59 protein-coding genes, 1 tRNA gene and 1 pseudogene (2 of these 61 cut by a window edge) are annotated in these 54,276 nt (G+C 68.9%); 33 read left to right on the top strand and 28 right to left on the bottom strand.

Going from position 1 to position 54,276, the window contains the following annotated elements; genetic code table 11:
- The 8 genes from AC07NG_RS09230 to AC07NG_RS09195 all read left to right on the top strand — a co-directional run.
- Positions 1-43 carry the 3' end of an O-methyltransferase gene (locus AC07NG_RS09230; protein ID WP_110119946.1) on the top strand. 542 nt of this gene lie to the left of the window's left edge, so the window shows 43 of its 585 coding nt (coding positions 543-585); the start codon falls outside the window, past its left edge; the stop codon is at positions 41-43.
- Entirely contained in the window at positions 40-918 is an 879-nt protein-coding gene (locus tag AC07NG_RS09225; protein WP_494593489.1) for a DMT family transporter, read from the top strand. The genes AC07NG_RS09230 and AC07NG_RS09225 overlap by 4 nt, the downstream gene beginning before the upstream one ends.
- A gap of 361 nt (positions 919-1,279) precedes the next feature.
- Entirely contained in the window at positions 1,280-2,323 is a 1,044-nt protein-coding gene (locus AC07NG_RS09220) for a rod shape-determining protein (protein ID WP_056761599.1), read from the top strand.
- A 48-nt stretch (positions 2,324-2,371) separates the two neighbouring features.
- Entirely contained in the window at positions 2,372-3,478 is a 1,107-nt protein-coding gene (mreC, locus tag AC07NG_RS09215; protein WP_494593487.1) for a rod shape-determining protein MreC, read from the top strand.
- On the top strand, positions 3,475-3,984 hold the full coding sequence (locus tag AC07NG_RS09210) for a hypothetical protein (RefSeq protein ID WP_110119961.1): 510 nt from the start codon (positions 3,475-3,477) through the stop codon (positions 3,982-3,984). Before mreC ends, AC07NG_RS09210 begins: the two co-directional genes overlap by 4 nt.
- Before the next feature lie 4 nt (positions 3,985-3,988).
- Positions 3,989-6,028, top strand: coding sequence for a penicillin-binding protein 2 (gene mrdA, locus AC07NG_RS09205; protein ID WP_487288364.1), 2,040 nt, complete (start codon positions 3,989-3,991; stop codon positions 6,026-6,028).
- Complete coding sequence (gene rodA, locus AC07NG_RS09200) at positions 6,025-7,182, top strand: rod shape-determining protein RodA (protein WP_110119952.1); 1,158 nt, start codon at positions 6,025-6,027, stop codon at positions 7,180-7,182. The genes mrdA and rodA overlap by 4 nt, the downstream gene beginning before the upstream one ends.
- 81 nt (positions 7,183-7,263) lie before the next feature.
- Complete coding sequence (locus AC07NG_RS09195) at positions 7,264-8,139, top strand: hypothetical protein (protein ID WP_494593484.1); 876 nt, start codon at positions 7,264-7,266, stop codon at positions 8,137-8,139.
- A gap of 27 nt (positions 8,140-8,166) precedes the next feature.
- Here AC07NG_RS09195 and AC07NG_RS09190 read toward each other — a convergent pair whose 3' ends face one another.
- From AC07NG_RS09190 to AC07NG_RS09180, 3 genes are all read right to left on the bottom strand, one after another.
- Positions 8,167-8,466, bottom strand: coding sequence for a winged helix-turn-helix domain-containing protein (locus tag AC07NG_RS09190; RefSeq protein WP_487288361.1), 300 nt, complete (start codon positions 8,464-8,466; stop codon positions 8,167-8,169).
- A 2-nt stretch (positions 8,467-8,468) separates the two neighbouring features.
- On the bottom strand, positions 8,469-9,044 hold the full coding sequence (locus AC07NG_RS09185; protein ID WP_492855954.1) for a hypothetical protein: 576 nt from the start codon (positions 9,042-9,044) through the stop codon (positions 8,469-8,471).
- Positions 9,045-9,130: 86 nt separating this feature from the next.
- On the bottom strand, positions 9,131-9,757 hold the full coding sequence (locus AC07NG_RS09180) for a LysE/ArgO family amino acid transporter (protein ID WP_494593481.1): 627 nt from the start codon (positions 9,755-9,757) through the stop codon (positions 9,131-9,133).
- Positions 9,758-9,825: 68 nt separating this feature from the next.
- On the opposite strand from AC07NG_RS09180, the gene AC07NG_RS09175 reads away from it, so the two are divergent.
- Positions 9,826-10,722: a LysR family transcriptional regulator ArgP gene (locus tag AC07NG_RS09175; RefSeq protein ID WP_494593479.1), complete on the top strand. Its 897-nt coding sequence runs from the start codon at positions 9,826-9,828 to the stop codon at positions 10,720-10,722.
- On the opposite strand, the gene AC07NG_RS09170 is transcribed toward AC07NG_RS09175, so the two are convergent.
- Both AC07NG_RS09170 and AC07NG_RS09165 read right to left on the bottom strand, forming a co-directional pair.
- Positions 10,719-11,975, bottom strand: coding sequence for a DNA polymerase IV (locus AC07NG_RS09170; protein ID WP_494593477.1), 1,257 nt, complete (start codon positions 11,973-11,975; stop codon positions 10,719-10,721). The genes AC07NG_RS09175 and AC07NG_RS09170 overlap by 4 nt on opposite strands.
- A complete protein-coding gene (locus AC07NG_RS09165) occupies positions 11,972-12,628 on the bottom strand; it encodes a hypothetical protein (RefSeq protein ID WP_494593475.1) in 657 nt (218 codons plus the stop codon). Before AC07NG_RS09165 ends, AC07NG_RS09170 begins: the two co-directional genes overlap by 4 nt.
- 122 nt (positions 12,629-12,750) lie before the next feature.
- Between AC07NG_RS09165 and divK the strand changes: the two genes are divergently transcribed.
- Positions 12,751-13,119 carry a cell-cycle response regulator DivK gene (divK, locus tag AC07NG_RS09160; RefSeq protein WP_487288354.1) on the top strand — a complete coding sequence of 123 codons (369 nt, stop codon included), beginning with the start codon at positions 12,751-12,753 and terminating at the stop codon, positions 13,117-13,119.
- 6 nt (positions 13,120-13,125) lie between these two features.
- Positions 13,126-14,493, top strand: coding sequence for a PleD family two-component system response regulator (locus AC07NG_RS09155; protein WP_487288353.1), 1,368 nt, complete (start codon positions 13,126-13,128; stop codon positions 14,491-14,493).
- A 28-nt stretch (positions 14,494-14,521) separates the two neighbouring features.
- On the opposite strand, the gene AC07NG_RS09150 is transcribed toward AC07NG_RS09155, so the two are convergent.
- The 3 genes from AC07NG_RS09150 to AC07NG_RS09140 form a co-directional block, all read right to left on the bottom strand.
- Positions 14,522-15,283 carry a glutaminyl-peptide cyclotransferase gene (locus AC07NG_RS09150; protein WP_494593473.1) on the bottom strand — a complete coding sequence of 254 codons (762 nt, stop codon included), beginning with the start codon at positions 15,281-15,283 and terminating at the stop codon, positions 14,522-14,524.
- 138 nt (positions 15,284-15,421) lie between these two features.
- Entirely contained in the window at positions 15,422-15,589 is a 168-nt protein-coding gene (gene rpmG, locus AC07NG_RS09145; protein WP_004620056.1) for a 50S ribosomal protein L33, read from the bottom strand.
- 81 nt (positions 15,590-15,670) lie between these two features.
- Complete coding sequence (locus tag AC07NG_RS09140; protein ID WP_494593470.1) at positions 15,671-16,141, bottom strand: DUF6265 family protein; 471 nt, start codon at positions 16,139-16,141, stop codon at positions 15,671-15,673.
- A gap of 8 nt (positions 16,142-16,149) precedes the next feature.
- Between AC07NG_RS09140 and AC07NG_RS09135 the strand changes: the two are divergent.
- A pseudogene (locus AC07NG_RS09135) lies at positions 16,150-16,239 on the top strand (hypothetical protein); the annotation flags it as partial.
- Between the two features lie 2 nt (positions 16,240-16,241).
- On the opposite strand, the gene AC07NG_RS09130 reads toward AC07NG_RS09135, so the two are convergent.
- Positions 16,242-16,976, bottom strand: coding sequence for an NUDIX hydrolase (locus AC07NG_RS09130; RefSeq protein ID WP_494593468.1), 735 nt, complete (start codon positions 16,974-16,976; stop codon positions 16,242-16,244).
- 121 nt (positions 16,977-17,097) lie between these two features.
- Between AC07NG_RS09130 and AC07NG_RS09125 the strand changes: the two genes are divergently transcribed.
- Both AC07NG_RS09125 and AC07NG_RS09120 read left to right on the top strand, forming a co-directional pair.
- The gene (locus AC07NG_RS09125) at positions 17,098-18,396 is read left to right on the top strand and encodes an amidohydrolase (RefSeq protein ID WP_494593466.1); all 1,299 of its coding nucleotides are present in this window, start codon (positions 17,098-17,100) and stop codon (positions 18,394-18,396) included.
- A 169-nt stretch (positions 18,397-18,565) separates the two neighbouring features.
- A complete protein-coding gene (locus tag AC07NG_RS09120) occupies positions 18,566-19,477 on the top strand; it encodes an Hsp33 family molecular chaperone (RefSeq protein ID WP_487288348.1) in 912 nt (303 codons plus the stop codon).
- Between the two features lie 119 nt (positions 19,478-19,596).
- Here the strand turns inward: AC07NG_RS09120 and AC07NG_RS09115 are convergent, their stop codons facing one another.
- From AC07NG_RS09115 to metZ, 4 genes are all read right to left on the bottom strand, one after another.
- Positions 19,597-19,872: a hypothetical protein gene (locus AC07NG_RS09115; protein ID WP_110119967.1), complete on the bottom strand. Its 276-nt coding sequence runs from the start codon at positions 19,870-19,872 to the stop codon at positions 19,597-19,599.
- A gap of 100 nt (positions 19,873-19,972) precedes the next feature.
- Positions 19,973-20,320, bottom strand: coding sequence for a hypothetical protein (locus tag AC07NG_RS09110; protein ID WP_494593464.1), 348 nt, complete (start codon positions 20,318-20,320; stop codon positions 19,973-19,975).
- 74 nt (positions 20,321-20,394) lie between these two features.
- Positions 20,395-20,859 carry a Co2+/Mg2+ efflux facilitator ApaG/CorD gene (apaG, locus tag AC07NG_RS09105; RefSeq protein ID WP_110133203.1) on the bottom strand — a complete coding sequence of 155 codons (465 nt, stop codon included), beginning with the start codon at positions 20,857-20,859 and terminating at the stop codon, positions 20,395-20,397.
- Positions 20,840-22,024: an O-succinylhomoserine sulfhydrylase gene (gene metZ, locus AC07NG_RS09100; RefSeq protein ID WP_492855963.1), complete on the bottom strand. Its 1,185-nt coding sequence runs from the start codon at positions 22,022-22,024 to the stop codon at positions 20,840-20,842. The genes apaG and metZ overlap by 20 nt, the downstream gene beginning before the upstream one ends.
- A 208-nt stretch (positions 22,025-22,232) precedes the next feature.
- Between metZ and AC07NG_RS09095 the strand changes: the two genes are divergently transcribed.
- The 10 genes from AC07NG_RS09095 (at position 22,233) to AC07NG_RS09050 (ending at position 29,900) form a co-directional block, all read left to right on the top strand.
- Positions 22,233-23,534, top strand: a complete 1,302-nt coding sequence (locus AC07NG_RS09095; protein WP_494593462.1) for a nucleotide disphospho-sugar-binding domain-containing protein — start codon at positions 22,233-22,235, stop codon at positions 23,532-23,534.
- A 74-nt stretch (positions 23,535-23,608) separates the two neighbouring features.
- Complete coding sequence (locus AC07NG_RS09090) at positions 23,609-24,637, top strand: 2'-deoxycytidine 5'-triphosphate deaminase (protein WP_110119971.1); 1,029 nt, start codon at positions 23,609-23,611, stop codon at positions 24,635-24,637.
- Between the two features lie 74 nt (positions 24,638-24,711).
- Positions 24,712-25,596, top strand: coding sequence for a TraB/GumN family protein (locus tag AC07NG_RS09085; protein ID WP_494593460.1), 885 nt, complete (start codon positions 24,712-24,714; stop codon positions 25,594-25,596).
- Between the two features lie 27 nt (positions 25,597-25,623).
- Complete coding sequence (locus AC07NG_RS09080) at positions 25,624-26,517, top strand: kinase (RefSeq protein ID WP_494593459.1); 894 nt, start codon at positions 25,624-25,626, stop codon at positions 26,515-26,517.
- Positions 26,518-26,677: 160 nt separating this feature from the next.
- On the top strand, positions 26,678-26,944 hold the full coding sequence (locus tag AC07NG_RS09075; protein ID WP_487288339.1) for a hypothetical protein: 267 nt from the start codon (positions 26,678-26,680) through the stop codon (positions 26,942-26,944).
- A 121-nt stretch (positions 26,945-27,065) separates the two neighbouring features.
- A complete protein-coding gene (locus AC07NG_RS09070; RefSeq protein WP_494593457.1) occupies positions 27,066-27,476 on the top strand; it encodes a hypothetical protein in 411 nt (136 codons plus the stop codon).
- A gap of 12 nt (positions 27,477-27,488) precedes the next feature.
- Positions 27,489-28,082: a hypothetical protein gene (locus AC07NG_RS09065; protein ID WP_492855969.1), complete on the top strand. Its 594-nt coding sequence runs from the start codon at positions 27,489-27,491 to the stop codon at positions 28,080-28,082.
- Positions 28,083-28,089: 7 nt separating this feature from the next.
- Entirely contained in the window at positions 28,090-28,284 is a 195-nt protein-coding gene (locus tag AC07NG_RS09060) for a helix-turn-helix transcriptional regulator (protein ID WP_110119977.1), read from the top strand.
- A gap of 1 nt (position 28,285) precedes the next feature.
- Positions 28,286-28,957 (top strand): hypothetical protein, encoded by a 672-nt coding sequence (locus tag AC07NG_RS09055; RefSeq protein ID WP_494593454.1) that lies wholly within the window; start codon positions 28,286-28,288, stop codon positions 28,955-28,957.
- Between the two features lie 52 nt (positions 28,958-29,009).
- A complete protein-coding gene (locus AC07NG_RS09050; protein ID WP_494593452.1) occupies positions 29,010-29,900 on the top strand; it encodes a TraB/GumN family protein in 891 nt (296 codons plus the stop codon).
- A 7-nt stretch (positions 29,901-29,907) separates the two neighbouring features.
- On the opposite strand, the gene AC07NG_RS09045 is transcribed toward AC07NG_RS09050, so the two are convergent.
- From AC07NG_RS09045 to AC07NG_RS09030, 4 genes are all read right to left on the bottom strand, one after another.
- Positions 29,908-30,414, bottom strand: a complete 507-nt coding sequence (locus AC07NG_RS09045; RefSeq protein ID WP_494593450.1) for a hypothetical protein — start codon at positions 30,412-30,414, stop codon at positions 29,908-29,910.
- Positions 30,415-30,483: 69 nt separating this feature from the next.
- Complete coding sequence (locus tag AC07NG_RS09040; protein ID WP_494593448.1) at positions 30,484-31,071, bottom strand: HD domain-containing protein; 588 nt, start codon at positions 31,069-31,071, stop codon at positions 30,484-30,486.
- A 466-nt stretch (positions 31,072-31,537) separates the two neighbouring features.
- Positions 31,538-32,392, bottom strand: a complete 855-nt coding sequence (locus AC07NG_RS09035; RefSeq protein ID WP_494593446.1) for a DUF3037 domain-containing protein — start codon at positions 32,390-32,392, stop codon at positions 31,538-31,540.
- Positions 32,389-33,180 carry a HipA family kinase gene (locus tag AC07NG_RS09030; protein WP_494593445.1) on the bottom strand — a complete coding sequence of 264 codons (792 nt, stop codon included), beginning with the start codon at positions 33,178-33,180 and terminating at the stop codon, positions 32,389-32,391. The genes AC07NG_RS09035 and AC07NG_RS09030 overlap by 4 nt, the downstream gene beginning before the upstream one ends.
- Positions 33,181-33,730: 550 nt before the next feature.
- On the opposite strand from AC07NG_RS09030, the gene AC07NG_RS09025 reads away from it, so the two are divergent.
- A tRNA-Gly gene (locus AC07NG_RS09025) sits at positions 33,731-33,805 on the top strand.
- A gap of 80 nt (positions 33,806-33,885) precedes the next feature.
- On the opposite strand, the gene AC07NG_RS09020 is transcribed toward AC07NG_RS09025, so the two are convergent.
- From AC07NG_RS09020 to AC07NG_RS09000, 5 genes are all read right to left on the bottom strand, one after another.
- Positions 33,886-34,323, bottom strand: a complete 438-nt coding sequence (locus AC07NG_RS09020) for an EF-hand domain-containing protein (RefSeq protein WP_494593442.1) — start codon at positions 34,321-34,323, stop codon at positions 33,886-33,888.
- A gap of 147 nt (positions 34,324-34,470) precedes the next feature.
- Positions 34,471-35,967, bottom strand: a complete 1,497-nt coding sequence (locus tag AC07NG_RS09015; protein WP_494593440.1) for a PepSY-associated TM helix domain-containing protein — start codon at positions 35,965-35,967, stop codon at positions 34,471-34,473.
- Positions 35,967-36,530 (bottom strand): hypothetical protein, encoded by a 564-nt coding sequence (locus tag AC07NG_RS09010; protein ID WP_492855980.1) that lies wholly within the window; start codon positions 36,528-36,530, stop codon positions 35,967-35,969. Before AC07NG_RS09010 ends, AC07NG_RS09015 begins: the two co-directional genes overlap by 1 nt.
- On the bottom strand, positions 36,527-38,833 hold the full coding sequence (locus AC07NG_RS09005) for a TonB-dependent receptor (protein ID WP_494593438.1): 2,307 nt from the start codon (positions 38,831-38,833) through the stop codon (positions 36,527-36,529). Before AC07NG_RS09005 ends, AC07NG_RS09010 begins: the two co-directional genes overlap by 4 nt.
- 119 nt (positions 38,834-38,952) lie before the next feature.
- Entirely contained in the window at positions 38,953-39,687 is a 735-nt protein-coding gene (locus tag AC07NG_RS09000; protein ID WP_487288324.1) for a helix-turn-helix transcriptional regulator, read from the bottom strand.
- A 95-nt stretch (positions 39,688-39,782) separates the two neighbouring features.
- On the opposite strand from AC07NG_RS09000, the gene AC07NG_RS08995 reads away from it, so the two are divergent.
- Together AC07NG_RS08995 and AC07NG_RS08990 are read left to right on the top strand one after the other, a co-directional pair.
- Entirely contained in the window at positions 39,783-40,556 is a 774-nt protein-coding gene (locus tag AC07NG_RS08995; protein WP_494593436.1) for a glutathione S-transferase family protein, read from the top strand.
- Between the two features lie 83 nt (positions 40,557-40,639).
- Entirely contained in the window at positions 40,640-41,365 is a 726-nt protein-coding gene (locus AC07NG_RS08990; RefSeq protein ID WP_494593434.1) for an energy transducer TonB, read from the top strand.
- 1,028 nt (positions 41,366-42,393) lie between these two features.
- Here the strand turns inward: AC07NG_RS08990 and AC07NG_RS08985 are convergent.
- From AC07NG_RS08985 to erpA, 6 genes are all read right to left on the bottom strand, one after another.
- Complete coding sequence (locus tag AC07NG_RS08985) at positions 42,394-43,473, bottom strand: cytochrome c peroxidase (protein WP_494593432.1); 1,080 nt, start codon at positions 43,471-43,473, stop codon at positions 42,394-42,396.
- Positions 43,474-43,476: 3 nt separating this feature from the next.
- A complete protein-coding gene (locus tag AC07NG_RS08980) occupies positions 43,477-45,984 on the bottom strand; it encodes a TonB-dependent receptor (RefSeq protein ID WP_494593430.1) in 2,508 nt (835 codons plus the stop codon).
- 160 nt (positions 45,985-46,144) lie between these two features.
- Positions 46,145-46,510, bottom strand: a complete 366-nt coding sequence (locus AC07NG_RS08975) for a hypothetical protein (RefSeq protein WP_494593429.1) — start codon at positions 46,508-46,510, stop codon at positions 46,145-46,147.
- A 67-nt stretch (positions 46,511-46,577) separates the two neighbouring features.
- Positions 46,578-47,498 carry a hypothetical protein gene (locus AC07NG_RS08970; protein ID WP_494593427.1) on the bottom strand — a complete coding sequence of 307 codons (921 nt, stop codon included), beginning with the start codon at positions 47,496-47,498 and terminating at the stop codon, positions 46,578-46,580.
- A 69-nt stretch (positions 47,499-47,567) separates the two neighbouring features.
- Positions 47,568-48,356: an exodeoxyribonuclease III gene (xth, locus tag AC07NG_RS08965; RefSeq protein ID WP_487288316.1), complete on the bottom strand. Its 789-nt coding sequence runs from the start codon at positions 48,354-48,356 to the stop codon at positions 47,568-47,570.
- A 528-nt stretch (positions 48,357-48,884) separates the two neighbouring features.
- A complete protein-coding gene (gene erpA, locus AC07NG_RS08960; protein ID WP_494593425.1) occupies positions 48,885-49,217 on the bottom strand; it encodes an iron-sulfur cluster insertion protein ErpA in 333 nt (110 codons plus the stop codon).
- Between the two features lie 77 nt (positions 49,218-49,294).
- Here erpA and AC07NG_RS08955 point away from each other — a divergent pair, with 77 nt between their 5' ends.
- From AC07NG_RS08955 to AC07NG_RS08930, 6 genes are all read left to right on the top strand, one after another.
- Positions 49,295-50,479 (top strand): deoxyguanosinetriphosphate triphosphohydrolase, encoded by a 1,185-nt coding sequence (locus AC07NG_RS08955; protein WP_494593423.1) that lies wholly within the window; start codon positions 49,295-49,297, stop codon positions 50,477-50,479.
- Between the two features lie 141 nt (positions 50,480-50,620).
- The gene (gene ftsN / locus AC07NG_RS08950; protein ID WP_492855989.1) at positions 50,621-51,436 is read left to right on the top strand and encodes a cell division protein FtsN; all 816 of its coding nucleotides are present in this window, start codon (positions 50,621-50,623) and stop codon (positions 51,434-51,436) included.
- Positions 51,437-51,450: 14 nt separating this feature from the next.
- The gene (gene nagZ / locus AC07NG_RS08945) at positions 51,451-52,479 is read left to right on the top strand and encodes a beta-N-acetylhexosaminidase (RefSeq protein ID WP_494593421.1); all 1,029 of its coding nucleotides are present in this window, start codon (positions 51,451-51,453) and stop codon (positions 52,477-52,479) included.
- Complete coding sequence (locus tag AC07NG_RS08940) at positions 52,476-53,297, top strand: segregation and condensation protein A (RefSeq protein ID WP_492855991.1); 822 nt, start codon at positions 52,476-52,478, stop codon at positions 53,295-53,297. The genes nagZ and AC07NG_RS08940 overlap by 4 nt, the downstream gene beginning before the upstream one ends.
- A 25-nt stretch (positions 53,298-53,322) precedes the next feature.
- Positions 53,323-53,994: an SMC-Scp complex subunit ScpB gene (gene scpB, locus AC07NG_RS08935; protein ID WP_487288311.1), complete on the top strand. Its 672-nt coding sequence runs from the start codon at positions 53,323-53,325 to the stop codon at positions 53,992-53,994.
- Between the two features lie 143 nt (positions 53,995-54,137).
- Positions 54,138-54,276 carry the 5' portion of a twin-arginine translocase TatA/TatE family subunit gene (locus tag AC07NG_RS08930; RefSeq protein WP_058349436.1) on the top strand. The gene runs 86 nt beyond the window's last position, so only the first 139 of its 225 coding nucleotides appear in the window; it begins with the start codon at positions 54,138-54,140; its stop codon lies beyond the right edge, outside the window.

Genomic DNA, 54,276 nt, shown 5'->3' with positions numbered 1-54,276 from the left:
CTGGGCCTCGGGCGTTCTGGTGGCGGCGAAGAGAGCGGCATGATCTGGATCCCCATCACCATCGGCGCGGCGGCCCTCCAGGTCGCCCGCAACGCGGCGCAGCGTTCGGTGATGGGCGGGGCCGGCCCCTGGGGCGCGACCCTCGTGAGGTTCCTGTTCGGCCTGCCGTTCGCGATCGTCTTCGCCGCGATCGCGTTCCTGGTCACCAAGGATCCGCAGGCGCATCTGACGACGCGCTTCTGGCTGGGCGCCTTCGCCGGCGCCGGCCTGCAGATGGCGGCGACCGCGGCGCTGCTGGTCGCCATGCAGCGCTCGTCCTTCGCTCTCGGCACGGCCATGCAGCAGAGCGGCCTGCCGTTCGCCCTGGTCTGGGGCGCGCTGCTGTTCGGCGACCACATCAGCGGCCTGCAATGGGCCGGCGGCCTGGTGGCCACGGCGGGTCTCGCCGCCCTGTCCTGGCCGCGCGGGCCGGTGACCATGAAGCGTGGCGCGGCCCTGGCCGGTCTGGGCGCGGGGGCGATGTTCTCGCTCAGCGCCAACTGCTTCCGCCAGGCCTCGCTGACCTTCGATCCCGCGCACCTGGCCTATTCGGCCTTCGTGACGGTGATGGTGGTGCAGGCCATCCAGTCGGTGGCCCTGACGGCGATCCTGATGGTCCGCAATCCCGACGCCGTGGTCGCCGTGCTGGCGGCCTGGCGCAAGTCGCTGGGCGCCGGTTTCTGCGGCGCGGCCGCTTCGGGCCTGTGGTTCACGGCCATGGCGCTATCGCCGGTGGGGCCGGTGAGGGCGGTCGGCGTGGTCGAAATTCCCTTGGCCGCATTGGCCGGACGCCGGTTGTTCGCCGAGCGTTTGAGCGCCTTCCAGATCGCCGCGGGCGTGGTTACCGCCCTCGGAGTCATCATGGCGGCGCTCGGCTAGTTTTCGCCACGTTTATGCGTTCCCCCTGCCGCTTCGCTCACGAGTTTGAAACAGGTGAGAAGGCTTGGCGAATAGACCTTGAAATCAACGCTTTCGCGGTGCAAACGGGCGGCGTCTCCCACACTCTTCCGGTGGTTGGACGACGGCGCGGCCCGGCGGCTGCGCTCCCGTCGCCGCAGGAAGGCGCAGGGCAGGGCAAGGCGATGATCCGCGTACGCGGGGAATCATGTTGTCCTCTCCTCGATTTGCAGTAGGAGCCTTTTTCTCGTCTGCTCCGTCCTCGCGGCGGAAAAGGCTCCTCGCCCACGGTTTCCGTGGTTTTTGACGTCTCGCCCCTTCTACCCCTCAGTCAGGGTTTTCGATGTTCTCTTCCCTCTTCGGCGTCATCTCGAACGACATCGCCATCGACCTGGGCACGGCCAACACCCTGATCTACCAGAAGGGCAAGGGCATCGTGCTGAACGAGCCGTCGGTGGTTGCGCTGCGCAACGTCGGCGGCCGCAAGATCGTGCACGCCGTCGGTATAGAGGCCAAGCAGATGCTGGGCCGCACGCCGGGCCACATGGAAGCCATCCGCCCGATGCGTGACGGGGTCATCGCCGACTTCGAAGTCGCCGAAGAGATGATCAAGTACTTCATCCGCAAGGTTCACAACCGCAAGGGCTTCGTGAACCCGAAGGTGATCGTGTGCGTGCCGTCGGGCGCCACCGCCGTCGAGCGCCGCGCCATCAACGACAGCTGCCTGAACGCCGGCGCCCGCCGCGTCGGCCTGATCGACGAGCCGATGGCCGCCGCCATCGGCGCCGGCCTGCCGATCCACGAGCCGACCGGCTCGATGGTCGTCGACATCGGCGGCGGCACCACCGAGGTGGCCGTTCTGTCGCTGTCGGGCATCGTCTATTCGCGTTCGGTCCGCGTCGGCGGCGACAAGATGGACGAGGCGATCATCAGCTACATGCGTCGCCACCATAACCTGCTGATCGGCGAAACGACCGCCGAGCGCATCAAGAAGGAAATCGGCACCGCCCGCGCGCCGGCCGACGGCGAAGGCCTGTCGATCGACGTCAAGGGCCGCGACCTGATGCAGGGCGTGCCGCGCGAAGTCCGCATCAGCGAAAAGCAGGCCGCCGACGCCCTGGCCGAACCGGTCGGGCAGATCGTCGAAGCCGTGAAGGTGGCCCTGGAAGCCACCCCGCCGGAACTGGCCTCGGACATCGCCGACAAGGGCATCATGCTGACCGGCGGCGGCGCGCTGCTGCGCGGCCTGGACGCCGAGATCCGCGACCATACCGGCCTGCCGGTGACCGTGGCCGACGACCCGCTGTCGTGCGTCGCCCTCGGCTGCGGCAAGGTGCTCGAGCATCCCAAGTGGATGAAGGGCGTCCTCGAGTCGACCCTGGCCTAAGCGTAGTACAATCCGTATCGGCGCCGGGGGGCGCCAGGAGAACAGTTCGTGCCCTTTCGTGAAGGTCCGCTCGGCGACCTGAAAGTGCCGCTCACCTGGACCGCGGCCGTGGCGCTCATCGTCGCGGTCGTGATCGCGGTGGCCTTCCTCCTGGCCGACCGGCGCGAGACCCTGCAGCTGCAGGCCTACGGCGTCACCCGCCAGACGGTCGACACGGTGGCCAAGCCGGTCAGCGGCGTCATCGCCGCGCCCGGCCGCTGGACCGGCGTCGGCGTCGGCGCCGTGCGCAACTACTTCTTCGCCGGCGCCGAGAACGCCCGCCTGAAGGCTGAGCTTCAGGAGATGCGGGCCTATCGCGACAAGTACCTGGCCCTCGTCGACGAGAACGACCGCTACAAGTCGCTGCTGGGCCTGAAGACCGATCCGCCGATCCCGATGGTCGCCGCCCGCGTGGTCGCCGACAGCCGCGGCCCCTTCGCCAACACCCGCCTGGCCGACGCCGGCAAGGAGAAGGGCGTCGTCGTCGGCAATCCGGTGATGAACGAGCGCGGCCTGGTCGGCCGCGTGGTCGGCGTCGCGCCCGGCGTCAGCCGCGTGCTGCTGCTGACCGACATCGCCTCGCGCACGCCGGTGATGATCGACCGCACCAACGCCCGCGCCATCCTGACCGGCGACGGCGGCCCCAATCCCAAGCTCGACTACCTGCGCGGGGCCGATCCGATCCAGCCGGGCGACCGCGTCGTCACCTCGGGCGACGGCGGCGTCGTGCCGCGCGGCCTGCCGGTGGGCGCGGCCGTCAAGGGCCTGGACGGCCGCTGGCGGGTGGTGCTGTTCGCCGACAGCACCTCGATCGACTACATCCGCATCCTGCTGTTCAAGGACTTCGCCCAGCTCGCCGATCAGCAGGCCCTGGCCGCCAAGGTGCTGCCGCCGGTGATCACCGAGAACCCCGAAGAGTCGATGCTCGGTCCGGTGAAGCCCGCCGCGCCGGCTCCGGCCGTCGGGACCGCCGCTCCTGCGACGACCACGGCTCCGAAGCCCGCCGCGCCCAAGCCCGCTACGGCTGGAACCACGACGCCGGCCAAGCCGCCAGCCGCCAGGCCTCCGGCCGCCGCGACGACGCCTCCGGCCGCTCCGGCCAGGACGCCGCAATGACCGGCGCCCGGCCCCTCAATCCGGGGCGCTGGCTGGGCGTCCCCATGCTGTTCGTGATCCTGGCGACGCTGGCCTTCGCCGCGCCGATCCGCATGTGGGGCCTGCAGATGCCCGAGCCGGTGTTCGCCATGGTTCCGGCCTTCGCCTGGGCGGTGATCCGGCCCTCGATCCTGGCGCCGTTCGCCCTGCTGGTGCTGGGCCTGTTCCTCGACACCTTCTGGGGTGGGCCGACCGGCCTGTGGGGCCTGTCGCTGCTCGTCGCCTACGCCTCGGTGCTGGCGGCGCGCAACATGCTGACCGGCCAGAGCCGTCCGATGATGTGGGCCTGGTACGCCGGAGCCTGCGCCGTCTCGATGAGCGCCGGCTTCCTGTTCACGATGATGGACAGCCTGGCCATGCCCAGCCTGGTGGCGGTGTTCTGGCAGTTCCTGGTCACGGCGCTGCTGTTCCCCTTCGCGCACCGGCTGATCGATCGCTTCGAAGACGCCGACGTCCGGTTCCGGTGAGGCGATGAGCGAACCGTCGATCTTCTTCTTCGAGGTCAACGAACGGCAGGGGGTCTTCCACCGCCGGGCCTTCCTGCTGGGCGGCTTCGCGGGCCTGGGCCTGCTGACCCTGACCGGGCGCCTGGCCCAGCTGCAGCTGGTCGAAGCCCAGCGCTACCAGAAGCTTTCGGCCGGCAACCAGTTCAACTACCGCCTGGTGCCGCCGCCGCGCGGCCTGATCCTCGACCGCAACGGTGTGGCCCTGGCCTCCAACCGCCCCAACTTCCGCCTGATGGTGATCAAGGAGAAGGGCATGGACGTCGAGGCGACCCTCGACGACCTGGCCACCCTGGTGCCGATCGACGGCACGCGCCGCGCCCGCCTGCTCAAGGAAGTCAATAACGCCCCGCGCAAGGCGCCGGTCGTTGTGATGGAGGACATGAGCTGGGAGGAGTTCTCCCGGATCAACATCCGCACCCCCGAACTGCCCAACATCAGCGCCGACATGGGCGAGGTGCGGGTCTATCCGTTCGGCGGCGCCTTCGCCCACGTCATCGGCTATGTGGCCAAGGTGTCGGACAAGGACGTCGAGGCGGCCCGGACGGACCTGACCCAGGACCAGGAACTGCTGCACAATCCCGGCTTCCGCATCGGTCGCCAGGGCGTGGAGAAGGCCTTCGACATTGCCCTGCGCGGCAGGGCGGGGGCCATCAAGGCCGAGGTCGATGCGCAAGGCCGCGTGGTCAGCCTCGACCCGGCCGGCGACATCCCGGCCACGCCGGGCAAGGAAGTACGCCTCACCCTCGACGCCGACATCCAGAACCGCGCCCTCGAGGTGATGGGCGAGGAGAGCGGCGCCATCGTGGTGATGGACGTGCGCAACGGCGACCTGCTGGCCATGGTCTCGGCCCCCAGCTTCGACGCCAACCGGTTCGTGAAGGGCCTGTCCGGGGCCGAGTACAAGGCGCTGTCGGAGTACGAGCGCAAGCCGCTGCTCGACAAGGCCATGACTGGCACCTATCCGCCGGGCTCGACCTTCAAGCCGACGGTGGGCCTGGCCGCGCTGACGGCCGGGATCGATCCCGAGGTCCGGATCAACTGCCCGGGCAGCTGGTACTACGGCGGCCGCACCTGGCGCTGCTGGCAGAAGGGCGGCCACGGCGCCCAGAACATGCACGACGCCATCAAGAACTCGTGCGACATCTACTTCTACCAGACGGCCCTGAAGATCGGCCCGGACGCCATCGCCACCGCCGCGCGCGGCATGGGCTTTGGCCAGGTGTTCGACATCGGCATCCCCGGCCAGAAGAAGGGCATCGTCCCTGACCGCGAGTGGAAGAAGCGGGCCTTCAAGCGCAATCCGGCCAACCAGATCTGGTTTCCGGGCGAGACCCCCAGCTACGGGATCGGGCAGGGGGCTCTGAACGTCAACGCGCTGCAGCTGGCGACGATGACCGCGCGCCTGGCCAACGGCAAGAAGGCCCTGGTGCCGCGCCTGGTGAAGTCGGTGGGCGGCGAGGAGCAGCCCAGCGGCGCCGACGTGCCCGACCTGCCGTTCTCCAAGGAGCACCTCGACTACGTGCGCGGCGGCATGGCCGCCGTGGCCAACGACGTGCGCGGCACGGCCTACAAGCAGAGCCAGCTGGGCCTGGGCGACGTGCAGATGGCCGGCAAGACCGGCACCGCGCAGGTCCGCAGCTACGACAAGGTCAAGAGCCGCAACAGCGCCTCGGTGCAGTGGAAGCTCAAGGACCACAACCTGTTCGTGGCCTTCGCGCCCTATGACGATCCGCGCTACGCCGTGGCGGTGCTGGTCGAGCACGGCGGCCTGGGCGGCGCCACCGCCGGCGCGCCGCGCGCCCGCGAGGTGATGCGCGTGGCCCTGCTGAAGGATCCGGAGATCCGCGCCCGCATCGAAAGGCCGATGCCGCTGCCGGAGGCTCCCGTCGAAACCGTCGACGGCGTGGTCGAGGGCGCGGCCCCCGACGAGCCCGAACTGGGCGCGCCGTCGCCGCCGGAGGCGACCCCGCCCACCGGCCAGCCGCCTCAGGGAGGCCACATATGACCCTCAGCGGCGGCCTCTCCCGGCCCGGCGAACGCGACCGGCCGATCATCAAGTTCATGGAGATCGACTGGACCTTCTGCCTGCTCCTGTGCCTGATCGCGGGCTCCGGGGCGCTGATGCTGTTCTCGATCGCCGGGGCCTCGTGGGAGCCCTGGGCCGACAAGCACCTGCTGCGTTTCGGCCTCTACTTCGTGATGATGATCGTGCTGGCGATGATCGACCTGCGGGTCTGGTTCTCGCTGGCCTATCCCGTCTACATCATCGGCCTGCTGCTGCTGGTGGCGGTGGAGGCGATCGGCGACGTGTCGCTGGGCGCCCAGCGCTGGCTGTCGATCGGCGGCTTCCGCTTCCAGCCGTCCGAGATCATGAAGCTGGGCGTGGTGCTGGCCCTGGCCCGCTACTATCACGGCCTGTCGGCTGACAGCGCCCGGTTCTCGTGGCGGCTGCTGGTCCCGGCGGCGATGATCGGCGCGCCGGTGCTGCTGGTGGCCCACCAGCCCGACCTCGGCACGGCCATGCTGATCGCCCTGACGGGCCTGGCCATCGTCATCCTCGCGGGCCTGTCCTGGCGGGTGATCGCCACCGGCGTCATCGGCGCCTTGGTGGCCATCCCGCCGTTCGTGCTGTTCGTGCTGCACGACTACCAGCGCAAGCGGGTGCTGACCTTCCTCAACCCCGAGGCCGACCAGTCGGGTTCGGGCTACCACATCTACCAGTCCAAGATCGCCCTGGGTTCGGGCGGCCTGCTGGGCAAGGGCTTCGGCCTGGGCTCGCAGAGCCAGCTGAACTTCCTGCCGGAAAAGCAGACCGACTTCATCTTCGCCACCCTGGCCGAGGAGTTCGGCTTCATCGGCTGCCTGTGGGTGCTGGCGCTCTATGGCGTGGTGATCTTCATGGCCCTGCGCATCGCCTCGATCAGCCACAGCCACTTCGGACGCCTGGCCGCCTCGGGCGTGACGGCGACCTTCGCCCTCTACGTGTTGATCAACGGGGCAATGGTCATGGGCCTGGCGCCGGTGGTGGGCGTGCCCATGCCGATGCTGTCCTACGGTGGCACCGTGATGATGACGGTGATGATCGGCTTCGGCCTCGTCCAGGCCGTGCGCGTGCACCGCTACACCGAAGTCACCAGCGGCAAGGGCTCGCTGATGTAGGAGGCGGCCCGCGTCGCTTTCCTGTTTACGCGCGTCAATTGAAATGCGACGCTCTCCCATCATGCGAGTTGGGAGGCTGAATTGAAGCTCTGGTTGATCGGCGCTGCTCTGGCTGCGGTTTGCGTCACGGGCGCCGCCGAGGCGGGAATCCCCACGCCCATCAAGATGCAGTGCGCCGTGGGCGGCGAGAGCTTCACCCACATCGGCACGGCCTCCTACAGCACCTGGGGCCGACGGCCGGACGGCAAGCCCTACGGCAGCTGGGAGTTTCCGATGCCGCTCCCGGTGTGCCCGGGCAACGGCCTGGTCATGTACCGCGACTTCTCCAAGTCGGAGATCAAGCAACTGGAGACCCTGGTCGCCTCGGACGACTACAAGCGCCTGGTTCGCGCGGACACCAGCTACTATCGGGCCGCCTGGCTGGAGGCGGCCCTGAAAGGCGAGGGCGATCCGCTGTGGCTGTTGCTGCAGGCCAGTTGGCAGGCCGACCGTCAGCCGGAGCTCAAGGCCCGCTATCAACGTGAATTCGCCGAGCGGGCCGAGGCCGAGCCGGTCAAGTCCGAGGACCAGGGCTGGCTGGGCCTGCTGGGGCAGGCGGCCAACAGCCGGCGGGAACTGGGTCAGTTCGACGCCGCCAAGGCCGATCTCGCCCGGCTGGAGATCGACAAGCGGCTGGCCGCCCTGCCGGCCGCCCCGGCCGACGGCGCCCAGGAGTCCGCGGAGGTCGCCAACCGGCGCGGTCTGCTGGGCTTCCTTGTCCGGTTGCAGGCCGTGATCGACCGCGGGGACGCCTCGTCCGAGCCTATCGACATGATCCCGCCGATGGCGGCGGCCAACCAGTGTCTGGATCTTGAGGCCAAGGGCCAGAGTCACGAGGTCTGCAAGGCCGAGCGGGTCGCCAGGCAGATGGAGTTCATGCGCAAGGCTCGCGCCGAGCGGGGCGCGGCCGGCTCCTGACGGAGGGGCCGCGCCTAGGGGCGGGGATCAGTCCAGAACGCCCTCGACCAGTTCGCGCAGATAGGCGACGTGGCCGCGAAAGGCCTTGGATCCGGTCGGCGTCACCTTCACGCGGGTGCGGGGGCGCTTGCCGACGTGGTCCTTCAGGATCTCGACATAGCCGGCCTTTTCCAGGGCCGTCAGGTGGCTGCCGAGGTTGCCGTCTGTGGCCTCGGTGATGGTCTTCAGCCGCGAGAACTCCAGCGGCTCCCCCTGCCGTTCGGCATAGAGGGCGGCCATGATCTTCAGGCGCAGGGGTTGGTGGATCAGGTCGTCTGCTTGCGCCATGGTCAGGCCCTCGCCAGCCAGACGCCGCTGACGAACAGCGCCGCGCTGGCGCTGGCCATCCAGAAGGCCAGGTATTCCTTGAAGGCGTAGAAGCCGATCAGGGTCAGGGCGAACATCACCGCGCCGATCAGCAGGTAGCGGCGGGCCAGGAACACTCCGACCGCGGCGTAGATCGTACCGACCAGCAGGCCGGGGAAGGCGAGGTAGCCGGCCGGGTCGGTCGGTCTCAGCACCGAGAACACCGCCAGCACGAAGAGGATGACCACGCCCATGCCGCCCAGCATGCGCAGGCTGGTGACGTCGGCCCTGCCGCCCTTGCCGCCTACGCCCGCCTGGCCCTTGAGGCGCTGGGCCAGGAGCAGGCTGCCGATGGCGCCGATCGCGTCCAGCCCGAACCAGGTCCAGCTCCAGAACGCGGGCGGCAGCAGGCCCATGTTCAGATAGCCCAGGGCCCAGATCACGCTCCACAGCATCAGGATCGGCCCGCCGATGCGATAGCCCTTGAGCATGCCGCTGCGGCGGGTGGTCGTGTCTATCTCGGCCAGCGCGGCGGCGGCCTCGTCCTTGGTCAGCACCATCACATCCTCCATGGGGGCGCATGGCCCTCTGTGGTGCAGAGTGATGCTGATCAATTACTCTGTCAAGCAGAGTTCTCTGAAGGTGATCAGGCGGCGGCCGCGCCGACCAGGAGACTGGCCGCCAGGGCCAGCATCACCACGCCGATGCAGAGATCGAGCACGCGCCAGGCCGCGGGCCGGGCGAACAGCGGCGTCAGGAAGCGGGCGCCGAAGCCCAGCCCCGAGAACCACGCCAGGCTGGCCAGGGCCGCGCCGGCCATGAACAGCGGCCGCTCGCCCGCCGGCAGGCTGGCCCCCACCGCGCCCATCAGCATGACGGTGTCGATGTAGACGTGCGGGTTCAGGAAGGTGAAGGCCGCCGTCCCGGCCAGGGCGGCGGTCAGCGTCAGGTCCGCCTGGTCGGCGACCACCAGGGCGGCCGGGCTGGCGGCGCGGCGCAGGGCGCTCACACCGTACCAGGCCAGGAACGCGGCCCCGCCCAGGCTGAGGATCAGCGACAGCGCGGGAACCAGGGCCAGCACCCGGCCAAGGCCGCTGACCCCGGCGACGATCAGGCTGGCGTCGGCCAGGGCGCAGAACAGCACGATCGGCAGCACGTGCTCGCGCTTCAGCCCCTGGCGCAGCACGAACATGTTCTGGGCCCCGATGGCGACGATCAGGCCGGCGGAGAGGGCGAAGCCCTTGATGAAGGCGGGGAAAAGAGCGCTGGTCATGGCGGCTTGATGCCGGCCGGCGTCGCTGTAGTCTAACTAAGGATGCTAAATCGAATTCAGGCTGGCTAATGTTGGACTATGCGTCCCTGGCCGCCCTGGCGGCGGTGGCCCGCGAGGGCGCCTTCGACAAGGCCGCGGCGGCGCTGGGCGTCACGCCGTCGGCGGTCTCGCAACGGGTGAAGGGGCTGGAGGAGCGCCTGGGCGCGGTGCTGCTGACGCGCGGCCAGCCCTGCCGGCCGACCGCCGTCGGCGCCAGGCTGTGCGCCCATGTCGAGCAGGTGCGCCTGCTGGAAAGCGACCTCGTCGCCGACCTGCCGCGCCTGGCGGCTCCCGACGCCGGCCCGGCCGTGCTGCGGATCGCCGTCAACGCCGACAGCGTCAGCACCTGGTTCCCTCAGGCCGCCGCCCGGTTCGCGGCGCAGACCGGGGCCATGCTCGATCTGGTCATGGACGACGAGGCCCATACCGCCGAGCGGCTTCGCGACGGCCAGGTGCTGGCGGCCGTCACCGCCGATCCCGCGCCGGTCCAGGGCTGCCGCACCTATCCGCTGGGCGCGATCGACTATGTCGCCACCGCCAGCCCCGACTTCGTCGCTCGGTTCTTCGCGAGCGGGGTGAACGGCGAGAGCCTGGGCGCGGCCCCGATGCTGCGCTTCGACCGCCGCGACGGCCTGCAAACCCGCTGGGCGCAGGAGGCGCTGGGCGTGAAGCCCGCCGGCCCCGTCCACTTCACCCCGGCCACCCAAGGCATGCTGGACATGAACCTGGCCGGCCTCGGCTGGGCGATGACGCCGCGCGTTCTTGCCAAGCCGCATCTGGAGGCCGGACGCCTGGTGGAGCTGCCGCCCAAGCGGTCCATCGCCGTCGCGCTGTACTGGCAGCGCACGCGGCTTTCGGCGCGGCTGCTCGACCAACTGACCCTGGCGGTGCGGACGACGGCGGGGGAGGCGTTGGCGGGCGCCTAGCGGTTCTTAAGCGCCCGGCCGGTGACGACGGCGCCCAGGCCGAACTTGCCGCGAAGGGCGTCGATGGCGGTCTCGCTCTTCAGGGCCCGGCGCTCGTCGCCGGCGAAGAAGTCGTCGGCCGCCCCGGCGGCGGGGACGAACTCGGTCAGGCCCGCCCCGATCAGGCGATAGGACCGTCCCGCCGGCTCGGCCGCCAACAGTTCGCGCGCCACCTGGAACAGGGTCTGGGCCGTCTGGGTGGGGACGGGCAGGGTGCGGCGGCGGGTGTGAATCTTGAAGTCGGGGGTGCGCAGTTTCAGCGTCGCCACCCGGCCGGCCACGTCCTCGCGGCGCGCCTGGCGGGCGACCTTCTCGCACAGGGGCCAGAGTTGGTCCTCCAGCTCCTCGCGGCGGAAGAGGTCGTCGTTGAAGGTGGTCTCGGCGCTGATCGTCTTGCGCACGCTGTCGGGATCGACGGCCCGGGCGTCCTCGCCGTGGGCCAGCCGGTGCAGCCGCAGCCCGCCCGCGCCCAGCTCCTTGGCCAGCATCTTGAGGTCCGCATTGGCGATGTCGCCGACCGTGCGCAGGCCCAGCCCGGCCAGGCTGGTCACGGTGGCCGGACCCACGCCGGGCAGGATCGACACCGGCTTGGACGCCAGGAACGCCACCGCCTCGGCCGCGCCGATCGCCGAGAAGCCGCGCGGCTTGTCCAGTTCCGAGGCGATCTTGGCCAGGAACTTGTTGGGCGCCAGGCCCACCGAGACCGTCAGGTTCTGCTCGGCCTCGATCTCCTTCTGCACCTTGGCCAGCATCACCGCCGGCGGCGCGCCGTGCAGGCGCTCGGTGCCGGACAGGTCGATCCAGGCCTCGTCCAGCGACAGCGGCTGGACCAGCGGCGTCAGGTTCGACAGCCGCGCCATGATCAGCGCGCTCTCGTGCTTGTACTTGGCGAAGTCGGGCTTCACCACGACGGCGTCGGGGCACAGCTGCAGCGCCTTGTACATCGGCATGGCCGAGCGCGCGCCGCTCATCCGGGCGATGTAGCAGGCCGTGGTCACGACCCCGCGCTTGCCGCCGCCGACGATCACCGGCTTGTCGCGCAGCGACGGATCGTCGCGCTTCTCCACCGAGGCGTAGAAGGCGTCGCAGTCGAGGTGGGCCATCGACAGCTGGCCGAGCTCCTCGTGGAAGACCGTGCGCGGCGAGCCGCACGACGGACAGCGCGGCGCCTTGCGCTCGCCGGTCCACAGGCAGTCTCTGCAGAGGGCTTTCATCGGCCTTCGAGCGCCAGCGCCTCGCGGATGGCGACCTTCAGGTCGGGCCACAGGTCGATGCGAACGTGACGGTCGGGCGCGCTGGGGGCCAGCGGGCGCAGGCGCTTGTCGGCGACCATCTGGAAGCGGCCGACGCTGGGCGCGCTGGCGGCCACCGATTCGAGCTGCGGCAGCAGGTCGTCGATGAACACCGCCGGGGCTTCCACCCGGCCGGCCAATTGCGCGGCCGAAGGACCCTTGGGGCCCGAATTGATCACCAGCGGATAGTCGAAGCCGTGCGTCTTCAGCCACTTGGCGCGAGTCTGGCGGCCGTGCTCGGGGGCGTTGGTCAGGATCACCACATTGGCGTCCAGCGACAGGTCGGCCAGGGCGTCGGCCGCGCCCTCGGCGGGCTCCAGGTCCTCGCCGCCGTCACGGAAGAAGTCGTCGAACAGGGCCCGGCCGGCGATCAGGTCCAGGTGTTCGGTCTCGCCGGGGCGATAAATGTTCTGGAACAGGGCGAAGCGATCGACGCGCAGCTCGAAGCCGTGTCGGCCGATGAACGCGCCGAAGCCGGCCATGAACTGGGCCAGCACCTCGTCGACATCCACGATGACGAGCGGACGGTGCGTATCGAGCGTGCAGGCCTTAAGGTCTAGGGAGCAGGGGTCCATGTTCTGCAATCGGGCGTTGGAAACGCGATTAGCGCGGGCTTAAGGATATTCGTGCGATCTGAGGATGAAGAAGCGGCGCGAATCCCTCACGTGTCGCCACGGACCGTATGGTCGGGGTCAGGATGACGAAGAAGGTCCTCATCGTCGAGGATAACGAGCTGAACATGAAGCTCTTTCATGATCTGCTCGAAGCCCAGGGCTATGAGACCCTGCAGACCCGTGAGGGCCTGCAGGCGTTGTCGATCGCCCGTGAGCACCGCCCCAATTTGATCCTCATGGACATCCAGTTGCCCGAGATTTCGGGCCTGGAAGTGACCAAGTGGCTCAAGGAGGACGACGATCTGTCACATATCCCAGTCGTCGCCGTTACGGCATTTGCGATGAAGGGCGACGAGGAGCGGATTCGCGAGGGCGGCTGCGAGGCTTACATCTCGAAGCCCATCTCGGTGACGCACTTCCTCGAAACCATTCGCCGACTGCTGGAGAGGTAACAGGCCGTGAGCGCGCGAATCCTCGTCGTCGACGACATCGAGGCCAATGTGCGCCTGCTCGAGGCCAAGCTTTCGGCCGAGTATTATCAGGTCTCCTGCGCCTATGACGGCCCGACCGCGCTTGTAAAGGCGGCCGAGGAACTGCCCGACATCATCCTGCTCGACGTGATGATGCCCGGCATGGACGGCTTCACCGTCTGCCGCAGGCTCAAGGAAGATCCCGCCACCCGCCACATCCCCGTGGTGCTGGTCACGGCCCTCGATGGCCGCGCCGACCGCATCCAGGGCCTGGAGGCCGGCGCCGCCGACTTTCTCACCAAGCCCATCGACGACGTCATGCTGTTCGCCCGCGTGCGCAGCTCGACCCGCCTGAAGATGGTCATCGACGAACTGCGCCAGCGCGAGGCCTCGGGCCGCCGCATCGGCGTGATCGCCGGCGCCGCCACCCGCCTCGACGGCATCGGCGGCCGCGTCCTGATCGTCGACGACAACGAACGCCAGGCCCAGCGCGTCGCCGCCGAGCTGGCGGTCGAGCACCGCCCGGTGGTCGAGACCGATCCGGCCAAGGCCGAGGTCAGCGCCAGCGGCCCCGTGGACCTGGTCATCGTCAACGCCGCCGCCCGCGGCTTCGACGGCCTGCGCTTCGCCGCCACCCTGCGCTCGAGCGAGCGCACCCGGCACCTGCCGATCCTGGCCGTGGTCGATCCCGACGACCGTCCGCGGATGGTCAAGGCGCTGGACCTGGGCGTCAACGACGTGCTGCCGCGCCCGATCGACCCGCAGGAGCTGGCCGCCCGCGCCCGCACCCAGGTGCGCCTCAAGCGCTACACCGATTATCTGCGCAACAATCTCGACCACTCGCTGGAACTGGCCGTCACCGATCCGCTGACCGGCCTGCACAACCGTCGCTACATGACCGGCCAGTTGTCGGCCCTGGTCAACCGCGCCACCATGGGCGGCGACCCGGTGTCGGCGCTGATGATCGACATCGACTACTTCAAGAAGATCAACGACGGCTTCGGCCACGACGTTGGCGACGAGGTGCTGCGCGAGTTCGCCCTGCGCCTGGCCTCGAACGTCCGCGCCATCGACCTGCCTTGCCGCTTCGGCGGCGAGGAGTTCACGGTGATCATGCCCGACACCCAGCTGGTCGACGCCGTGCGCATCGCCGAGCGCATCCGCATGCACGTGGCCGGCTCGCCGTTCCGCGTGGCCGGCGGCCAGGAACTGCTGACGGTGACCATCTCGGTCGGCGTCTCGGCCACCAGCGGCGCGGGCGACACCCCCGAAGCCCTGCTCAAGCGCGCCGACAGCGGCGTCTACGAGGCCAAGGCCTCGGGCCGCAACGCGGTGGTCGGCAAGGCGGCGGCCTAAATCCCTCTCTCCGAGAGGAGAAGCGGGCCTACTTCGCGATCTTGATCTCGTACAGCCACGGCCAGAACTTTCCGGTCACGAAGATCCGGTCGCCCTTGGCGTCGTAGGCGATGCCGTTGAGCACGTCGGCATGGGCGGCTTCCTGCGGCGTCAGCAGGCCCGACATGTCGAGGCGCCCGATCACGTTGCCGGTCTTGGGATCGATGCGGATGATCTGGTCGGTCTGCCAGAGATTGGCCCAGACCTCGCCCTTGATGAATTCCAGTTCGTTGATCTGGTCGACCGGCTGGCCGAACTCGGTGACCTTGATCCGGCCGGTTTCCTTCAGGGTCTCCGGATCCAGGAAGCGCAGCTCGCTCGTGCCGTCGCTCATGATGATGCGGCGATCGTCGCGGGTCAGGGCCCAGCCTTCGCCGGTGTAGGTGAAGGTCGACTTGACGGCGAAGGTCGCGCGGTCGCGCACGAAGCCGACGCCGTCCTTCCAGGTCAGCTGCACCAGCTTGTCGCCCCAGTCGACGATGCCCTCGCCGAAATACTTGGGGTCCATGTCCGCCTGCTGCTGCACCGCGCCGGTCTCCAGCGACACTCGGCGCACCCAGGAGCGGCCTTCCAGGCCCGTGCTCTCGTAGAGCTGGCCGTCACGGAAGAGCAGGCCCTCGGTGAAGGCCTGGCGGTCGTGCGGGTAGGTGCGGACGACCTCGTAGCCCTGGGTGTGCGGGACCGGCTCCGGCGCCGAGCAGGCGGGCACGGCGGCGAGGATCGAGAAGGCGAGGGCGAGGCGAGCGATCACGCGGGGGAATCCTATGCCAGGGCAGGCGCCCACTGCGTCACTAGCCGAGTTGAGCCGGAAAAACAAAAACCCCAAAAACAAAAACGCCCGACGTTGCCGCCGGGCGTTTTCGAAATTCGTCGGTGCGACGAGGCGATCTTACTTGATCTTGCCTTCGCGGAATTCGACGTGCTTGCGCACGACCGGGTCGTACTTCTTCAGCACCATCTTCTCGGTCTTGGTGCGGGCGTTCTTCTTGGTGACGTAGAAGAAGCCGGTGTCCGCCGTCGAGTTCAGGCGGATCTTGATCGAAGCCGGTTTGGCCATGGTCGAATCCCTGCGGTAATCGCGCAGGTCCCCGCGCGGTCGAAATGAGAGGCGCGGAACATACTCATGAACGGGGCAAAGTCAATTGCCGGCTGCGCATCGCTTGTAAGGGAAATCCACCGACCGCGCCTTGCCGTCGATTTCACCCTCGATCCGGCCCAGAAGCCCGTCCGGGCCTTGGCTGCGATAGATCACCCGCTGCGGAAAATCGTGGGCGAGGTTTTCGAACACCAGCTCGCCGGGGCCGGCGCTCTTCAGCGGAAAGGCGCCTTCGGCCTGGCCCGAGGGCAGGGCGACGAAGGTGAGTCGTCCATCGGCCTCCTGGATTCGGGTGAACTCCCAGCCGCGCGCCTTGCCGTCGCGCACCGTGCGGCTCATGCCCAGCATCATCCCGCCGCCGGGCGCCAGCCACTGCTCCTCGACGACGCCGTTGGGCAGCGTCTGCTTCCAGCAGCCGGCCAGGAAGGCGGCCTGGTCGATCGGGGCGGCAACGGTCTGCAGGGCGAGGAGGAGGGCGAGCATGGCGGCGGCTCCATAGGAAGTGCTGATCATGGCCCGCAATCCTCGTCCTTCGACAAGCTCAGGATGAGGATTTCTACTGCGACGCCGGAATTCGTCCTCACCCTGAGCCTGTCGAAGGGCGAGGACGCTCCTACAGCTCCGTCATCACCGCATTGCCGCGCAGAAAGCGCATGAACGGCGCCGGGCGGCCCGGGTCCTTCATCTGCTGGGCGGTCTCGCGCAGCACCATGCGGGTGATGCTGGGCAGATCAAGGTCGCGGGTCTCGTCGAAGCTGACCCAGGCGATCTCGTCCAGCTCGCCGCAGTCGGGCTGGCGCTCCAGGCTCAAGAGGGCGCTGGCCGGGGCCATGAAGAAGCGGGCGTCGAAGCGGCGCGGGCGATAGGGCGGGGTGATGGCCCGGGCCACGAAGCTCAGCGGCGCCAGGTCGGGCAGGGCGCCCTGGGCCAGGAACGGCCGCCAAGCGCCGGCCCCTGGCCGCGGCGGCGCGGCCTTGGCCAGCAGCAGGCCGGTCTCCTCGAAGGTTTCGCGCACCGCCGCCAGCGCCAGTGCGCGGGCCAGCCTGGCGGGGGAGGCGTGGCGGGGATGCTTGGCCAGGCGCTCGGCCACCTCCGCAGAAAGCTCGCTGGCCGAGGGCGCGTCGAAGTCGCCGCGATCGACCCGGCCGCCCGGAAACACCCACTTGCTGGCCATGAAGGCGTGGCCGCGATTGCGCCGGCCCATCAGCACGCGCGGCGCCGGGCCGTCGTCGCGCACCACGATCACGGTGGCGGCGTGGCGGGGGCGGATGACGCCGGAGCTAGGATCCAGCGCCTCGCCGTCATCCCTTGAGTCAAAGGTTGGGGAGTCGAATGCGGGCTCGGTCATGGATGAAGCTTAGTCTCCGTGACGCTTCTGCAAAGCCGTTCCTTAGGGAAAGCATGGCCGGCCTTGACCCGGCGGCGGGAACCGCCAAGCTCGCCCGCAAAGTCTTCTCTAGGAGTCGGGTATGGGCGTGCGCACGACGGTTTCGGTTCTGGCCCTGGCGATCATGGCGGCAAGCCCCGCTCTCGCGGCCCCCTCCAACGCCAAGGTCGAGGCCGCCGCGAAGGCGGTCCAGCCCCAGGTCGTGGCCTGGCGGCGCGACGTCCACGAGCATCCCGAACTGGGCAACCAGGAGGTCCGCACCGCCGCCTTGGTGGCCAAGGAGCTGAAGGCCCTGGGCCTGGAGGTCCGCGAGGGCGTCGGCAAGACCGGCGTGGTCGGGATCCTGAAGGGCGGCAAGCCCGGCAAGGTCGTCGCCCTGCGCGCCGACATGGACGCCCTGCCGGTGCTGGAAAAGACCGGCCTGCCGTTCGCCTCCAAGGCCACCGCCACCTGGGAAGGCAAGACCGTTCCCGTCATGCACGCCTGCGGCCACGACACCCACGTGGCCATGCTGCTGGGGGCGGCCACGGTGCTGGCCGGCATGAAGGCAGACATCGCCGGCACGGTCGTCTTCATCTTCCAGCCGGCCGAGGAAGGTCCCCAGGCCGGCGACGAGGGCGGCGCCAAGCTGATGATCGCCGACGGCGCGCTCGACAATCCCAAGGTCGACGCCATCTTCGGCGTCCATATCGGCCCCGGCGACGCCCATGCCCTGAACTATCGCCCCGAAGGCTTCTACGCCGGCGCCGATCGCCTCACCATCACGGTCAAGGGCAAGCAGACCCACGGCGCGCGCCCCTGGGCCGGCATCGACATGGCCAGCGTCTCGGCCGACATCATCCAGGCCTTGAACCAGATCGCCGCCCGTCAGATCGACGTTGGGTCCTCGCCCACGGTGCTGACCATCGCCACCATCAACATGGGCGTGCGCAACAACATCATCCCCGAGGACCTGGTGATGAGCGGCACCCTGCGCACCTTCACGCCCGAGCGTAAGGCCGAGGTGATCGCCAAGACCCAGAAGGCCGTGGCCGCCATCGGCGACCGCTATGGCGCCAAGGCCGAGGCGGTGTTCACCCAGCCCTATCCGGTCACCTGGAACGACGCGGCGCTGTCGAAGTGGGTCAAGGGTCCGCTGGAAAAGGCCTCGCCGGGCAAGGTCGACGACCAGGCCGCCCTGGTCACCGGCGCCGAGGACTTCTCCCTCTACGGCCAGAAGGTCCCGGCCGTGTTCGTCCAGCTCGGCGGTCGCAAGGCCGACTTCCCCGCCGCCGGCGCCCCGGCCAACCACTCGCCCTATTTCGACATCGACGAGGCGGTGCTGGAGACCGGCGTGAAGGCCGAGGTGTTCATGGCGCTGGATTACCTGGCGAGGAAGTAGCGCCTCCGGCGACCCCCTCAGTCGCTCCGCGACAGCTCCCCCAGAGGGGGAGCATCCTGGAGCCGGCGCTAATAGATCCTCCCCCTCTGGGGGAGGTGGCCCGGAGGGCCGGAGGGGGTTTTGCGGCGCCCCCTCGCATTTTTTGGGAAAGCGCCTATCTAACCGCCCCATGAGCGACGCCGCCCCCCAGATCACCGTTCCCGACGACCTCGTTTCCGCCTTCCAGATCGAAGGCCTGCCCGTGCGCGGCCGCGTCGTGCGGCTGGGCGAGGCGGTCAACGAAGTGCTGACCCGTCACGCCTATCCCGAGCCGGTGGCCAACCTGCTGGGCGAGGCCTGCGCGCTGGCCGCCCTGGTCGGCTCCAGCCTGAAGTTCGAGGGCCGGCTGATCGTCCAGGCCCAGGGCGACGGCCCCGTGCGCTACGTGGTCGTCGACTACGACACCACCGGCGGCCTGCGCGGCTATTGTCGGTTCGACGAGGCCGAGGTGGCGGCCGTCTCGGAAGGCTTCGTGCGTCCGGGCGCCAAGACCCTGCTGGGCGGCGGCGTGTTCATCATGACCCTCGACCAGGGCCCCGACATGGAGCGCTACCAGGGCGTCACCGCCATCGAGGGTGAGAGCCTGGCCCTGTGCGCCGAGCAGTATTTCATGCAGTCCGAGCAGATCCCGACCCGCGTGCGCCTGGCCGTCGGCCAGGTGGACACCGGCGAAGGCCCGACCTGGCGCGCCGGCGGCGTGCTGATCCAGACCATCGCCGGCGACGAGACGCGCGGCGAGACCAAGGAGGCCTGGAACCACGCCCAGGCGCTGTTCGAGACCACGGGCGAGGACGAGCTGGTCGACCCGACCGTGCCGACCACCACCCTGCTGTGGCGGCTGTTCAACGAGGACGGCGTGCGCCTGATCGAGGAAAAGCCGCTGCGCGCCTTCTGCCGCTGCTCGGAAGAGCGGATCGGCGTGGTGCTGCAGTCCTTCTCGCCCGAGGAGAAGGCCGAGATGATCGAGCCGGACGGCAAGATCCACGTGACCTGCGAATACTGCTCGCGGGTCTATGCCCTGGAGCCGAACGGCGAGGCGTAAGCCCCCTCCGGCCCTCCGGGCCACCTCCCCCAGAGGGGGAGGATCTAGGAGCGCCGCACCAAGAAGATGCTCCCCCTTTGGGGGAGCTGTCGCGGAGCGACTGAGGGGGCCTTCGCCCCCTAAGCCCGCCCGATCACGTATTCATGCGTCAGGTCGAGATCCAGCCGCACCGAGCCGGCCGGCGGTTCGCATGCGTCCAGATGCGGCGGCTCGCCCAGCACCAGATAGGCCTGGGCGTTGGGCTCTAGGTTGTTGAAGCTGATCTTCGACGAGCCGCCCGGCGGGATCGTGCGCGCCAGGCTGACCGGTCTGGTCGCGGCCTTGGAAAACACCACGACCGTCGAGTTCTGGGTGTCGTCGCTTCGGTTGATGAGGGTCAGCTCGTAGTCGGCCACGCCGCAACCTCCCTGTGTTTCGCGGTCTGACGCCGCAAAAGGAAGTAAACGCGTAACGCCGTTACTTGGCAACGGCGCAGGTTGCGGCGTGGCCGGCCGGTTATTCGTAGCTGACCAGGAAGGCCCGGTTGGGCTGCTGGATCACCGTGGCGGTGGTCTCGCTCTTGCCGGTGAAATCGACCTCGATCGGGGCGCTGGCCACCGAGCTGTGGTCGATCTCCTCGCCGGCCTCATAGGCGATGTCGTTGACGTAGAAGTGCGGCGCCGGCTCGCCGTCTTCGGGCGTGTAGTTGACGACGTCGAAGCCGCCGTTGGTCACGTGCTGGAGGGTGGCCCAGGCGTTGGTGTAGACGCCCGGCCCGGTCGCAGCGGGCTGCTGGGCGAAGATCGTGTAGCTCTGCGGCGCTACGGAATGGTTCTCGACGCGGATCGTGTAGGTGGTCGCCATGGTCTTCCCCCTGTGGCTGAGACAGGGGGATTCAATATCTCAAAGTTGCAGGCTGGGAAGGGGCGCGCGCGAGTTTAGTTCGCCCGGCGCGCGGCGCCCGGCAGATGCAGCGAGAACTCGGGGATCTCGGCGGTGAACGGCTCGCCGGCCTCGGTGACCATCTGGTATCGGCCGACCATCGTGCCCGACGGCGTCGGCAGCGGGCAGTTGGACACGTAGCGGAAGGCCTCGCGCGGCCGCAGTTCCGGCTGCTCGCCGACCACGCCCGAACCCTCGACCTCGTTGCTGCGGTTCATGGCGTCGGTGACCTTCCACCAGCGCGCCACCAGATGCACGGTCTCGACGCCGTGGTTCTCGATCTCGACGGTGTAGGCCCACAGATAGAGGCCCTGCTCGGGCGAGGATTCCTCGGGCAGGTAGCAGGGCGCGACCCGCACGACGATGTCGCGCGTGCGGGCCTCGTAGATGCCGGTGTCGGCGCCGCGGCGTCGACGGATCCGCTTCAGGGGCGGGCTGGATTCACGCCTGGTCGAGCGCACGGATCACGTCCCGGGTCAGGTCGTCGAGGCTTTCCAGGCCCACCGACAGGCGCACGCCGCCCTCGGTCACGCCCAGCAGCGGGCGCATCTCCTCGGGCACCGAGCGGTGCGTCGTGGTCGGCGGGTGGGTGGCCATCGACTTGGCGTCGCCCAGATTGTTGGAGATATCGACGATCTCCAGCGCGTTCAGGAACTTGAAGGCCGCCTCGCGCGAACCGAGGTCCAGCGCGATCACCGTGCCGCCGCCGCTCATCTGGCTCTTGGCGACGTTGTGGCCGGGGTGGTCGGGACGGAAGGGATAGAGCACCTGCGTCACCTTCTTGTGCTCGGCCATGGTGTTGGCCAGGGCGAAGGCGCTGTCGGTCTGGCGGCGCACGCGCAGGTCCAGGGTCTCCAGACCCTTGAGCATCACCCAGGCGTTGAACGGCGACAGCGACGGGCCGGTGTGGCGCATGCTGTCGCGGTAGAATTCCTCGTTGATCGCCTCGGTGGTCAGGATCGCCCCGCCCAGCACCCGGCCCTGGCCGTCGATGTGCTTGGTGGCCGAATAGACGACGACGTCGGCGCCCAACTCCAGCGGCTGCTGGAAGATCGGGGTGGCGAAGACGTTGTCGACGATGACCTTGGCGCCGACGGCGTGGGCCAGTTCCGACACCGCCCGGATGTCGGTGATCGCCAGCACCGGGTTCGAGGGGGTCTCGATCAGCACCGCCTTGGTGTTGGGGCGGATGGCCGCTTCCCAGGCCTTGATGTCGGTGGCGTCGACGAAGGTGGTCTCGACGCCAAAGCGCGGCAGCCACTCGGCGATCAGCCAGCGGCACGAGCCGAACAGGGCGTTGCCGGCCACCACGTGGTCGCCGGCTCGCACCAGGCCCATCAGCGAGGAGTGGACGGCGGCCATGCCGGTGGCGGTGGCGCGGCAGACCTCGGCGCCTTCCAGCAGGGCCAGGCGGTCCTCGAACATCTTCACGGTCGGATTGTTGAACCGCGAATAGACGAAGCCCGGGTCCTCGCCCGAGAAGCGGCGATCGGCGCCCTCGGCGCTGTCGTAGGTGAAGCCCTGCGTCAGATAGAGCGCCTCGGCAGTCTCCATGAACGGCGAGCGCGCCAGACCCCCGCGGATCAGCTTGGTGGCGACGTCCCAGTTCTTCGGATCTTCGGACACGCGATACTCCCGATGACGAAAAGGCCCGCGCCTGCCGCTTCGGCGGACGCAATCGCGGTGGGTATAGGCGATCTTTCACCGCTTCGTCACGGTCCGAGCGCGCCAGGCGAGCGAGAGGGTGGTGTCGGTCGCCTGACGGGCGTCGCAAGCCTTGCCTTGGCGCGCCGTTGCGGTTCCCATCCAGGCGGGCGGTAAAAAGGGGGCAGGGATGGCGGCCGGACGAAGGATCGTGCTGGCGACCACGGGTTCGCTCGGCGACCTGCACCCCTTCCTGGCCCTCGCCCTGGCCCTGCGGCGCCTGGGCCACGTCCCCGTGCTGGCGACCCACGAGGACCACCGGGCCAAGGTCGAGGCCGAGGGGCTGGAGTTTCGCCCGCTGCGGCCCAGCACCGAGGAGATCCAGGCGCGGCTGGGCCTCGATATCGCCGACGTGTTCGAGCGGATGGCGCGCGATCCCGACTTCCTGCTGCGCGACCTGCAGATGCCGTTCCTGTCGCAGACCTATGAGGACGTTCGCGCCGCCGCCCAGAGCGCGGACATGGTCGTGACGCACAACATCGTCTTCGGCGCGCCGCTGGCGGCCCGGGCGCTGGGCCTGCCGCTGGTCCGTGTCGCCCTGGCGCCGATCTTCCTGCAGTCGGCGATCGATCCGTCCGAGACCGGGCCGGCGCCCTACGTGTTCTCGCCGCGTTCGGCCGCGGCGGTCGGCTGGAACCGGTTGGTCCGGGCGCTCGTGCGTGGTCGGATCGCTTCGTCCCTGAAGCCTCTGCGCCGCCTGGGCCGGACGCTCGGCGTCGCCCATGCTGGCGCCGACGCCCTGTTCGACTGCGGCCATGGCGACGGCGCGCCGATGCTGGGCCTCTATTCGCCGCGCTTCGGGCCGGTCCAGCCCGACCATCCCGCCGGCCTGACCCTCGTGGGCTTCCCCGCCTACGACAGCGAGGCGGGCGGGACGCAGGCCCTGGATCCGGCGCTGGCGGCCTTCCTCGACGCCGGTCCGGCCCCGATCGTGTTCTCGCTGGGCAGCTTCGCGGTCCACGCGCCGGGCGACTTCTATCGCGCCAGCCTCCAAGCGGCGCGCGGCCTGGGACGACGGGCGCTGCTGCTGGCCGGGGCGGAGGAGGCGCAGCGCCTCAAGGGCGAGCGGGGAGGGAACGTGTTCGTGGCCGCCTACGCCCCCCATTCCCAGGTCTTCCCGCGCGCCGCGGCCATCGTCCATCACGGCGGGATCGGCACCACAGCTCAGGCTCTCCGGTCGGGAAGGCCGCAGCTGGTGACGCCGTTCCTGGGCGACCAGCACGACAACGCCAGGCGGGTGAAGCGCCTGGGCGTGGGGCGCAGGCTCCGGCCCGACCGCTACGAGGGCGGCGGCGCGACCGAAGCTCTGCGGATCTTGCTGGAAGACCCCGCCTATGCGGCCGCCGCCGAGGCCCTGGCGCCGGCGTTTCGAGTCGAGGACGGCGCCGAGGCGGGCGCTCTCTATCTGGACGGGCTGCTCGAGCGGGCCTGACGGCGCCCAGATTCTCGCAGCGGCTCCCATAGCGCCCTTGCCTCGCGGCGCCGCTTTGGGGGAGTGTGCCGCCGATGACCGACGCCCATTTCGCGGGGATTCTGCCCTGCCAGACCATCGAGGACCTGATCGCCCAGGAGGCGATCACCTCGCAGACGCCGTTCGACCGTGACCAGGTTCAGCCGGCCAGCCTCGACCTGCGCCTGGGCGTGCGCTGCTGGCGGGTGCGGGCCTCCTTCCTGCCGGGCGTCGCGCGCCGCGTGCCCGAGCGCCTCAAGGACGTGGCCATGCACGAACTGGACCTGTCGAAGGGCGCGGTGCTGGAGAAGGGCTGCGTCTACATCGCCGAGATCCAGGAGCGCCTGGCTTTGCCGGCCAATGTCGCTGCGCGCGGCAACCCCAAGAGCTCGACCGGCCGGGTCGACGTCTTCGTGCGCCTGCTCAGCGACCGCTCCAAGGCCTTCGACGACATCGAGGCCGGCTACGAGGGCCCGCTCTATATCGAGATCGCGCCCCAGACCTTCTCGGTGCTGGTCCGCGCCGGCACGCGCCTGAACCAGCTGCGCCTCAAGCGCGGCGAGCCGGCCAAGCTGGCGATCCGCAGCGTCGGCGTCGACCTGACGCCGGGCGAGACCGGCATCGTCGGCTTCCGCGGCCGCCGCCACGCCGGCGTCGTCGACCTCGACCACGAGGACGGCCACGACCCGCGCGATTTCTGGGAGCCGCTGGAGACCCGCCATGGCGAGCTGCTGCTCGATCCGGGCGAGTTCTACATTCTCGCGTCCAAGGACGACGTCGAGATCCCGGTCATGGAAGCTGCCGAGATGACCCCGATCGATCCGTCGGTCGGCGAGTTCCGCGTCCATTACGCCGGCTTCTTCGATCCGGGTTTTGGCACCGAGGAGGCCGGGGCCGTCGGCTCCAAGGGCGTGCTCGAGGTGCGCAGCCACGAGACCCCGTTCCTGCTGGAGGACGGCCAGACCGTCGCCCGCCTGGTCTACGAACCCCTGACCGCCCGTCCGGCCCGCCTCTATGGCGAGGGCGGATCGCACTATCAGCGGCAGGGGCTGAAGCTTTCGAAGCACTTCAAGCCGTGGCGTTAGGCCGCGGCGCTCGCCGCTCGCGCGGTTAACCCCCTTCGCTCTAGGCTGAGACCGTATTCCTGTCGGGGGAAGCGATGGTTTCAGCGTGGGTGAAGGGCGTGCGACGCCTGCTGGCGGTCATGACGGCCGTGGCGGGGCTGTCTGGCGTCGCCCATGCCGCCCCCGCCATGTGGGAAGTCAGCGACGGCGACTCCCGCATCTATCTGTTCGGTTCGATGCACGTGCTGTCGCCTAAGCTCCAGTGGCGCACCCCGGCCTTCGACCGCGCCTACGCCCAGGCCGGCAAGCTGTGGTTCGAGACCCGGGTCGACGCCGACCCCGCCGCCGTGAAGGCCCTGGTCGATCGCTACGGCGTCGATGTCGATCGCTCCCTCACTGAAAAACTGCCGCCGCGCACCGTCGCCAGCCTGCGCGCGGCGCTGGACCAGCGCGGCGCCAGCCTCGACCGTGTCGATCACCTGCGGCCCTGGGCGGCGGCGATGATGCTGTCGGTGCTGCCGATGACGCAGGCCGGCGGCTCGGTGGCCAGCGGCGCCGACGCGGCCGTCACCCGCCAGGCCGTCCGCGCCGAAAAGCCGGTCCTGGCCTTCGAAAGTTTCGAGCAGCAGCTGCGCCTGTTCGCCGACCTGCCCGAAGCGGTCGAGGTGCAGTATCTCGACGACGTCGCCGCCGAGCAGAACGCGCCGCCGCGCCGGGGCGTGGATCTGCAGAAGGCCTGGCTGAAGGGCGACGTCGATCGCCTGGGCGCGATCCTGGTCGCCGGCATGCGCCGCGACCGGCCCGAGCTGTACGAAGCCCTGCTCAAGCGCCGTAACCTGGCCTGGGCCGAGGTTCTCGATCGCGAGATGGCCGGCTCGGGCGTCGAGCTGGTCACGGTCGGGGCCCTGCACATGGCCGGCCCCGACGGCCTGCCGGCCCTGATGAAGGCGCGCGGCTATCGCGTGCGGCGGGTGCAGTAAGCCCGCGAAGCGGTGCATGGTCGGGGCATGAGCGCGCCCGACCCGTCCTGGCTTTCCGATTTCATGCGCGACGAGCGGCTCGGTCCGGACTTCGTCGAAGCCTTCCACGCGCTTCACCGGCCTTTGGCCGCGCGCCTGGCCGCCGCCGCGCGCGCCCATGGCCGACCGGGCTTCGTCGCCGGCCTGTCGGGGCCGCAAGGGGCGGGCAAGTCCACCCTGGTGGCGGTGGTCGCCCGGCTGCTGGAGGACGAGGGGCTGAAGGTCGCGGTCCTGTCGCTGGACGACCTCTACCTGACCCGCGCCGAGCGCCTGAAGCTGGCCGCCAAGGTCCATCCGCTGCTGGCGACGCGCGGACCGCCGGGCACGCACGATGTGGCGCTGGGCCTCGCCACGCTCGACAGCCTGGCCCGACCGGGTGAGACGCTGTTGCCGCGCTTCGACAAGGCCGCCGACGACCGCGCGCCGGGCGCGGTCTGGCCGACGTTCGACGGTCCCGCCGACGTCGTCCTGCTGGAAGGCTGGTGCCTGGGTGCGCGGTCGCAAGGTCCGGCGGCCCTGGCCGAGCTGGTCAACGCCCTGGAACGCGACGAAGATCCTGACGGCGCCTGGCGCGGCTTCATCGACGCCGCCCTGGCCGGTCCCTATCGCGACCTCTTCGACCGGCTCGACTGGCTGGCCGTGCTGACCGCGCCCGACTTCGCCACCGTCCGGGCCTGGCGGCGCGAGCAGGAGGCGAAGCTGCAGGCGCGTTTGTCCGCCGAGGGAAGGCGAGGGGGCCTCGATCCGGCGGCCCTGGAGCGCTTCCTCGACCACTACGAGCGGCTGACGGCCTGGTGCGCCGCTGACCTGCCAGGGAGGGCCGACATGCACGTTCGGCTGGATGCGAACCGACGGCCGCTTACCCCGCCGCGAGTCGCCTAAAAGGCAAGTCGGGCGACCTGCTCAAGCTGTCGCGCGACACGGCGTCGCACTACATGTGGTGTCGGTCACGTTGGCGGTCATCAAGTGCTAGTGTCCGGTTGTTGCGATTACACGCAGATTCGGTTTCGGGTCCGCACGCGTCGACAGGAGCCATCGCGTCATGAACCGCCTCTTTTCCGGCCCGTTCTCGACCCACAGCCAGCGCGTTTCCGCCTGGGAGCGGGCCGAGCGCATCCCCGGTTGCGACAAGGCCGTCTGGCGTTGCGACGCCGAGGGCCGGGTGATCCGCTGGGACGACTACGGCGACCGCTTCTCGCAGTACGGCTGGCTGCTGCACGCCGACCCCAGGGCCCACTGGCTGGCCAAGGCCCTGGGCGTCACCCCGCCGATGCCGCTCCACTGGCGCGGGGAGCGTAACGCGGCTTAAACGCGATTTTTGTACAGGGTCCTTGACACGACTCTGGATTGCGATGTCAATGTACCTTGTCATTTTGACGGGGGTGCTTGGCATGTTGGGGCTCAGCAGAGCGAATAAACGCCTGATCGGCGTGGTCTTCGGAACGTTCGCGGTCGCCATTTTCGGCGGGATCATCGGCGGCGTGCTGATGGTGCTGGGCCGCAAGTCGCCTCTGGCCGCCAGCCTGTCGGAACTGGCCGTCGCCGGGGTCATGGCCGTGGTGATTGTCGTGACCCTGTGGCTCAGCGCCCGCTGGTGGCGCGCGGCCGACGAGATGGTGCGCGAGGCGCACAAATGGGCCTGGTACTGGGGCGGAAGCAGCGGCATCGGCGCCGGCGCGGTCCTGTTCGCCAACGTCGCCCTGTTTCCCGCCTCGTTCAACGCCTCGCTGGCCGACGCCGCGCCGTCCACGATCTTCATCGGCGGCGTGGGGCTGTGCTTCATGCTGCAGATCGCGGGCTACGTGCTGGCCTGGGCCGGCTGGTGGCTGGTGCGGCGCTGAGGGGGCGGGACGATGAACGCCTTCAAGAAAAAGAACCGTCCCGCCGAAGCCAAGCCCGCCGCCCTGGCCATCATCGCCGTCAGCGGGATCGGCGGCTCCATGGCCCTGCTCCTGAACGGCGACGGCGAATGGCCCAGCTATATCGGCGCGGTGGGCATGGTGCTCGCGGCCGTCGCCTTCAGCACGACGGCGGGCCGGCTCTACGGCGGCGACCCGGTGCGCCCGGCGTTGCGCGGCTTCCTCATCGGCTTCCTGGTGTCCATCACCGCCTACGCCCTGCTGTTGTTCGGCGCGATCCGGCTGCACGCGGCCGGACTGGCCGAAGGCGCGCTGGGCTACGCCGCCGCCCTGGCCCCGGCGCTGGCCCTGGTCGGCGCCTTCGTCAGCCTCGGGATCTACCTCCATCGCGAGACCGACGAACTGTTGCGGCGGGTGGCGGTCGAGAGCCTGCTGTGGGCCCTGGGCGGCGTGCTGACCCTGGCCACGGCCTGGGGGATCCTGGAGGGCTTCGGCCTGGCGCCGCATCTCCAGCTGTGGGTGGTCGCGCCGGTGTTCGCCGTGCTGTTCGGCCTCTCCCACGGCCTGGTCTCCTGGCGCTACCGCTGACGCCGACATGAAGAACCGCCTCAAGGTGCTGCGCGCCGAACGCGACTGGAGCCAGGCCGACCTGGCCCAGCGGCTCGACGTCTCGCGCCAGACCATCAACGCCCTGGAGACGGGCAAGTACGATCCCAGCCTGCCGCTGGCCTTCAGGATCGCCCGTCTCTTCGGCCAACCCATCGAAGCCATCTTCCAGGACGAGGCCTGACATGAGCGCCGAGCCGCAAGTTTCGAAAGTTTCGCCCCGCGCCCGCCGGGCGCTGATCCTGATGATCGCCGGCCTGCCTGTCGGCTTCTTCGGCGGGCGCTGGCTGCTGGGCCTCAGGCGCGACGGACATTGGGGCGGGTTCGACCCGTCGGGCGGCGACATGCTCGCCCTGATCCTGGCGGCGTTCCTGGTCTTCGCGGGACTGGTCACCGCCGGCCTCGCCGGCAGCCGCAAGGCGCTGGGCCGGCGGATCAACGGCGACGACGCCCGCGCCGCCACTCCCGCCCAGGCCCGGTTCTATGCCGGCCAGGGGCTGGTGCTGATCCTGGCCGGCGCGATGCTGGCCGCGCCGCCGCTGGCCGTGACCCTGTTCGACCCGCTGTCGCCGCTGCTGGCCTCGGCGGTGATGACCGGCCTGATCGCCCTGTTCCTGCTGCAGGCCGTCGGCAACATCAGCCAGTGGATGCGCAGCGACGAACTGCTGCGCCGGACCATGGCCGAGACGGCCGCCGTCTCGTTCATCCTGCTGCAGGGCCTGCTGTTCCTGTGGGCGGCGGGCGAGAAGCTGGCCCTGCTGCCGGCCCTGACCCTGTGGGACGCCTTCAACGTCACCATGATCGGCTACCTGGCGATCTCCATGCTCGTCGCCTGGCGGCGAGGCTTCGTCGACTAGCCGCCGACCCGATCCTTTTTCCTTTCCGACCGACCTTCACTAGGGGAGCTGCATGTTTCATTCGTCCATCAAGACCCTGCGCCGCGCCGTCGTCGGCCTCGTCTCGGTCCTCGCCCTGGGGGCGGCGACTCCGTCCCTGGCCGATCCCGCCCTGTGGGTGATCAAGGACAAGGACTCGACGATCTACCTCTTCGGCACGGTCCACGTGCTGCGGCCGGAGACCCAGTGGCGCACGCCGAAGCTGGACGGGGCCCTCAAGGCCTCGAGCGAACTGGTCACCGAGGTGGCCGGCGCCGACGACCCCGCCGTGATGCAGCCGCTGGTGATCCAGTACGGCATTGACCGCGCCACCCCGCTGTCGAAGAAGCTGTCGCCCGCCGACTGGGACAAGGCCAAGGGCTATGCGGCCGAGATGGGCCTGCCGCCCGCCGCGTTCGACAGCCTGCGCCCCTGGATGGCCTCGGTCACCCTGGCGCTCGGCCCGATGCTGAAGGCCGGCTTCGACCCGAAGAAGGGCGTGGAGCAGGTGCTGACCGCGCAGGCCAAGGCCGCCGGCCAGTCCCTGGGCAGCCTGGAGACCCCCGAGCAGCAGATCCGCTTCTTCGCCGACCTTTCGCCCAAGGACGAGATCGACCTGCTGGAATCCACCCTCGCCGAGGTCGACGAAGGCCCGGCCAAGCTCGACGCCCTGGTCACCGCCTGGGCCGCCGGCGACCAGAAGGCGCTGGAAGCCGAGTTCGTCACCGAGATGCGCGGCAAGTATCCGCCGCTCTACAAGAGCCTGATCGTCGCCCGCAACACCGCCTGGGCCGGCCAGCTCAAGACCAAGCTGGACGGCAAGGGCGTCAGCTTCGTCGCCGTCGGCGCCGGCCACCTGGTTGGTCCCGACAGCGTCCAGGCCGAACTGGCCAAGCTGGGGATCAAGGCCGAGCGGGTTCAATAGGGCGCGCTCAGGCCTCGGCCGCCGGCGCCCCGCGCAACGGGACGGCCCGCTTCACGCCATGCTCGTCCAGCATGCGGGCGAACGGGTCCCCCTCGGGGATCGGCGCGCCGAGCGCCCTGGCGACGACGGTTCCTGCCTGGAACAGCAGGCCGGTCGGCACGGCTCTGACCGCATAGCCGGCCAGGGCTTCGTGGTGCTCGAAGGCATTGATCTTCAGGACCCGCAGGTTGGGCTCGTAGAGCTTGGCGTAGCGGTCGGCGTTGATACGGGTCACGCCGAAGCCGACCCCGAAACAGACCAGCAGCAGCGGTATCTTGCCCGGCGGCGGATCGCTCGCCAGGCTGTGCGCGAGGAACGCGTCGCCGCCGACCTCGTAGGCCTTGCCCTCGAACAGCCTGCGGTCGCACCGTCCGCACTGCGCGGCGATGGCGGCGGCGTCGGCATGGAAGTTGTTGTGCGTTCCGCAGTGCGGACACGCGGTTCCATGGATCGCGGTCCCCTGGATGTCGACCATGTTCGCCCCCCGCCAGATCGTCCGGCGCAGTCTAGGGGCGGTCGCGTCCGGAGCAACCTGGGCGGGTGCTCATTCCGGGCGCAGATAGATCGAGCGCTTGGGCGTGCTCATCACCCGCCGCAGCATCGGCTCGAACGCCTCCAGCGGCATCGTCTCATAGGCCGGGTCGAAGGCCGGCTGGTCGTACTGGTGGCAGAACTTCGCCGTCCGCTCGAAGTGCGGATGGCCCCTGAACGCCTCGCGCATGTCGCGGTCCAGGCCCAGGTGATGGAAGAAGTAGTAGCCCTGGAAGATCGCGTGGTTGGCCACCATCCAGTGGTTGGCCTCCGACACGAAGGGCTGGACGATCGCCGCGGCGATGTCGGCGTGATTGCGCGGCCCCAGGATGTCGCCGATGTCGTGGAGCAGGGCGCAGACGACGTACTCCTCGTCCTCGCCGGCCAGGTGGGCGCGGGTGGCGGTCTGCAGGCTGTGCTCCAGCCGATCCACCGCGAAGCCGCCGCAGTCGCCCTGTAGGAGCTTGAGGTGCCCGAGCAGCCGGTCGGGCAACTCGCGCCCATAGTCGCCCGCCGCCCGGGCGATGATCCCCCAGTCCTCGGCCGTGCCCTCGGTCATGGCGTGAAACCGCGCCCGCGGATGCTCCTCGCCGTCGGCCATGGCGTCCTCCTCCCGAACGTCTGTTTGACACGGAGGCTGCGCCCGTGCGGGGCGGCCGTCAACTTCGGGGCGGGGAGGGGGCAGTGGCTGAGCGATGGGGCGTGGGGGTGTCTCGTTCAATGTTAGATGCGCTTGGCCCTTTACATGACCCAGGTCGCGGCGAAATGATCCTTCAAAATCTGGACGTTCGGCAGGATAGGTGAGGCGCAGATTGTCGGACTGTCGAACGGCCCCGAAGTGGCCCGCGGCAAAGGCCTCGCGGAAGAACACAGCCCTGGGCTGAATCAGAGCCTAATTCCGAGAAGTGCGTGAAACTCCTCGGCCTTATCAATCATCGTGCTAGTCGATTGCCAATTGGAGAGCTGGCGCATCCAGGCCGCTCGCTCAGCCTTCGTCAGTTGCGGGACGTCGTCTGGCTGGCCCACTCCATCGGTGGACATCACTTTAGGATGGCTCAGGTCGTCGCTTATCGCGCGACGATGTTGTCATGAGCCCGCAGCTCGTCCTCGATCTTATCGACTAGATCCTTAGCCGCAGCTTCCTCAATCACCTCGGGTGCGCCTGGACTCAACGCCAAGAGCCTCAGGGCTTTCTCGTAGGCAACTTGGAGATGGGGATTGCTCGGCGCGCCCACGACGAAGTGCGGCTTGAACGGCTCATCGGCTCGGTCCAAGGCCCACATGTGTCCGGCCCATCGCGCGGCTTTGTCCCGAATGTTATCGCTTGAGGACAAATCGAAAGAGAGTGGCTGGTAGCAGTGCCAAGCACCATTCTTCCAAGCATGTTCGAATTCGACTTGATCGACGTCCGAACGGATCACTTTGGGCTGTAGACGGTCAGCAATATTGCGCGCCACCAGCATGTCGCGAACAGGACGCCAAACTGCTGCGTCATCGCGCGATGCCTTTGGTTTGCCGTCGTACTGGGTGACGAAGCGCATATAGAGCTTGTCTAAGGCTTTTTGGGGATCTTCGGTGATCCCCGAGCCCAATTGGCTCCAGACGAAGCTTGTCTCGTCATGAGGCATAGCACGGCGCGCAAAACCGGCGGCGTCGCTAAGCGAGGCGAACATATCGCCACCTTCCTTTTCGCTCAGCTTGCGAACCGCGCGCAGGGTTGATTGCAAGGCGCTCTTGAAGGACTCGCCGTCCAAGGTCGGAAACATCTTGCTCAGTCGAGGTCCAAGCGTCGTACGAACTCGGGCATCGAGGAATCCTGACGCCGCCTCATGCACGAGCACGCCGACGTTAGCAAACTCGCCCGCCAGCGGGTCGTGCCGATACCGCAGCAAGACGTAAGTGTAGGGGCGGCGGTCGGTCATGTCAGGGCGCGCCCGATCTCCACGAGGCATTCATCAATCCTATCACGAACAGCTCGAACGTGGGTTAAAGCTGCCGTTACGCTTTCGCCTGCCTCTGACCACTGGCTAGGCAACGACGCTTCATAATCATCGAGATCATCGTCAGACAACTCCGACCAAGCCGCTTTAATCGCATCCAGGTCAAGCGCCCCGCCACGCAGCCGCGCGGCAAAAACGTGTCGATCATGCTGCATGATGTAGTCGAGAGATCCCACCCGCCAAGGGCTAGGTGGGGGAAAGAGCCCGCGAACAAAGAGCGCCAGTTCATGGTCAATGACCCGGAACTGATCGCCCTTCACCAGCAGATTCGGATTGCTGGGCTTGCGGTCAGGATTTTCGATGAAGGCGTCGAACGCAAAGACTTCAAGCGCGGTTTGTCGGCGCGCTGCGGTCAAGATGTCCTCCGACGACCACTGTCGCCAGCCAACCCCCGCCGCGGCTGATCCGAAAGCGATGGGATTGCTAGCCTCCAACATCTGACGCACGTCGTCGTCCGGAATCGAGGCGATCCATGCTGGGGAGAGTTCCACCAATAACGGTTGGCACACCGGCAGGCCAACGCGACCCGCGATGCAAGCTGCCACCGCCTCGTGAGCCAAACTCTGCACGCTCAGTTCGGGGCGTCCAGACGGCTTGAGGAAGACTTCATGCTCCGCGCCGTCGTCAGTCTCGACGGCAACTCGCAGAGGTCTGTTGCGACCTGCACCGGACTCGCCATCGTACCGGACCGCCGTTCCGAACGCGATCACGCTTGAAGGTTCCTGATATTGTTCGCCACTTGAATGGTTTGACCGCCCCGCTGATCAATCTCGCCCACCTTGGCGGGGACCGACTGACTTGTGAAGCTAGTTTAGGTCCCAAAACCGATCGGGCATGATCTCAATCCTGCTCATCGAATGCTAGCCACAGTTCGGTCGTTTGCAAATTGCCTTGCGGACCGCCTCGAGTGGGGGTCGAACAGGGAGGGGGACTGACGACCTCCATCATAAGCACAATGGCGCTAATAGCCGCGCCAATCACGCTGACAATTAGACCTATCATCGTCAGCCTAAACGCTGAAGGCGGTCAATCCGTCACTGCGAGCCTTGGCGACGGCAAGCGCATGGCGGTCGCCGGGGTGACCATCCACAAGCATTACGTGGATCCCGCGACCACACCCACGCCCCTCATTGCGCTTGAGCACGCCACGAAGACCGGGTAGACGGGACGCCTTCGGAACGGTCTCTGTGGACCGCTGTGTAAACCGATCAGGTTCAGAACAGCGGCGAGGGCGGTAAGCTCTTGAAAACATTGACGCGCGCGGGCGTAGTTCAGAGGTAGAACGTCAGCTTCCCAAGCTGAATGTCGGGGGTTCGATTCCCCCCGCCCGCTCCAAACTTCCCAGACCGTCGAGACAGAGCCCTGGCCGGTCGGCGCGGTCCGGACCGTCGGGGCCGTCCGCGCCGGAAGCGTCCTTACTTGTCGTCGCCGGTGATGAAGCCGTCGCCGTCCTTGTCGCGGCCCTTGAACTCGCGGTCGGCCAGGGCGGTGATCTCGGCCAGGGTGACCTTGCCGTCCCCGTTCCCGTCCTTGTCGGCGGCGGTGACCGCGTCGATGCGCTTCTGGGTCTTGGGATCGTCGGCCGGGGCGGCCTTCAGGTAGAACTGGGTGATCTCGTCCAGGGTCAGCTTGCCGTCGCGGTCGGCGTCGAGCTTCTTGAACAGGCCGGCCCGCTCGGTGGTCCATTCGGCCGGGCTGACCTTGCCGTCGCCGTCCTTGTCGATCCGGGCCAGGCCGCCGTTCAGGGGCTCGCCGGCCAGGGCCGGGCCGGCCAAGGTCAGGCCGGCCAAGGTCAGGGAGGCGCCGGCCGACAGGATCGCGGCCAGGGCGACGAGGGTCTTCGTGCGCTGCATGGGAGTGTTTCCTCGCTATCGTTTCTTGTTGTCGGGCGTGCGCCGGACGGGTTCGGAGGCGTCGCCCCGCGTCCTGCTCGCACGCCCGAGATAGCGGCATTATTTCAATATACGAGTCAATGACTCATATATTGGGATTTATATCCATCACGCCTGGGCCGTCCGGCGCGACGCCCAGGCCGACGCCGCCAGCAGGCCGGCCCCCAGCACCAGCGAGGCGTCTAGGATCCAGGCTACCGGATCCACCGTCCGGCCGGTGTTGAGGCCCAGGTGCACCAGGGCCACCAGGGCAAGGCCCACGGCGCTGGCCAGGCGCAGGCGGATCGACAGCGTCGCCGGCGTCCACAGGAACGCGCAGGCGTTGGCCGCCAGGGTGACGCCGCCCCACACCGCGACCGGCGGGACGCTTGGCGCCAGCAGGGCGACGATGGCCGAGACGGCGTAGGCCAGGGGCTGGCTCCAGCAGAAGGCGACCCACACCCGCTCCCAGCGCGGGGCCGGGCGGCCCTTGTCGCGCCGGCGGGCCAGCCAGATGGCGACGCCGCTGGCGGTGACGGCCGTGAGGCCAAGGCCCAGCAGGAAGTAGGCGACCTTCACCGGCCAGCCGCCGAACCAGCCGAAGTGCAGCGGCGTCAGGCTGGAATAGATGGCCATGCCCAGGTTGCCGCTCTCGAAGCCGGCCGGGCCCAGCACCTTGGCGTTTCCGTCGACGATGATGATCTCGCCGCGCGACAGCCGGCCGGGCGTGACGCGGTTGACGCTCATGTGCTGGCCGGTCTCGCCGGGGTGCTCGACGAAGATGTAGTTGAAGCCGGCCTTGGGGTTCTGGGCCTGCAGCACGGCCAGGCCCCTGGCGACGTCGATCACCGGAGCGGGACGGGCGTCGTCGGCCACCGGCGGGCCGCTGAACAGGGCGAAGACCTTTTCCCGGTTCCCGTCGAACACCACCATGGCCAGCACGCCGACGATCAGCACGCTAAGGCCCAGGAACGCGCCGGTCAGCGACACCACCACGTGGAAGGGCAGGCCCCAGACCGAGATGCGGTTGTGCAGGTCGGCCTCCTGCAGGCGCTTGGAGCCGCCCCATCGGAAGGCGAAGGCGTCCTTGAACACCCGGGGATGCGACAGCACGCCCGAGACCAGCGAGGACAGTAGGGCCACGCCCGTCAGCCCGACCAGGAAGAAGCCCCAGGTGCCGGGCAGGTGCAGGGCGGTGTGAAGCTTGGCCTGGAACTGGCTCCACGGCGTCTTCTGCTCGGCGACGATCTTGCCCGAGGCGTCGGCGAACCAGGTGTGCTCGCCGCCCTTGGCGTCGTCGCCGTGCACCGACAGACGGGGCAGGGCGGGCTCGGGCATGCGGATGAAGAGGTCGTGGGCCTTGGGGTTCTTGGCCAGCACCTCCTCGAAGGCCGCGCCGACGGCGGCCGGGGTCACGCTGTGCAGGACGGGGGCCGTGGGCTGCTCCCAGCGATTGAACTCGCTGGTGAACACCGCCACCGCGCCCGAGAAGCAGACCAGATAGATCAGGGCGGCGAAGGCGAGACCCAGCGCCGAGTGGCCGGCCAGCATGGCGCGCACGAAGGCGGCGGGGATCTTCGGCCAGATCGGCTTGCCGGGCTTGGGCTTGGCTTGCGGGGCGTGCATCAGAGGGAGCCCTTCAGGAACACGGCGCCGAAGCCGAGGACGGTGACGCCGACCAGCACGGCCAGGGCGCGCAGGATCTTGTCGTCCGACAGGGTCCAGGCCATGCCGCCGGCCCACAGGAACGGCACCAGCATGCCGCCGATGATCAGCCGGGTCTTGACCTCGGCGGGAAAGCAGACGGCGACGGCCAGGCCGACGCCCATGGCCGCGGCGCCGCCCAGCGGTCCCGCCAGGAAGCCGCGCAGCCAGCCGCGCCAGGCGACGCGGCGGCGGTCCGACGGCTCCAGGGCCAGCTCGCGCGGGGCCTTGCGCCTGGCCGTGCGCAGCTCGACCCCGACCGCGACCACGGCCAGGGCGACCGTGGAGGCCAGGGCCAGCATGATCGACGGACCGCGCACCACCCCCAGGATCGGGGCGGAGGCGACGAGCGCCGCCGCCAGCAGCGCCCAGCCGCCGACGATCAGCCAGGGGCGGCGGGCGTCGGCGTGGGTCCAGGCGCGCCGCAGCAGCAGCGCGCCGGCCAGGGCGATAGGCGCGAGGGCGAGACCACCTAAGCCGATCACCAGCGGGTCTCCAGCGTCACGCCGAGAATGCGCGGCTCGCCCAGCAGGGCTACCGGCACGTCTTCGCGGGTGTACTGCTTGTACTTTTCGTTCAGCAGGTTCTTGCCGAACACATAGGCCCCCCAATGGGCGGCCTCGTAGCCGAAGCGGCCGTTGACCAGAGTGCGGGCGTCGGCGATGCGGCCGTCCTGCTCGCCGCCGGCCTCGGTGAAGGCCTTGGCGCGGTAGTTGGCGTTGAGGTTGGCGACCAGGCCGTTGTCCCAGCGGTAGTCGCCGCCGACCGCGAAGGTCCAGTGCGGAGCGTAGGGGAATTCCGAGCCCGACAGGTCGCGGATGTCCGACCCCGTGCCGACGCGGAACTCGTCGAACTTGGTCCTGGTGTGGCCCAGCGACGCCCACCAGCTGGCCTTGGGCGACAGGCGCTGGTTCAGCTCCACCTCGAAGCCGTAGAGGTGCGAGGTTCCGGCGTTCTCGACCTGGTAGTCATAGGTGTTGAGGCCCAGGTTGACGATCACCTGCTGGTCGCTCCAGTCGACATAGTAGGCGTTGGCGTTGGCCGTCAGCCCCCACTGCGGCCAGTAGGAGCGCAGCGACAGCTCGTAGTTCCAGGTGAATTCCTGGTCGTAGGGCACGACGGTGGCGCGGGCGACGTTGACCGTCGAGCCGCCCGAGCGATAGCCGCGCTGCACGACGAAGCTGGTCGAGAGGTCGTCGGTCCAGGCGTACTTGACGCCGAGCTTGGGCAGGAAGGCGTCGAACTTGCGCGTCGAGCCGGGCGAGGCGGCGCCGGCCTGGGCCACCATCGAGGCGACGAAGTTGTTCACCAGCACCACGTACGGCGCGTAGGCGCCGAAGTTGGCCGGGGTCGGATAGGTTCCGGCGAACACGGCCGTCTGCGACGACTCCTGCTCGTTCTCCTCGTGGTCGTAGCGGAAGCCGGCCAGCAGGCTGAGCTTGGCGGTCAGGTTGAAGCTGCCGTCGGCGAACAGGGCGGTGGTGGTGACGATCTCCGGCGCGTCCGACGAATAGTCGACCGGGATCACCGGCAGGGCGGCGACATAGATGGCCGCGAAGGCGTTGGCCTGCGCCTGGGCCGTGGCCAGCGGCGTTCCGCCGCTCACCAGGGTCGAGGTCAGCACGCTGACCAGGGTGGCGGTGGGGAAGGTCACGTTGGTCAGACTGGCCGACTTGCGGTCGGAGTCGCGCTTGGCGTGGTAGAGGCCGACCAGGCCCTTCAGCCGCTCGCCGTCGTAGTTCAGGCGCACTTCCTGGCTGGTGGTCTTGGTCAGCTCGTCCTGGCCGCCGTAGGACAGGGTCTGCGGCGTCAGGTCGGCGTCGTAGCGCTGCACCAGGTCGACCTTGCTCCACGAGAACGCGCCCGAAAGGGTGAAGCGCTCGCTTAAGGCCTGTGAGAGCTCCAGGTTGAAGATGTCGGTGGTGATGTCGCTGGTGTTGGGCGTGTCGGTCTTGCTGACGCGGTGGTCGTAATAGTCCGGCGTGTCGGTGCGGGCGTAGGTGTAGAGATAGCCCGACTTGTTTTCGTTGCGGCTGTAGGTGGCGATCGCCTTGAAGCCTTCGAGGGCCGTGGGCGTCAGCAGCAGCTTGCCGCGGTAGGAGCGGGTGTCGGTCGCGTCGTCGTCGCGCTTCTGGACGGTGTTGTAGATGAAGCCGTCGCTCTGGCGATCCTCGAAGGCTAGGCGGAAGGCCAACTGGTCGGCGACGATCGGGCCGCCGCCGGCCAGGCCGATCGAGCGGTCGTCGCCGCTGGCCGCGGTGGCGCGGGCCTTGAAGTTCCAGTCGAAGGTCGGGTCGGTGGTGCGGATGATCACCGCGCCGGCCAGGGCGTTGCGGCCCTGCAGGGTCGATTGCGGACCCCGGAAGATCTCGACCTGACCGACGTCCCACATCTCCAGTGGGCCGCCGTACATGGCGCGCTCGGGAATGGCCGCGCCGTCCAGATAGACCGTGGCCAGGCCGCTGGTGCCGCCGCCCGAGACGTTGTTGTTGGCCACGCCCCGGATGGTGAAGCCGCTCTTGCCGTAGGTCTCGCTCATGTTCGCCGTGCGGGCGACCACGTCGTAGAAGCTGCGGATCTGCTCGCGCTCGATCGTGCGGGCGGTGGTCACGGCTACGCTGGTGACGGTGTCCTGCAGCGAGCGGGCGGTCTTCTCGCCGGTCACGACCACGGCGTCGACCGCGGTGGGGGTTTCGGGCGCCGTCGCGATCGGCTCCTCGGCTCGAACCGCGCCCGCCAGCGCCGCCCACGCGCCCAGGGCGCTCGCCATCATCAACCGCGATCTCATGCACTTCCCCCGTTACTAAGAACGGGTCGCAGCTACCGGGCGTTCAATTGCGAGTCAAATGCAAACTCATTCGCAAAAGTAATCGCAGGGCGCTCAGTTTTGATGGCTGACGTTCCGGTTCAGGAGGAGGGCAGGGCCGGTCCCGCCGCCTTGGCCGCGTCATAGGCGGCCCATTCCTCCTCCATCTGCCGCTGCCACCGGGCGCGCAGCACGGCCGGCCGCTGGCCGTGGCGGTCGTCGAGGAACTGCGCGGCCACCACCCGGTCGGTGCGGAAGTTGCGGAAGTCGCTGCGCAGTTCGCACCAGGCGATCAGCATCCGCACGGTCGAGAGGTAGCCGACGGTGACCGGCCAGACGACCCGCTGGCTGACCGCGCCCTTCTCGTCGCGATAGTCCAGCCGGATCTTGCGGCCGGCGTGGATCCAGGCCCGGGTCTGGGCCATGTCGATGTTGTCGGGCGTCGGGTTCCACGGCGCGGGGGCGCGGGTCGCCGGCTCCAGCACATAGGGCCGCAGGTTGTCGGGCACGGCGGCGGCGATCTTGGCGATCAGATCGCGGGCGGCGGTGGCCAGGGCGGGATCCCCGCGTCCGGCCACCCATTGGGCGCCCAGCACGGCGGCTTCGATCTCGTCCGGCGTCAGCATCAGGGGCGGCATGTCGTATCCGGCCTCCAGAACATAGCCGACGCCCGCCTCGCCGCGGATGGGCGCCCTCTGACCGACCAAGGCGGCGATGTCGCGATAGACGCTGCGCTTGGAGGTCTCCAGTTCGGCGGCGATGGAGTCGGCGGTGACCGGCGTCCGGCTGCGGCGAAGGATCTGGATGATCTGGAATAGGCGTTCAGCGCGTCTCATGGGTCCCACAGTGCCGGATCGTTGCTGACAGCATGCTGGCAGCAGGGTGGCGGCAGTCTGTCCTCATCGCAATACCGCACGAGAGGGACCTCGAGATGATCACGCTCTACGCCGCCGGCCCGGCCTACGGCCTGCCTGAGGGAAGCCCCTACGTCACCAAGACCGAGATCCACCTGATGATGGCGGGCCTGGCCTACCAGAAGGTCCCGGCCCATCCCGAGACCTCGCCCAAGGGCCAGCTGCCCTGGATCGACGACGACGGGGTCAAGGTCGCCGACTCCACCTTCATCCGCGCCTATCTCGAGCGCAGCTACGGCGTCGATCTCGATGCGGGCCTCACCCGGGTCGAGCGCGCCCAGGCCTGGGCGATCGAGCGCATGGTCGAGAACCAGCTGGGCTGGGCCAACTGCTACTTCCGCTTCTTCGACTTCGACAACTTCGAGAAGGGGCCGGCCCATTGGTTCGACGGCGCGCCGGAGGCCATGCGCCAGGACCTGAAGGCGGGCCTGCTCGACGCGGTCGAGGCCAATCTCAAGGCCGTCGGGATCGGTCGCCACGGCCCCGACGAGATCGTCGAACTGGCCGCCTGGTCGCTGACCGCGCTCTCGGAGATGCTGGGCGACAAGGCCTTCCTGATGGGCGAGCGGCCGACCAGCGTCGACGCCATCGCCTTTTCCATGCTGGCCCAGATCCTGACGCCGTTCTTCGACTCGCCGATCCGCCAGCGGGCCGAGGGGTTCTGCAACCTGGTGGCCTATGCCGAGCGGATGCTGGCGACCTTCTATCCGGCCTTCGCGCCCCAAGGTCGTGAGGAGGTGCGGCCTGAGGTTCGCGGAGAGGCTGGGCAGGAGACCCTGTGGGCCGCGTGATCCGTATCCGTCCGGACGTTGTTTCGGGGCGCACCTTCCTGTAGATGCGACGCATTCTTATTGAGTGCGTGGAGTCTATCGGCGTGGGACGACCCCGGACGGGCGGGCGAGGCGGGGACAAGGCGCTCGCGGCGGGCGTTTCCCTGGGCCTGCACGCGGCCGCCGTTCTGGCGCTCGTCGGCTTCGTGCGCACCATGCCGGGCCTGTCCGAGCCGCCGGCCATGGAGGCGGCGCTGTTCGAGGTCCTGACTCCCAGCCCCGAGCCTTCGCCGTCCCAGGCGTCCAGCGAGCGGCGGGCGCAGGAAGTGCCGCGCGAGGCCCGCAGCGTCTCGCCGATCAGGCCGCGTCCTGTCCCGATCCCCGCGCCCGAGCCGCTGTACGCCGCCCCGCAGGTCGCGCCCCAGCCGGTCGAGAGCCGGGTTTCGTCGTCGGTGACCCCCGTCGCGGCGGTCGCCGCGGCCGCCTCGGCCCCGGCCGGCGGCGGAGCGCCGGTCCAGGTTCGCGGCGACGCGTCCAAGTCGCACGACCCCTACGCCGCCCAGGTGCTGTCGTGGATCGAGGCCCGCAAGACCATGCCCGAGGCCCTGCGCCGCCGCCGCTCCCAGGGCGTGGTGGTGGTGGCCTTCACCCTCGACCGCTTCGGCCGGATGTCGCGGGCGAGCATCGTCGAAAGCAGCGGCGACCACGCCCTCGACGCCGCCGCCATGGACCTCCTCACCGCCGCCGCCCCCTTCCCCAAGGCCCCCCGCGACTCCGACTGGAACCGCCGGCGCTTCGAGACCCCGATCGCGTATGCGGTGAAGGGGTAGGGAAAAGATCCTCCCCCTCTGGGGGAGGTGGCCCGAAGGGCCGGAGGGGGGGCGCTTTCAGCCGCCGCCGCGCCGACCTTTCCCCCGTAAAATCCCCGCGAAAGCGGGGACCCAGGCTTTTTCTGAAATCCACGACCGCTGATCCCTCTCCCCTTGCGGGAGAGGGTGGCCTGCGAAGCAGGTCGGGTGAGGGGTCTCTCAAATCTCGAAGCCGCGTGCGGCGGTTAGGCCGGGCGGAAGCGTCTCCCATTTGAGAGACCCCTCATCCGTCGGCCTTCGGCCGCCACCTTCTCCCGCAAGGGGAGAAGGATCGGGAGATACGCACACTGCTCACACGGCGTAATCGGAAAAGAACCCAACCAAATCAACGCCCTAAAACTTTATAATCCCAACTTATCCCCACCTGCTCAAGCCGCCCCATAATCAAACCCATCCCAGCCATGGGGAGGGCTCTTGGTACCGGCCCGAGTTAGCGGCTGTGGATCGCATCGAGCGGGGCCGCTTGGGGCGTCATGGGAAGGGCGGGTTTGCAGGATCGCTCAGAAGGCGTGATTGGGCCGCCAGCCGTTCCGTGACGAAACTTGCGGGTCGACAGGGCCGGGATCGTTTCAAACCGGCCTAACAGGATCAGCCGAGGCGCCGCCGGATCACCGCGGGGCTATTGGTCCTGCCCGTCCGAGGGACAACCGGGTCCAGGGTTGAAAAAGCACCCGCGCGCCCGGTCCTTCGAGCCTACGATGTGGCGGAGCGGTCAGACGAAGCCGAAACGCTAAAACACATCACGGTCTCCGGGCTCCGCCCGGCCGCTCCGCGCCTCCCCATCAACTGCCGCCGAAAAGCGGGAGATCGCCTCTCCATGCCCTCTCCCCTTGCGGGAGAGGGTGGCCCTGCGGAGCAGGGTCGGGTGAGGGGTCTCTCAGAACTCAAAACCGCGTGCAGCGGTCAGGCCGGACGAGGCGTCCAATGTCAGCGCGACCCCTCATCCGACGGCCTTCGGCCGCCACCTTCTCCCGCAAGGGGAGAAGGGGTCAAAGCGTCTCCAAAAACGCCACCAGCGCGGCCTTCTCCTCGCGCGTCAGGCCGAGCGGCTTCAGCAGCGGGGTGGTGTTCGGGAACAGGCGGTCGCCGACCTGGTCGGGCTTGGGCCGCAGCCGCGCGCCGCCTTCGTTGTAGAAGTTCACCGTTCCCTCCAGCGTCGGGAAGATGCCGTTGTGCATGTAGGGGCCAGTCCGCGAGACGCCGCGCAGCGACGGGGTCAGGAAGGCCCCCACGTCGGCCGGGTCGCCGCTGACCTCGTAGCGGCCCAGGTCCTGCAGCTTGCGGCCATAGAAGCTGAGGCCGATGTTGTGGAACTTGCCGTCCGACAGCAGCGGGCCGTTGTGGCAGTTGGCGCAGCCGGCCTTGCCCTGGAAGAGCTCCAGCCCCTGCAGCTCCTGGTCGCTCAGCACCCGGCCGCCCAGGCTCAGCACCCGGTCCCACTTGCTGCTGCGCGGCTTGAGGGTGCGCTGGTAGGCGGCCAGGGCCTTGGCGGCGTCCTGGGCGGTGACGCGCTTGCCGCCAAAGGCCTGCGAGAAGGCCTTGCGATAGTCGGGGTCGGCGTTCAGCCGGCGCTCGACCTCGCGCGGGTCGGCGGCCATCTCCTTGTGGTCGACCAGCGGACCGAGCGCCTGGGTCTCCAGGCTGCCGGCCCGGCCGTCCCAGAACAGCGGCGTGCGCCAGGCCACGACGGTCAGGGTCGGGGCGTTGCGCCGGCCGCGCTGGCGGTCGTGGCCGAACGAGGTCTTCACCCCGTCGCCGAACGCCAGTTCCGGATTGTGGCACGAGGCGCAGGCGATCTGGCCCGAGCCCGACAGCCGCGGATCCTCGAACAGCTTCTGGCCCAGCGCGACCTTTTCCGGCGTCTGCGGATTGTCGGCCGGAACGACCTGAGCGGGCAGGGCGCCGAACGGGGTGAACGAGGCCCCGGCCAGCAGGGTCGGGGCCGGCCAGCTGTCGGGCTTGCCGGAGAAGGCGGCGCGGCGAACCGCGTTCGCGTCGGGAAGCGGCGCCAGCCCGATCAGGGCCGCCGCCGTTCCCAGCAGGAGCAGGAGATTCGCCGCGCGCTTCATGGGTTAGAACTTGTAGCTCATGCCCACCCAGAACGAACGGCCAAGCTTGTAGGGCTGGCTGGTCGTCGAGGCCGTCACCGTCTGCGGCGTCACGTCGAACAGGTTGGTGATCCGCAGGTCGAGGCGGGCCTCGCCGTACGCCGTCTTGGCGATCAGCGCCTGGATGTTGGCGTTGAAGGTCGTCTGGGCCTTGTAGCGGACCACGTCCCAAACCGCGTAGCGCACGCTGCTGACGGTCTGGTACGTGCCCGTCTCCTCGATCTGGTCGAAGCCCGAGCGCCAGCGGGCGTTCAGGTTGGTGCGGATGCGGCCGCTCCACCAGTCGGCGCTCCAGTCGGCGTTGACCAAGCCCGGGGCGGCGTAGTTGAGGCGCTGGTTCTCGGAGATCACGCCCAGCAGGCTGCGCACCTCGCCCTTGTAGTAGATCAGCTCGTCGGCGTACTCGCTCTCGTCCGACGGATCCTCGTAGTAGTTGTCGCTGAGGTTGTCCTCGGTCTTCGACCACGAGCCGTTGACGGTGACGGTGTGGCGGCCAAAGCCCCGGCTCCATTCGGCCGAAATCCCGCGGTACGAGGTCTCGCCCTCGTTGCCCAGGTGCGTGGTGTTGTAGGTGTAGGTCTGGTTGTTGGTCTCGCGGACGTAGCTCTGGACCGTGACCACGCCGGCGGTGAACTGGTCGCGGGCCTCGCGGGCCACGCCCTTGATCCGCGCCACGCCGCCGAACACCGGCTTGGAGAGGGCGAAGGTCAGCTCGTCGGAATAGGGCGTCTTGACGCCGGTGCCGGCCACGCCGGCCGTCACCGAGTGCGAATAGAGGTACCAGTCGCCGGCCACCAGCTGGCCGTTCACCGTCGAGGTGGTGCGGCGATAGACCTTGGTGCCCGGATACTGCGACTTGATCGCGTAGCCCAGGAAGTCGCGCGAATAGTAGCGGTTGGCGCCGACCGTGGCGGTGACCGCCCACGGCAGTTCGTAGACCACCGACAGGCGCGGGGCGAAGCTGTGGTTGTCGAGCAGGCTCTCGTGGTCGTAGCGCAGGCCGCCGCGCACGGTCAGCGGGCCGCGGCTGACCTCGTATTCGGCGAAGGCCGAGACCGAGTCGAGGCTCGCCTCGGCGTCATAGGCCGCATAGTAGATGGCGCTGGTCAGGACGACGTCGCCGGTCTTGCAGGCCACGTCGCCCGTGGCGCACGAGACCAGGCTGCTGACCGTGCCCTGGCTGTAGGCGTAGTTGTCCTCGGGCCGGCGCTTGCGGGCCGTGACGTGGCCGTAGTCGGCGCCGACGCGCAGCTCGCCGCCCAGCAGGGGCTGGCTCCAGCGGGCCTGCAGGCCGATGTCTTCCTGCCACTGGTCGAGGTCGCCGAAGCTGCCCTCGGTGCAGTTGGTGTTGGAGCACCAGTCGGCGTAGTTCGAGGCCGAGGGCCAGGAGAAGTTCGGATCGGGCGCCTTGCGGCCGCTCTGGGCCTTGGCGTAGGTGGCCGCCAGCGACCAGTTCGCCTCGTCGCGCTTGCCGGCCAGTTCGAGCTTGCCGGTCAGGCCGCCGCCCTTCTGGGTCATGACGGCGTTGCGCGAATTGTTGGCCGAGTTCTCGCTTGTGTAGGGGCTGTAGGCGATCTGGCCGCGCAGCACGAGGTCGGGCGCGAGGTCGGCCTCGACCTTGGCCAGCACGTTGTCGCTGCGGCTCTTGAGGCCGAAGGGCGTGCCGCCATAGGCCGCCGCCCGGTAGTAGGTCATCTCGGTTTCCTGCCGGCCGGCGCCGAGCAGGACCCGAACCTTGTCGTTGATCGGCAGGTCGACCGTCGCGTTGACCTTGCACTTCTCGTAGTTCGGGTGCGCCGGCACGCTGGAGCCGAGGGCGTCGCGCTTGGCGTTGGGGATCTTGAACGAGGTCAGGCTGTCGTTGGTGCAGCCGAAGGTGACCGAGCCGCCGAACACGTGGGCCGGCTGGCGCGTCTCGATCTGCACCATGCCGCCGGTGAAGCCGCCGTACTGGGCCGAGATGTTGCTGTCGCGGACGGTCAGGCTCTCGATCAGGTTGCTGTCGAGCCAGATCGACTGGGCGCTGCCGCCGGCCGTCTCGTTGTAGTTCTGGGCGTTGCTCGACAGGTCGACCACGTTCAGGCGGCTGTTCACGCCCACGCCGTCGATCGAGAAGTAGTTGTCGTAGTACTGGCCGCCCGAGAGCGAGATGTTGGCCGGCCGCAGGTCCTGGATGCTGTCCTGCGTCGCCAGGCCCTGGTCGGCGTCGAAATTGGCGTAGGGCAGGATCTTCAGGGTCTCGATGACGTCGCCGTTGCCGGGCGTGCGGTCCTCGATGGCGCGGCGGGTGATCTTCGAGGTGCCGGAATCGACCGGGTCGGCGGCCTCGTAGGCCGCGGCCGGCGGCTGGGCGGCGGTCGCCTCGATGCTGACCTTGGGAAGGCGCTCGGCCTGTTCGTCCTGGCTCCAGGCCTGTCCGGCCGCGCCCAGCGCCACGGCCATCGCCGCGGTGGCCAACATCGCTTGCTTCATCACTCGCCCCGTACTCAACGCTTGTGCGTATCAATCGCAATAAGGGCGCGGGTCATACGGGCGTTGAGATCGACTCGCAACTACGTGCTGGCCGCAATGGCAAAAAATGGGCGCGATCGAGAAGGATTGGGGCGGATGACGATGCGTCGATCGCCTACCTTTACTTGCGGCGCTCGCGCAGCTCTTCCTGGAAGCGATATTCCAGGGCCTGCTCGAACTCGCTGGCCTCGACGAAGCGCCGCTTCATCGCCAGGGCGGGAAAGCCGCTTTCGTCGTGCTCCTGGGGCGGCACGAACTTGATCGGCAGGCGCTTGGCGATGGTCTCCGGCTGCGCGGCGGCCGGAAACGCCTCGGCGTCGGCGATCGCCAGGCGTTCGGCGGCCTCGGCCTGGCTGACCACGCCGTCGCCGTCGCGGTCGGCGAGGTTCAGCACCAGCTTCTGCGGGGCCGGGGCCGCGGCCATCGGTTGGGCCATGGCCGGAGCGGCCAGCAGGAGCGGCAGGGCGAGGGCGGCGAGGCGGATCATGGCGCGTCTCCACGGGACGGCGAAGCGTGACCCAAGTGACGGACTTTCGCAACCCTGGCGGGAGGCCTCAGTCCTCGTCGTCGAGGTCGAAGGGCAGCTCGTCCTGGTCGTCCCTGGGCGAGCGCGAGGCCTTGGACACCGGCTTGTAGGGACGCTCGGGCGGCTGGTAGGCGGGGCCGTCGTCAGTGTGGGCGTCGCCGTCGTCGGCCCAGGCCTGGATCGGCGCCTCGGGATCCGACCACGGCGGATCGGCGGCCTCGGGGCCGTCGTCGATCTCCTCGAACAGCGGGGCGGTGGCCACGGCCGCCGCGCTCGCGCCGGCGCCGGTCGCCACGGCCTCGCGCGCCGAACGGTAGGGCGCGGGCTTCTCGAAGGCTTCGGCCGGAGCCGCCGGCGCCGGACGACGGGCGATCTCGGGCTCGGCGGCCTTGGCGGCCGGAGCGGGCGGGGGGCCGCGCGGCGCCAGCGGCCGGCGGACGATGGCCTCGGCCCGGGCCAGCCAGCGGTTGGCCTCCTGGATCGCCAGGGCGGGCGAGCGGCTCTGGCGCTGCTGCTGGTCGCCTTCCAGCCACAGGTCCAGCTCGAAGTCGGGGTGGCGCGGATCGTCGAAGATCATGCGCAGGCAGACCCGGCTGGCCTGCTGGACGATCTGGTCGATGGCCCGGCGCTGCTCGCCCCGGAAAACCCGGCCGATCACCTGGTTGTCGACCGAAAGCTCGGCCCCCATCAGCTCGTCGATGCGGTAGAGCAGGCACCAGGTCCCGTTGTCCCAGGCGACGGCGGCGGTGTTGGTGTCGAACGAGAAGCCCGCGCCCTTGCCGCGGCCGTGAGCGATGATCACGGTCTCGGGTTCGCCCTTCAGCACGTGGCGGAGGGCGCGGCGGATACGCCGCTCTTCGTCCATGAACCAGATGGCCGCGCTGCCCATGAAGGTGACGGCCGAGCCGGCGATGGCCACGAGCACAAGGAGACGCCAGAACTCGCTCATGGTTTCGGAAACTAGCGGCGTTCGCGGATTCGCGACAGGGGCGCCGGCTACCGCGCGTCGCTGGTGGCCCTAGAGGGCCAGCCTGGCCACCACCGGCACGTGGTCCGACGGCTTCTCCTTGTCGCGCTCGTCGCGATGGATGGTCACGTCCTCAAGGATGTCGGCGGCCTGGGGCGACAGCAGCAGGTGGTCGATGCGGATGCCCAGGTTCCGCGGCCAGGCGCCGGCCTGGTAGTCCCAGAAGGTGTAGCCGCCCGGCGCGCCGTCGTACTGCATGTAGGCGTCGGTGAAGCCGAGGTTCTTCAGCGCCCGGAAGGCGGCGCGGCTCTCGGGCTGGAACAGGGCGTCGCCTGCCCAAGCCTCGGGATTGGCCACGTCCTCGGCCTCGGGAATGACGTTGTAGTCGCCGGCGATGACCAGCGGCTCCTCGAAGGCCAGCAGCCCCTTGGCGTGTTCATGCAGGCGGCGCATCCACGACAGCTTGTAGGCGAACTTCTCGGTGCCGATCGGATTGCCGTTGGGCAGGTAGATGCCGACCACCCGCACCGGCTTGGGGCCCGAGATCACCGCCTCGACATAGCGCGCCTGCTCGTCTTCGGCGTCGCCGTCGAGCAGCGGCAGGCCCTTGCGGACGTCCTCAAGAGGATGCTTCGAGAGCAGGGCCACGCCGTTGTAGGTCTTCTGGCCGTGGACGACGACGTTGTAGCCCAGGCGCTCGAAGGCCTCTGCCGGGAACTTCTCGTCGACGCACTTGATCTCCTGCAGCACCGCGACGTCCGGCGCCTCGGCCTCGAACCAGGCCAGGACGTTGTCCAGGCGGGCGTTGACCGAATTGACGTTCCAGGTGGCGATGCGCATGGCGGGCTCCGAGCAGGCGCGCGAGGCTAGGGGGCGCGGGCTTCGGGCTCAAGCGGCCGAGGGGAGATTTCGGGGGATAGGGCGCTTAGCCGATCTGATCGATGATCAGTTCGCGCAGTTCGGCGCGGGTGAGGCCGGGCCAGGCCCAGAGGGTGGCGGGCGAGAGCGGGGAGGTCACGGCAGGCGAAAGGTTCGGAATGCGCGGCTTTTGGACAGCGATGGGCGCACGAGTGGTGTTGGTTTTCATAAAGTTCCAGTTTGGGAACGACGATGTCGTCGTTCCGGATGATCGAATTAGGGGAAAAGTCCGCCCGCGCCGCGGGGCGGCGCTAGGGCGAGGATGGCGCTTTCGTGCGGCATTGAGGGCCGCAGGTAATGAGCGCTCGCTTACATATAGGGGAGGGGGCGTCGCATTACAATGGTCACGCGACAATCGCGACGCCAGGTCGCAGGCGCCGAAAAGCGCGACGGGCGCCAAGTCGCGCCCGTTTCAAGCCGCTGTCGGCGTTGGCCAGCAGGCCTTCGCGATCAGATCGAGAAGCTGACGCCGCAGCCGCAGCTGGACTTGGCGTTGGGGTTCTTAACTCGGAACTCGGCGCCGGCCAGTTCGTCGACGAAGTCGATCTCCGAGCCCTTCAGTAGAGCCAGGGAGATCACGTCGACCAGGGCCGCGGCCCCGTCGCGCTCGATCTTGAGGTCGTCGTCCTGCGCGGCCTCGACCAGGTCGAACCGATATTGGAAGCCCGAGCAGCCGCCGCCGTCGACGGCGACGCGCAGCATCACCTCGCGGCCTTCGGCCTCGGAAAGCGCGTGCAGCCGGCGGGCGGCGTTCGAAGAAAGCGTAACGATGGTGTCGGTCATGGCTGTGGAAACTTCATCTATCGCCTATATGAGGACGTCCGCGCCCCGGGGAAAGGGGCGATCAGCAAAGGCCGCTCATGTCGACGTCTCCGTTCGCCGTCCTCCGCGCCCCTTACGCCGAGGATCCGGCCAAGTCTCGCGGCCGGCGATACCAGGAAGACGAGAGCCGTACGCGCACCCCGTTCGCTCGTGACCGCGACCGCATCATCCACACCTCGGCCTTCCGTCGCCTGAAGGAAAAGACCCAGGTGTTCGTCGCCCACGAGGGCGACCAGTTCCGCACCCGCCTGACCCATTCGCTGGAAGTGGCCCAGATCGCCCGCTCGCTGGCCACGGCCCTGGGGCTGGACGTCGATCTGGCCGAGACCATCGCGCTCGCCCACGACCTGGGCCATCCGCCATTCGGCCATGCCGGCGAAGACGAACTGGAACTGCAGACCAAGGACTTCGGCGGCTTCGACCACAACGTCCAGACCTTCCGCGTGGTGACCGAACTGGAGCATCGCTACCCGGACTTCATCGGCCTGAACCTGACCTGGGAGACCCTCGAGGGGGTCATCAAGCACAACGGTCCGGTGGTTCATAAGCTGGGCGAGCCGTCGTGGAAGGCGATTTCCAAGTACGACGCCGAATACGGCCTCAAGCTGGACACCTGGGCCTCGGCCGAGGCCCAGGTCGCGGCCCTGTCGGACGACATCGCCTACAACAACCACGACATCGACGACGGTGTGGAGGCGGGGCTCTTCACGCTGGACGAACTGATGGACGTGCCGCTGATCGGCCCGATCCTGGCGGCGGTGCGCAGCGAGCGTCCGGAACTCGACGCCCGCATCACCCGCCTGGAGGCCGTTCGCCGGATGATCGGCGCCATGGTCGACGACGTCATGGGCGAGACCCTGCAGCGGGCCGCGGCCACCGGCGTCGCTTCGGCCGACGACGTGCGGGCGCTGCCGCATGCGCTGGTGTCGTTCTCGGCCGACATGCTGGAAGACCTGGCCCGCCTTCGCCAGTTCCTCCACGCCAAGATGTACCGCCACTGGCGAGTGAACCGCACCCGCAGCCAGGCGCGCCGCATTCTGGCCGAGATGTTCACGCTTTTCTTGGCCGAACCCGAGGTCCTGCCCTCTGAATGGTTCGCCAAGTCGCAGAACCGCGACCAGGCCGGAAGGGCCCGCGTGGTGTGCGACTACATCGCCGGCATGACCGATCGTTTCGCCATCGAGGAGCACCGCAAGCTGTTCCATCTGGATGTCTGGAACTGACGGCCTGCCGCCGCGGAAGGAACATGCACAACCGGCAAGGGTGCGACAGTTCTGAACGGGGATCGGGTCCAGTACAGTACGAACTTGCGCGCGTGATTCGCCGATGGCGATGCGAGCGCCGGAATTCTGGAGCCTAGTGAGATGTCCGACCCGCACCGCGGCGCCTATGCGCCGCCCACCGATGCGCCGCTGTCCTTCGATGCGCGCCAGCCGGTGCGTGGGTCGAGGCCCCTGCCTCTGACCCTGATCATCAGCGCGGTGGTGCTCGCCACCCTGCTGGTCGGCGTGTTCCTGGTCTATCGCAACGGCATCCGCGGTCCGAACGAACCGCCGCGCACCGTTGGCGAGCCCGTGGCCGAGATGAAGGCTGCTCCGGCGCCGGACCAGAACAAGCCCGACGAAGCCGCCGGCCTGCAGATCTACAGCCACGAGAACCCGACGGCCTCGCCGACCTACGCCGCGCCGCCGGAAGAGCCGATGGCCCGTCCGACCGCGCCGCCGCCGGCCGCCCCGGTGCAGAGCGCCAGCCTGCCGCCGGCCAAGCCGCCTGTCGCCGCGCCCAGCGCGCCGGTCTCCGCCGCTCCGGCCAAGCCCGCGCCGACCAAGCCGGCTCCGGCGCCCAGCATCGAGAGCCTGGCCACCGCCGCCGTCGCGCCGCCCAAGACTGTTCCGGCCAAGCCGGCCGCCGCCGCGCCGAAGCCCGCCGCGACCGCTTCGGGTCCGGCCAGCGTCCAGATCGGCGCCCTGTCCTCGACGGCCCTGGCCGACAAGGCCTGGGGCGACGCCGCCCGCATCGCGCCGGGCCTGGCCGCCGGCAAGGGCAAGAAGGTCGAGGCGATCGACAAGAACGGCTCGACCCTCTACCGCACCTCGGTCACCGGCTTCTCCAGCCGCGCCGACGCCAAGGCGTTCTGCGACGCCCTGACGGCCGCCGGCAAATCCTGCTTCGTGAAGTAGGCGAGGGGATCCCCATGAGCGTGTCGTCCGCCGCCATCCTCGGCTGCGCCGGGACCGTCCTGAGCGCGGAAGAAGCCGCCTTCTTCCGCGACGTGCGGCCGTGGGGCTTCATCCTCTTCAAGCGCAACATCGAGACGCCCGACCAGGTGCGGGCGCTGACCGCCGCCCTGCGCGAGACGGTCGGCCGTCCCGACGCGCCGATCCTGATCGACCAGGAAGGCGGCCGCGTCGCCCGCCTGCAGCCGCCCCACTGGAAGAAGTATCCGCCGGGCCGCGCTTACGGGGATCTCGTCGCCAACGACCCGCTGGTCGCCCGCGAGATCACCCGTCTCGGCGCGCGCCTGATCGCCCACGATCTGACCTCGCTGGGCATCAATGTCGACTGCGTGCCGGTGCTGGACGTGCCCGATCCCAAGGGCCACGAGATCATCGGCGATCGCGCCTATGGCGACACGCCCGAGCAGGTGGCGACCCTGGGCCGCGCGGCGGCCGAGGGGCTGCTGGCCGGCGGCGTGCTGCCGATCATCAAGCACATCCCCGGCCATGGCCGCGCCATGAGCGACAGCCATCTGGAGCTGCCGGTCGTGAAGGCCAAGCTGGCCGAGCTTGAAGCTCGCGACTTCGCCCCGTTCCGGGTGCTGTCGGACATGCCGATGGCGATGACCGCCCACGTCGTCTACACGGCCATCGACCGCCGCAACCCAGCCACCACCTCGAAGAAGGCCATCAAGAAGGTCATCCGCGAGTCCCTGGGCTTTGACGGCCTGCTGATGAGCGATGATCTGTCGATGAAGGCGCTGTCGGGCGACTTCAAGCAGCGGGCCAAGGACAGCCTGTCCGCCGGCTGCGACGTGGTCCTGCACTGCAACGGCGACATGGACGAGATGAAGGCCGTGATGGCCGGCGTCGGCAAGCTCTCAAAGGAGGCCCGCCGCCGCGCCCAGGCGGTCATGGGCCGCCTGGTCAAGGTGCACGAGCCGCTCGACGTCGCCGAGGCCCGCGCCCGCTTCGACGCCGCCTTCGACGGCCGGTTCGCCGGGTGAGCACGGGCTTCCAGCCCACATTCGACTTCGCGGCCGCCCGGGAGGCGGCGGAAGACGGCGCGGCCCTGGTCATCGACATCGACGGCTACGAAGGCCCGCTGCACGTCCTGCTGGCTCTGGCCCGCAACCAGAAGGTCGATCTGCTCCAGCTGTCGATCACCAAGTTGGCCGAGCAGTATCTGGCCTTTGTGCAGCAGGCCCGCCGCGTTCGCTTCTCGCTGGCCGCCGACTACCTCGTCATGGCCGCCTGGCTGGCCTACCTGAAGTCGCGCCTGCTGTTGCCCAAGCCCGATCGCCCCAAGGCCGAGGAGCCGCCGGCCGAGGAAATGGCCGCCCTGCTGGCTTTTCGCCTGGCCAAGCTCGACGCCATGCGCAAGTCGGTCGAGGCCCTGAAGGAGCGTCCGCAGCTCCAGCGCGACGTCTTCGTGCGCGGCGATCCCGACGCGGTGAAGATCGTCTCCTCCACCCGGTTCGAGGGCGACCTCTACGCCCTGATGAGCGCCTACATCTCCCAGCGAAAGCGCGAGCACGGCCGCCACTACGCCCCGCGTCCGCCCCAGGCCTATCCGCTGGAAGACGCCCGCGACCGCCTGCGCACCTTCCTGCCGAGGATGGAGGAGTGGACGGCCCTGTCCGGCGTCGCTCCCGTCGAGCGCTGGGAGGACGACCCCGACGGCCCCACGCCCGCCAGCTACCTGGCCTCGACTCTGTCGGCCAGTCTGGAGCTGGCCAAGGAAGGCGCGCTGACGGTGCGCCAGATGGGCGCGTTCGAGGAAATCTACCTGCGCACCCGGACGGACGTGGAGGAGGGGGCGTGATCGTGTTGAGAGACAGCTTCTACCCATGACCCTCGACCCCCTCTTCACCGAACGCTGCATCGAGGCCCTGCTGTTCGCGGCGGCCGAGCCGCTGAGCGTGGCCGACCTCGCCAAGCGCCTGCCGGACGGCGCTGACATCCCGGCCGGCATCGCCGACCTGCGCGCCCGCTGGGATGGGCGGGGGATCGAGCTGGTCGAGGTCGCCGGCCGCTGGCGCTTCCAGACCGCCGCCGACCTGGCCTTCCTGATGACCGAGGAACGCGAGGAGCCGCGCCGCCTGTCCAAGGCCGCCCAGGAGACCCTGGCCATCGTCGCCTATCACCAGCCCGTCACCCGGGCCGAGATCGAGGCCGTGCGCGGGGTGCAGGCCAGCCGGGGCACGCTGGACGTGTTGCTGGAGCTGGGTTTGATCCGCATGCGCGGCCGTCGCCGCACGCCGGGCCGTCCGGTGACTTTCGGCACGACCGACGCTTTCCTCGAGCACTACGGCCTGGCGAATCTGGGCGACCTGCCCGGCGTCGCCGAAATGAAGGCCGCGGGCCTGCTCGATCTGAACCTGCCGCCGGGCTTCAGCGTGCCCGATCCGATGGGGCTGCGGGCCGACGGCGAGGAGGAAGACCCGCTGGACGAAGGCGAGACGCCGGAATTCGCTCAGGATTTCCTGGGCGAGCCGGAGGGCGGAGAGCCGGGGCGTTGAGGCCAAGCCTGTCTTGGCCGGGGCGCAATCGCCGCGATTTGCGCCGCTTGGCTCATGGCCATGCGGACGCCTATATTATCTGAGACATTGTAACGACACGCCGCAGCGGCTAAAGCGCCGCTGTCGCAAGGAGCACCGCCGCTATGGGTAGCATGAGCTGGATTCACTGGGTGATCGTGATCGCGGTCGTCGCCCTGCTTTTCGGTGGTCGCGGCAAGCTGTCCGGGATCATGGGCGACGCGGCCAAGGGCATCAAGGCGTTCAAGGACGGCTTGAAGGACG

The sequence above is a fragment of the Caulobacter sp. GW821-FHT10C03 genome (genome assembly GCF_059415485.1).
This window is presented reverse-complemented; position numbering and strand designations above follow the sequence as displayed.

Bases quoted from the DNA above. Each gene is read 5' to 3' on its own strand.
- AC07NG_RS09075 (WP_487288339.1), top strand. From the start codon at position 26,678: ATGAACCGCCTCTTTTCCGGCCCGTTCTCGACCCACAGCCAGCGCGTT.
- AC07NG_RS09140 (WP_494593470.1), bottom strand. From the start codon at position 16,141: ATGATCAGCACTTCCTATGGAGCCGCCGCCATGCTCGCCCTCCTCCTC.
- AC07NG_RS09040 (WP_494593448.1), bottom strand. From the start codon at position 31,071: ATGGCCGACGGCGAGGAGCATCCGCGGGCGCGGTTTCACGCCATGACC.
- AC07NG_RS09020 (WP_494593442.1), bottom strand. From the start codon at position 34,323: ATGCAGCGCACGAAGACCCTCGTCGCCCTGGCCGCGATCCTGTCGGCC.
- AC07NG_RS08985 (WP_494593432.1), bottom strand. From the start codon at position 43,473: ATGAAGCGCGCGGCGAATCTCCTGCTCCTGCTGGGAACGGCGGCGGCC.
- xth (WP_487288316.1), bottom strand. From the start codon at position 48,356: ATGCGCATCGCCACCTGGAACGTCAATTCGGTCAACGCCCGCCTGGAC.
- AC07NG_RS09165 (WP_494593475.1), bottom strand. From the start codon at position 12,628: ATGGACCCCTGCTCCCTAGACCTTAAGGCCTGCACGCTCGATACGCAC.
- AC07NG_RS09220 (WP_056761599.1), top strand. From the start codon at position 1,280: ATGTTCTCTTCCCTCTTCGGCGTCATCTCGAACGACATCGCCATCGAC.
- AC07NG_RS09120 (WP_487288348.1), top strand. From the start codon at position 18,566: ATGAGCGACGCCGCCCCCCAGATCACCGTTCCCGACGACCTCGTTTCC.
- rpmG (WP_004620056.1), bottom strand. From the start codon at position 15,589: ATGGCCAAACCGGCTTCGATCAAGATCCGCCTGAACTCGACGGCGGAC.
- mrdA (WP_487288364.1), top strand. From the start codon at position 3,989: ATGAGCGAACCGTCGATCTTCTTCTTCGAGGTCAACGAACGGCAGGGG.
- AC07NG_RS09015 (WP_494593440.1), bottom strand. From the start codon at position 35,967: ATGCACGCCCCGCAAGCCAAGCCCAAGCCCGGCAAGCCGATCTGGCCG.
- AC07NG_RS09125 (WP_494593466.1), top strand. From the start codon at position 17,098: ATGGGCGTGCGCACGACGGTTTCGGTTCTGGCCCTGGCGATCATGGCG.
- AC07NG_RS09035 (WP_494593446.1), bottom strand. From the start codon at position 32,392: ATGACCGACCGCCGCCCCTACACTTACGTCTTGCTGCGGTATCGGCAC.
- AC07NG_RS09065 (WP_492855969.1), top strand. From the start codon at position 27,489: ATGAACGCCTTCAAGAAAAAGAACCGTCCCGCCGAAGCCAAGCCCGCC.
- AC07NG_RS09175 (WP_494593479.1), top strand. From the start codon at position 9,826: ATGTTGGACTATGCGTCCCTGGCCGCCCTGGCGGCGGTGGCCCGCGAG.
- AC07NG_RS09050 (WP_494593452.1), top strand. From the start codon at position 29,010: ATGTTTCATTCGTCCATCAAGACCCTGCGCCGCGCCGTCGTCGGCCTC.
- AC07NG_RS09130 (WP_494593468.1), bottom strand. From the start codon at position 16,976: ATGACCGAGCCCGCATTCGACTCCCCAACCTTTGACTCAAGGGATGAC.
- AC07NG_RS09185 (WP_492855954.1), bottom strand. From the start codon at position 9,044: ATGGTGCTGACCAAGGACGAGGCCGCCGCCGCGCTGGCCGAGATAGAC.
- divK (WP_487288354.1), top strand. From the start codon at position 12,751: ATGACGAAGAAGGTCCTCATCGTCGAGGATAACGAGCTGAACATGAAG.
- AC07NG_RS08975 (WP_494593429.1), bottom strand. From the start codon at position 46,510: ATGATCCGCCTCGCCGCCCTCGCCCTGCCGCTCCTGCTGGCCGCTCCG.
- AC07NG_RS09170 (WP_494593477.1), bottom strand. From the start codon at position 11,975: ATGAAAGCCCTCTGCAGAGACTGCCTGTGGACCGGCGAGCGCAAGGCG.
- nagZ (WP_494593421.1), top strand. From the start codon at position 51,451: ATGAGCGTGTCGTCCGCCGCCATCCTCGGCTGCGCCGGGACCGTCCTG.
- AC07NG_RS09005 (WP_494593438.1), bottom strand. From the start codon at position 38,833: ATGAGATCGCGGTTGATGATGGCGAGCGCCCTGGGCGCGTGGGCGGCG.
- AC07NG_RS08955 (WP_494593423.1), top strand. From the start codon at position 49,295: ATGTCGACGTCTCCGTTCGCCGTCCTCCGCGCCCCTTACGCCGAGGAT.
- AC07NG_RS09055 (WP_494593454.1), top strand. From the start codon at position 28,286: ATGAGCGCCGAGCCGCAAGTTTCGAAAGTTTCGCCCCGCGCCCGCCGG.
- AC07NG_RS09110 (WP_494593464.1), bottom strand. From the start codon at position 20,320: ATGGCGACCACCTACACGATCCGCGTCGAGAACCATTCCGTAGCGCCG.
- AC07NG_RS08980 (WP_494593430.1), bottom strand. From the start codon at position 45,984: ATGAAGCAAGCGATGTTGGCCACCGCGGCGATGGCCGTGGCGCTGGGC.
- erpA (WP_494593425.1), bottom strand. From the start codon at position 49,217: ATGACCGACACCATCGTTACGCTTTCTTCGAACGCCGCCCGCCGGCTG.
- AC07NG_RS09190 (WP_487288361.1), bottom strand. From the start codon at position 8,466: ATGGCGCAAGCAGACGACCTGATCCACCAACCCCTGCGCCTGAAGATC.
- AC07NG_RS09045 (WP_494593450.1), bottom strand. From the start codon at position 30,414: ATGGTCGACATCCAGGGGACCGCGATCCATGGAACCGCGTGTCCGCAC.
- AC07NG_RS08995 (WP_494593436.1), top strand. From the start codon at position 39,783: ATGATCACGCTCTACGCCGCCGGCCCGGCCTACGGCCTGCCTGAGGGA.
- AC07NG_RS09080 (WP_494593459.1), top strand. From the start codon at position 25,624: ATGAGCGCGCCCGACCCGTCCTGGCTTTCCGATTTCATGCGCGACGAG.
- AC07NG_RS09210 (WP_110119961.1), top strand. From the start codon at position 3,475: ATGACCGGCGCCCGGCCCCTCAATCCGGGGCGCTGGCTGGGCGTCCCC.
- scpB (WP_487288311.1), top strand. From the start codon at position 53,323: ATGACCCTCGACCCCCTCTTCACCGAACGCTGCATCGAGGCCCTGCTG.
- AC07NG_RS09000 (WP_487288324.1), bottom strand. From the start codon at position 39,687: ATGAGACGCGCTGAACGCCTATTCCAGATCATCCAGATCCTTCGCCGC.
- AC07NG_RS09085 (WP_494593460.1), top strand. From the start codon at position 24,712: ATGGTTTCAGCGTGGGTGAAGGGCGTGCGACGCCTGCTGGCGGTCATG.
- rodA (WP_110119952.1), top strand. From the start codon at position 6,025: ATGACCCTCAGCGGCGGCCTCTCCCGGCCCGGCGAACGCGACCGGCCG.
- AC07NG_RS09060 (WP_110119977.1), top strand. From the start codon at position 28,090: ATGAAGAACCGCCTCAAGGTGCTGCGCGCCGAACGCGACTGGAGCCAG.
- AC07NG_RS08970 (WP_494593427.1), bottom strand. From the start codon at position 47,498: ATGAGCGAGTTCTGGCGTCTCCTTGTGCTCGTGGCCATCGCCGGCTCG.
- AC07NG_RS09095 (WP_494593462.1), top strand. From the start codon at position 22,233: ATGGCGGCCGGACGAAGGATCGTGCTGGCGACCACGGGTTCGCTCGGC.
- AC07NG_RS09225 (WP_494593489.1), top strand. From the start codon at position 40: ATGATCTGGATCCCCATCACCATCGGCGCGGCGGCCCTCCAGGTCGCC.
- AC07NG_RS09180 (WP_494593481.1), bottom strand. From the start codon at position 9,757: ATGACCAGCGCTCTTTTCCCCGCCTTCATCAAGGGCTTCGCCCTCTCC.
- ftsN (WP_492855989.1), top strand. From the start codon at position 50,621: ATGTCCGACCCGCACCGCGGCGCCTATGCGCCGCCCACCGATGCGCCG.
- AC07NG_RS09090 (WP_110119971.1), top strand. From the start codon at position 23,609: ATGACCGACGCCCATTTCGCGGGGATTCTGCCCTGCCAGACCATCGAG.